General features: G+C 42.5%; 69 protein-coding genes (2 of these 69 cut by a window edge). 52 read left to right on the forward strand and 17 right to left on the reverse strand.

Going from position 1 to position 55,875, the window contains the following annotated elements:
- Together AM506_RS10235 and AM506_RS10240 are read right to left on the reverse strand one after the other, a co-directional pair.
- Positions 1-56 carry the start of a b(o/a)3-type cytochrome-c oxidase subunit 1 gene (locus AM506_RS10235; RefSeq protein ID WP_060672385.1) on the reverse strand. The gene continues 1,591 nt to the left of window position 1, outside the view, so only the first 56 of its 1,647 coding nucleotides appear in the window; it begins with the start codon at positions 54-56; its stop codon lies off the left edge, out of view.
- Positions 57-533 (reverse strand): cytochrome c oxidase subunit II, encoded by a 477-nt coding sequence (locus AM506_RS10240; protein ID WP_060672386.1) that lies wholly within the window; start codon positions 531-533, stop codon positions 57-59.
- Positions 534-1,104: 571 nt separating this feature from the next.
- Between AM506_RS10240 and AM506_RS10250 the strand changes: the two genes are divergently transcribed.
- Positions 1,105-1,875 carry an SDR family NAD(P)-dependent oxidoreductase gene (locus AM506_RS10250; RefSeq protein ID WP_060672452.1) on the forward strand — a complete coding sequence of 257 codons (771 nt, stop codon included), beginning with the start codon at positions 1,105-1,107 and terminating at the stop codon, positions 1,873-1,875.
- Positions 1,876-1,931: 56 nt separating this feature from the next.
- On the opposite strand, the gene AM506_RS10255 is transcribed toward AM506_RS10250, so the two are convergent.
- Positions 1,932-2,381, reverse strand: coding sequence for a chemotaxis protein CheX (locus AM506_RS10255; RefSeq protein WP_060672387.1), 450 nt, complete (start codon positions 2,379-2,381; stop codon positions 1,932-1,934).
- A 197-nt stretch (positions 2,382-2,578) separates the two neighbouring features.
- Between AM506_RS10255 and AM506_RS10260 the strand changes: the two genes are divergently transcribed.
- Together AM506_RS10260 and AM506_RS10265 are read left to right on the forward strand one after the other, a co-directional pair.
- Positions 2,579-3,649, forward strand: coding sequence for a type III polyketide synthase (locus AM506_RS10260; protein ID WP_060672388.1), 1,071 nt, complete (start codon positions 2,579-2,581; stop codon positions 3,647-3,649).
- On the forward strand, positions 3,646-4,215 hold the full coding sequence (locus AM506_RS10265; RefSeq protein WP_235576085.1) for an isoprenylcysteine carboxyl methyltransferase family protein: 570 nt from the start codon (positions 3,646-3,648) through the stop codon (positions 4,213-4,215). Before AM506_RS10260 ends, AM506_RS10265 begins: the two co-directional genes overlap by 4 nt.
- Positions 4,216-4,292: 77 nt before the next feature.
- On the opposite strand, the gene AM506_RS22760 is transcribed toward AM506_RS10265, so the two are convergent.
- Positions 4,293-4,580, reverse strand: a complete 288-nt coding sequence (locus AM506_RS22760; protein WP_060672390.1) for a hypothetical protein — start codon at positions 4,578-4,580, stop codon at positions 4,293-4,295.
- A 415-nt stretch (positions 4,581-4,995) separates the two neighbouring features.
- Here AM506_RS22760 and AM506_RS10275 point away from each other — a divergent pair, with 415 nt between their 5' ends.
- The 4 genes from AM506_RS10275 (at position 4,996) to AM506_RS10290 (ending at position 10,646) form a co-directional block, all read left to right on the forward strand.
- Complete coding sequence (locus AM506_RS10275) at positions 4,996-8,607, forward strand: dynamin family protein (protein ID WP_060672391.1); 3,612 nt, start codon at positions 4,996-4,998, stop codon at positions 8,605-8,607.
- Between the two features lie 22 nt (positions 8,608-8,629).
- Complete coding sequence (locus AM506_RS10280; RefSeq protein WP_060672392.1) at positions 8,630-8,809, forward strand: hypothetical protein; 180 nt, start codon at positions 8,630-8,632, stop codon at positions 8,807-8,809.
- On the forward strand, positions 8,806-9,636 hold the full coding sequence (locus AM506_RS10285) for a sulfurtransferase (RefSeq protein WP_327205532.1): 831 nt from the start codon (positions 8,806-8,808) through the stop codon (positions 9,634-9,636). The genes AM506_RS10280 and AM506_RS10285 overlap by 4 nt, the downstream gene beginning before the upstream one ends.
- Positions 9,637-9,746: 110 nt before the next feature.
- Entirely contained in the window at positions 9,747-10,646 is a 900-nt protein-coding gene (locus AM506_RS10290; protein ID WP_268788386.1) for a 5'-3' exonuclease H3TH domain-containing protein, read from the forward strand.
- A 49-nt stretch (positions 10,647-10,695) separates the two neighbouring features.
- On the opposite strand, the gene AM506_RS10295 is transcribed toward AM506_RS10290, so the two are convergent.
- Positions 10,696-10,833 (reverse strand): hypothetical protein, encoded by a 138-nt coding sequence (locus AM506_RS10295; protein ID WP_060672393.1) that lies wholly within the window; start codon positions 10,831-10,833, stop codon positions 10,696-10,698.
- A gap of 108 nt (positions 10,834-10,941) precedes the next feature.
- Here AM506_RS10295 and AM506_RS10300 point away from each other — a divergent pair, with 108 nt between their 5' ends.
- Both AM506_RS10300 and AM506_RS10305 read left to right on the forward strand, forming a co-directional pair.
- On the forward strand, positions 10,942-11,430 hold the full coding sequence (locus AM506_RS10300; protein ID WP_060672394.1) for a divergent PAP2 family protein: 489 nt from the start codon (positions 10,942-10,944) through the stop codon (positions 11,428-11,430).
- A gap of 34 nt (positions 11,431-11,464) precedes the next feature.
- Complete coding sequence (locus AM506_RS10305; protein WP_034758529.1) at positions 11,465-11,731, forward strand: DUF6123 family protein; 267 nt, start codon at positions 11,465-11,467, stop codon at positions 11,729-11,731.
- 94 nt (positions 11,732-11,825) lie between these two features.
- Here AM506_RS10305 and AM506_RS10310 read toward each other — a convergent pair whose 3' ends face one another.
- Positions 11,826-12,212 (reverse strand): reverse transcriptase-like protein, encoded by a 387-nt coding sequence (locus AM506_RS10310; protein WP_060672395.1) that lies wholly within the window; start codon positions 12,210-12,212, stop codon positions 11,826-11,828.
- A gap of 140 nt (positions 12,213-12,352) precedes the next feature.
- Positions 12,353-13,033 carry a queuosine precursor transporter gene (locus AM506_RS10315; protein ID WP_060672396.1) on the reverse strand — a complete coding sequence of 227 codons (681 nt, stop codon included), beginning with the start codon at positions 13,031-13,033 and terminating at the stop codon, positions 12,353-12,355.
- A gap of 103 nt (positions 13,034-13,136) precedes the next feature.
- Here AM506_RS10315 and AM506_RS10320 point away from each other — a divergent pair, with 103 nt between their 5' ends.
- Together AM506_RS10320 and AM506_RS10325 are read left to right on the forward strand one after the other, a co-directional pair.
- Positions 13,137-13,793, forward strand: a complete 657-nt coding sequence (locus AM506_RS10320) for a reverse transcriptase-like protein (protein WP_060672397.1) — start codon at positions 13,137-13,139, stop codon at positions 13,791-13,793.
- Between the two features lie 73 nt (positions 13,794-13,866).
- The gene (locus AM506_RS10325) at positions 13,867-14,064 is read left to right on the forward strand and encodes a zinc-finger domain-containing protein (protein ID WP_060672398.1); all 198 of its coding nucleotides are present in this window, start codon (positions 13,867-13,869) and stop codon (positions 14,062-14,064) included.
- 54 nt (positions 14,065-14,118) lie between these two features.
- Here the strand turns inward: AM506_RS10325 and cspD are convergent, their stop codons facing one another.
- On the reverse strand, positions 14,119-14,319 hold the full coding sequence (gene cspD, locus AM506_RS10330) for a cold-shock protein CspD (RefSeq protein ID WP_034758543.1): 201 nt from the start codon (positions 14,317-14,319) through the stop codon (positions 14,119-14,121).
- Between the two features lie 297 nt (positions 14,320-14,616).
- Between cspD and mntR the strand changes: the two genes are divergently transcribed.
- Positions 14,617-15,033, forward strand: coding sequence for a transcriptional regulator MntR (gene mntR / locus AM506_RS10335; protein WP_034758545.1), 417 nt, complete (start codon positions 14,617-14,619; stop codon positions 15,031-15,033).
- Positions 15,034-15,130: 97 nt separating this feature from the next.
- Here mntR and AM506_RS10340 read toward each other — a convergent pair whose 3' ends face one another.
- The gene (locus tag AM506_RS10340; protein WP_060672399.1) at positions 15,131-15,349 is read right to left on the reverse strand and encodes a DUF3892 domain-containing protein; all 219 of its coding nucleotides are present in this window, start codon (positions 15,347-15,349) and stop codon (positions 15,131-15,133) included.
- 197 nt (positions 15,350-15,546) lie between these two features.
- Here AM506_RS10340 and AM506_RS10345 point away from each other — a divergent pair, with 197 nt between their 5' ends.
- The 13 genes from AM506_RS10345 to AM506_RS10405 all read left to right on the forward strand — a co-directional run bounded on the left by AM506_RS10345 (position 15,547) and on the right by AM506_RS10405 (position 28,086).
- A complete protein-coding gene (locus AM506_RS10345) occupies positions 15,547-16,221 on the forward strand; it encodes a class I SAM-dependent methyltransferase (RefSeq protein WP_060672400.1) in 675 nt (224 codons plus the stop codon).
- 191 nt (positions 16,222-16,412) lie between these two features.
- Positions 16,413-18,104 (forward strand): formate--tetrahydrofolate ligase, encoded by a 1,692-nt coding sequence (locus AM506_RS10350; RefSeq protein ID WP_060672401.1) that lies wholly within the window; start codon positions 16,413-16,415, stop codon positions 18,102-18,104.
- A gap of 28 nt (positions 18,105-18,132) precedes the next feature.
- Positions 18,133-18,630: a hypothetical protein gene (locus tag AM506_RS10355; protein WP_060672402.1), complete on the forward strand. Its 498-nt coding sequence runs from the start codon at positions 18,133-18,135 to the stop codon at positions 18,628-18,630.
- 43 nt (positions 18,631-18,673) lie between these two features.
- Positions 18,674-19,531 carry a DegV family protein gene (locus tag AM506_RS10360; RefSeq protein WP_060672403.1) on the forward strand — a complete coding sequence of 286 codons (858 nt, stop codon included), beginning with the start codon at positions 18,674-18,676 and terminating at the stop codon, positions 19,529-19,531.
- A gap of 96 nt (positions 19,532-19,627) precedes the next feature.
- Positions 19,628-20,272: an HD domain-containing protein gene (locus AM506_RS10365; RefSeq protein ID WP_060672404.1), complete on the forward strand. Its 645-nt coding sequence runs from the start codon at positions 19,628-19,630 to the stop codon at positions 20,270-20,272.
- Complete coding sequence (locus tag AM506_RS10370) at positions 20,269-22,149, forward strand: ABC-F family ATP-binding cassette domain-containing protein (protein WP_060672405.1); 1,881 nt, start codon at positions 20,269-20,271, stop codon at positions 22,147-22,149. The genes AM506_RS10365 and AM506_RS10370 overlap by 4 nt, the downstream gene beginning before the upstream one ends.
- A 78-nt stretch (positions 22,150-22,227) precedes the next feature.
- Complete coding sequence (locus AM506_RS10375) at positions 22,228-23,355, forward strand: conserved virulence factor C family protein (RefSeq protein WP_060672406.1); 1,128 nt, start codon at positions 22,228-22,230, stop codon at positions 23,353-23,355.
- A 21-nt stretch (positions 23,356-23,376) separates the two neighbouring features.
- On the forward strand, positions 23,377-23,811 hold the full coding sequence (locus AM506_RS10380; RefSeq protein ID WP_060672407.1) for a BrxA/BrxB family bacilliredoxin: 435 nt from the start codon (positions 23,377-23,379) through the stop codon (positions 23,809-23,811).
- 104 nt (positions 23,812-23,915) lie between these two features.
- The gene (locus AM506_RS10385) at positions 23,916-24,692 is read left to right on the forward strand and encodes a class I SAM-dependent methyltransferase (protein WP_060672408.1); all 777 of its coding nucleotides are present in this window, start codon (positions 23,916-23,918) and stop codon (positions 24,690-24,692) included.
- A 645-nt stretch (positions 24,693-25,337) separates the two neighbouring features.
- Entirely contained in the window at positions 25,338-25,928 is a 591-nt protein-coding gene (locus AM506_RS10390; RefSeq protein WP_060672409.1) for a YpjP family protein, read from the forward strand.
- 166 nt (positions 25,929-26,094) lie between these two features.
- A complete protein-coding gene (locus AM506_RS10395) occupies positions 26,095-26,784 on the forward strand; it encodes an anthrax toxin lethal factor-related metalloendopeptidase (protein WP_060672410.1) in 690 nt (229 codons plus the stop codon).
- A 22-nt stretch (positions 26,785-26,806) separates the two neighbouring features.
- Entirely contained in the window at positions 26,807-27,601 is a 795-nt protein-coding gene (locus AM506_RS10400; RefSeq protein WP_060672411.1) for a thymidylate synthase, read from the forward strand.
- Positions 27,598-28,086, forward strand: coding sequence for a dihydrofolate reductase (locus AM506_RS10405; RefSeq protein ID WP_060672412.1), 489 nt, complete (start codon positions 27,598-27,600; stop codon positions 28,084-28,086). The genes AM506_RS10400 and AM506_RS10405 overlap by 4 nt, the downstream gene beginning before the upstream one ends.
- A gap of 124 nt (positions 28,087-28,210) precedes the next feature.
- Here AM506_RS10405 and trhA read toward each other — a convergent pair whose 3' ends face one another.
- Positions 28,211-28,903 (reverse strand): PAQR family membrane homeostasis protein TrhA, encoded by a 693-nt coding sequence (trhA, locus tag AM506_RS10410; protein WP_082386314.1) that lies wholly within the window; start codon positions 28,901-28,903, stop codon positions 28,211-28,213.
- Positions 28,904-29,035: 132 nt separating this feature from the next.
- Here trhA and AM506_RS10415 point away from each other — a divergent pair, with 132 nt between their 5' ends.
- From AM506_RS10415 to AM506_RS10425, 3 genes are all read left to right on the forward strand, one after another.
- Positions 29,036-29,698 (forward strand): SOS response-associated peptidase, encoded by a 663-nt coding sequence (locus tag AM506_RS10415; protein WP_060672413.1) that lies wholly within the window; start codon positions 29,036-29,038, stop codon positions 29,696-29,698.
- Positions 29,699-29,790: 92 nt separating this feature from the next.
- Complete coding sequence (locus AM506_RS10420; protein WP_060672414.1) at positions 29,791-30,042, forward strand: DUF2535 family protein; 252 nt, start codon at positions 29,791-29,793, stop codon at positions 30,040-30,042.
- A 200-nt stretch (positions 30,043-30,242) separates the two neighbouring features.
- Positions 30,243-31,085 (forward strand): DegV family protein, encoded by an 843-nt coding sequence (locus AM506_RS10425; protein ID WP_060672456.1) that lies wholly within the window; start codon positions 30,243-30,245, stop codon positions 31,083-31,085.
- A 51-nt stretch (positions 31,086-31,136) separates the two neighbouring features.
- Here the strand turns inward: AM506_RS10425 and AM506_RS10430 are convergent, their stop codons facing one another.
- On the reverse strand, positions 31,137-31,622 hold the full coding sequence (locus tag AM506_RS10430) for a PCYCGC motif-containing (lipo)protein (protein ID WP_060672415.1): 486 nt from the start codon (positions 31,620-31,622) through the stop codon (positions 31,137-31,139).
- 218 nt (positions 31,623-31,840) lie between these two features.
- Here AM506_RS10430 and AM506_RS10435 point away from each other — a divergent pair, with 218 nt between their 5' ends.
- From AM506_RS10435 to AM506_RS10445, 3 genes are all read left to right on the forward strand, one after another.
- On the forward strand, positions 31,841-32,830 hold the full coding sequence (locus AM506_RS10435; protein ID WP_235576086.1) for a nucleoside hydrolase: 990 nt from the start codon (positions 31,841-31,843) through the stop codon (positions 32,828-32,830).
- A gap of 80 nt (positions 32,831-32,910) precedes the next feature.
- Positions 32,911-33,741, forward strand: a complete 831-nt coding sequence (locus AM506_RS10440) for an SGNH/GDSL hydrolase family protein (RefSeq protein WP_060672417.1) — start codon at positions 32,911-32,913, stop codon at positions 33,739-33,741.
- Complete coding sequence (locus AM506_RS10445; RefSeq protein WP_060672418.1) at positions 33,738-34,325, forward strand: YpmS family protein; 588 nt, start codon at positions 33,738-33,740, stop codon at positions 34,323-34,325. The genes AM506_RS10440 and AM506_RS10445 overlap by 4 nt, the downstream gene beginning before the upstream one ends.
- Positions 34,326-34,390: 65 nt before the next feature.
- Here AM506_RS10445 and AM506_RS10450 read toward each other — a convergent pair whose 3' ends face one another.
- Positions 34,391-35,131, reverse strand: a complete 741-nt coding sequence (locus AM506_RS10450) for a DUF4397 domain-containing protein (RefSeq protein ID WP_060672419.1) — start codon at positions 35,129-35,131, stop codon at positions 34,391-34,393.
- A 325-nt stretch (positions 35,132-35,456) separates the two neighbouring features.
- Here AM506_RS10450 and rsgA point away from each other — a divergent pair, with 325 nt between their 5' ends.
- From rsgA to AM506_RS22085, 5 genes are all read left to right on the forward strand, one after another.
- Positions 35,457-36,482: a ribosome small subunit-dependent GTPase A gene (gene rsgA / locus AM506_RS10455; RefSeq protein ID WP_235576087.1), complete on the forward strand. Its 1,026-nt coding sequence runs from the start codon at positions 35,457-35,459 to the stop codon at positions 36,480-36,482.
- Positions 36,483-36,631: 149 nt separating this feature from the next.
- Positions 36,632-37,177: a peptide-methionine (S)-S-oxide reductase MsrA gene (msrA, locus tag AM506_RS10460; protein ID WP_060672458.1), complete on the forward strand. Its 546-nt coding sequence runs from the start codon at positions 36,632-36,634 to the stop codon at positions 37,175-37,177.
- Positions 37,170-37,592, forward strand: a complete 423-nt coding sequence (gene msrB / locus AM506_RS10465; RefSeq protein WP_060672420.1) for a peptide-methionine (R)-S-oxide reductase MsrB — start codon at positions 37,170-37,172, stop codon at positions 37,590-37,592. The genes msrA and msrB overlap by 8 nt, the downstream gene beginning before the upstream one ends.
- Positions 37,593-37,701: 109 nt before the next feature.
- Positions 37,702-38,202 carry a PTS sugar transporter subunit IIA gene (locus tag AM506_RS10470; RefSeq protein ID WP_060672459.1) on the forward strand — a complete coding sequence of 167 codons (501 nt, stop codon included), beginning with the start codon at positions 37,702-37,704 and terminating at the stop codon, positions 38,200-38,202.
- 212 nt (positions 38,203-38,414) lie between these two features.
- Positions 38,415-38,561: a YjcZ family sporulation protein gene (locus AM506_RS22085; protein ID WP_082386316.1), complete on the forward strand. Its 147-nt coding sequence runs from the start codon at positions 38,415-38,417 to the stop codon at positions 38,559-38,561.
- Between the two features lie 67 nt (positions 38,562-38,628).
- Here AM506_RS22085 and AM506_RS10475 read toward each other — a convergent pair whose 3' ends face one another.
- Positions 38,629-40,419, reverse strand: coding sequence for a methyl-accepting chemotaxis protein (locus AM506_RS10475; RefSeq protein ID WP_235576088.1), 1,791 nt, complete (start codon positions 40,417-40,419; stop codon positions 38,629-38,631).
- 330 nt (positions 40,420-40,749) lie between these two features.
- On the opposite strand from AM506_RS10475, the gene AM506_RS10480 reads away from it, so the two are divergent.
- From AM506_RS10480 to AM506_RS10520, 9 genes are all read left to right on the forward strand, one after another.
- A complete protein-coding gene (locus AM506_RS10480) occupies positions 40,750-42,057 on the forward strand; it encodes an aspartate aminotransferase family protein (RefSeq protein WP_060672422.1) in 1,308 nt (435 codons plus the stop codon).
- Complete coding sequence (locus AM506_RS10485) at positions 42,058-42,756, forward strand: 3-oxoacid CoA-transferase subunit A (protein WP_060672423.1); 699 nt, start codon at positions 42,058-42,060, stop codon at positions 42,754-42,756.
- A complete protein-coding gene (locus AM506_RS10490; RefSeq protein ID WP_060672424.1) occupies positions 42,735-43,397 on the forward strand; it encodes a 3-oxoacid CoA-transferase subunit B in 663 nt (220 codons plus the stop codon). The genes AM506_RS10485 and AM506_RS10490 overlap by 22 nt, the downstream gene beginning before the upstream one ends.
- A 14-nt stretch (positions 43,398-43,411) precedes the next feature.
- Positions 43,412-44,677: a peptidase gene (locus AM506_RS10495; protein ID WP_060672425.1), complete on the forward strand. Its 1,266-nt coding sequence runs from the start codon at positions 43,412-43,414 to the stop codon at positions 44,675-44,677.
- 221 nt (positions 44,678-44,898) lie between these two features.
- Positions 44,899-45,732 carry a putative beta-lysine N-acetyltransferase gene (gene ablB, locus AM506_RS10500; protein ID WP_060672426.1) on the forward strand — a complete coding sequence of 278 codons (834 nt, stop codon included), beginning with the start codon at positions 44,899-44,901 and terminating at the stop codon, positions 45,730-45,732.
- A 64-nt stretch (positions 45,733-45,796) separates the two neighbouring features.
- The gene (gene ablA, locus AM506_RS10505) at positions 45,797-47,224 is read left to right on the forward strand and encodes a lysine 2,3-aminomutase (protein WP_060672427.1); all 1,428 of its coding nucleotides are present in this window, start codon (positions 45,797-45,799) and stop codon (positions 47,222-47,224) included.
- Positions 47,217-47,507, forward strand: a complete 291-nt coding sequence (locus AM506_RS10510; protein WP_060672428.1) for a YokU family protein — start codon at positions 47,217-47,219, stop codon at positions 47,505-47,507. Before ablA ends, AM506_RS10510 begins: the two co-directional genes overlap by 8 nt.
- Positions 47,508-47,611: 104 nt before the next feature.
- Entirely contained in the window at positions 47,612-47,836 is a 225-nt protein-coding gene (locus AM506_RS10515; RefSeq protein ID WP_060672429.1) for a YozE family protein, read from the forward strand.
- A gap of 209 nt (positions 47,837-48,045) precedes the next feature.
- Positions 48,046-48,705: a hypothetical protein gene (locus AM506_RS10520; protein ID WP_060672430.1), complete on the forward strand. Its 660-nt coding sequence runs from the start codon at positions 48,046-48,048 to the stop codon at positions 48,703-48,705.
- On the opposite strand, the gene AM506_RS22765 is transcribed toward AM506_RS10520, so the two are convergent.
- The gene (locus tag AM506_RS22765; RefSeq protein WP_160316868.1) at positions 48,689-48,859 is read right to left on the reverse strand and encodes a hypothetical protein; all 171 of its coding nucleotides are present in this window, start codon (positions 48,857-48,859) and stop codon (positions 48,689-48,691) included. The two genes, AM506_RS10520 and AM506_RS22765, sit on opposite strands and share 17 nt — an antisense overlap.
- Before the next feature lie 124 nt (positions 48,860-48,983).
- Here AM506_RS22765 and AM506_RS22090 point away from each other — a divergent pair, with 124 nt between their 5' ends.
- On the forward strand, positions 48,984-49,160 hold the full coding sequence (locus AM506_RS22090; protein WP_082386317.1) for a YozD family protein: 177 nt from the start codon (positions 48,984-48,986) through the stop codon (positions 49,158-49,160).
- A 126-nt stretch (positions 49,161-49,286) separates the two neighbouring features.
- Here AM506_RS22090 and AM506_RS10525 read toward each other — a convergent pair whose 3' ends face one another.
- On the reverse strand, positions 49,287-50,378 hold the full coding sequence (locus AM506_RS10525) for a DUF2515 family protein (protein ID WP_060672431.1): 1,092 nt from the start codon (positions 50,376-50,378) through the stop codon (positions 49,287-49,289).
- Positions 50,379-50,741: 363 nt separating this feature from the next.
- Between AM506_RS10525 and AM506_RS10530 the strand changes: the two genes are divergently transcribed.
- Both AM506_RS10530 and AM506_RS10535 read left to right on the forward strand, forming a co-directional pair.
- Positions 50,742-51,512, forward strand: coding sequence for a sporulation protein (locus tag AM506_RS10530; protein WP_060672432.1), 771 nt, complete (start codon positions 50,742-50,744; stop codon positions 51,510-51,512).
- A gap of 98 nt (positions 51,513-51,610) precedes the next feature.
- Positions 51,611-51,931 carry a YodL domain-containing protein gene (locus AM506_RS10535; protein WP_060672433.1) on the forward strand — a complete coding sequence of 107 codons (321 nt, stop codon included), beginning with the start codon at positions 51,611-51,613 and terminating at the stop codon, positions 51,929-51,931.
- 70 nt (positions 51,932-52,001) lie between these two features.
- Here AM506_RS10535 and AM506_RS22975 read toward each other — a convergent pair whose 3' ends face one another.
- Positions 52,002-52,145, reverse strand: a complete 144-nt coding sequence (locus tag AM506_RS22975; RefSeq protein ID WP_200908437.1) for a hypothetical protein — start codon at positions 52,143-52,145, stop codon at positions 52,002-52,004.
- Between the two features lie 17 nt (positions 52,146-52,162).
- Positions 52,163-52,285, reverse strand: a complete 123-nt coding sequence (locus tag AM506_RS23320) for a hypothetical protein (protein ID WP_258261532.1) — start codon at positions 52,283-52,285, stop codon at positions 52,163-52,165.
- A 131-nt stretch (positions 52,286-52,416) separates the two neighbouring features.
- On the opposite strand from AM506_RS23320, the gene deoD reads away from it, so the two are divergent.
- From deoD to AM506_RS10555, 4 genes are all read left to right on the forward strand, one after another.
- Positions 52,417-53,121, forward strand: a complete 705-nt coding sequence (gene deoD, locus AM506_RS10540; protein ID WP_060672434.1) for a purine-nucleoside phosphorylase — start codon at positions 52,417-52,419, stop codon at positions 53,119-53,121.
- A 148-nt stretch (positions 53,122-53,269) separates the two neighbouring features.
- Positions 53,270-54,115, forward strand: coding sequence for a M15 family metallopeptidase (locus tag AM506_RS10545; protein WP_060672460.1), 846 nt, complete (start codon positions 53,270-53,272; stop codon positions 54,113-54,115).
- 157 nt (positions 54,116-54,272) lie between these two features.
- Positions 54,273-54,857: a YitT family protein gene (locus tag AM506_RS10550; RefSeq protein ID WP_430341370.1), complete on the forward strand. Its 585-nt coding sequence runs from the start codon at positions 54,273-54,275 to the stop codon at positions 54,855-54,857.
- Between the two features lie 117 nt (positions 54,858-54,974).
- Positions 54,975-55,875, forward strand: partial view of a S41 family peptidase gene (locus tag AM506_RS10555; RefSeq protein ID WP_060672436.1) — the 5' portion only. It continues 560 nt past the right edge of the window; only the first 901 of its 1,461 coding nucleotides appear in the window; its start codon is at positions 54,975-54,977; its stop codon lies off the right edge, out of view.

The raw sequence follows: 55,875 nt of genomic DNA on the forward strand, positions 1-55,875 counted from the left end.
ATATGGGCCATGGCCAGTGTAGCATCCTTTTTATCAATTTTTACAAATGGTTTCATCTACTCCACCACCTTTAACATAGATTTCATCGTGTGATGACCGACACCACAGTATTCATTACAGACGATGAGGAACTCTCCAGTCTTGTCGAGTGTGGTTGTAAATTCACTGACATAACCAGGTTCAAGCATCATATTGATATTGGTACCTGCGACTTCAAACCCATGAACAACATCCTTGGTTGTAGCCGTGATTTTCAGTGTCGAGCCTTTAGGGATTTCAATTTCCCCGGGGGTATAAAGAAAAGCCGAGGCTACAAATACCAACTCATAATCCCAAGCCTTTCCTTCCACTTTTTTAAGTCCTGGTTCGTTAAACGGAGCCATTTTGTCCACCTGCTCCGGATTGACGTATGCCTTTGCACTTGGAGGCTGATGCCCCTGGTGAAAAGCACTGATTCCCAATATGATTAAAAATAAGATAAGAGACCCTGTTCCTAGCGTTAACCACCATTTCTCATAGCGATGCATATGCATATAAATCACTCCTTAAATTAAAAACGATTCAGAAATAGCAAGAATACCCCGACCCATGTAAGGACTAAAAAACCTCCTAAAAATAAAACCGAAGTAAATGTACCTTTTAATGAGGTGGATTCCTTCACTTTGACTTCCGTTTTGTGATGTAATTCCGGTTTCCCCATTCCTCTCATTCCTTTCATCAAGTATTCACTCTTTTGTTACTTCAATCATAAGCGGGTACACTTCTTTGAATCTGTGATAAATGTCACACCTGGAGGGTGGTTTGTGAAGAAAATGTGAAGGGATTGAAAAATAGGCATTCGGGTGTGTTCATTTGTGTGAACCAGGTGCATAGAGTGTAGGAATGAAGAGGAAGGTGACGATCAAATGGAAAAGTATTATTGTAAACAGTGCTGTCAAATCTTTTCTGATAAAACGGTGTGTCCTCTATGTCAGATGCCGGTGGAAGCGAAGATACACATCAAGGTCCATCATCAGCAGGGGAAAAAGGATCATCGGTGAGACTTTGGAGACATGCTGTGCTAATATAAAGAAGATTCGAATAATAGAAAAGGCGGTGGGGAATTTGTTTGTTCCTTCATTTTCATTGAAAGGTAAATTGGCCGTTGTCACGGGGGCAGGCCGGGGAATAGGACGGGCTATTAGTATCGGGTTAGCGGAATCAGGATCCGATGTAGTCCTGTTGTCAAGAACGAAGGATGATTTAGAAGAAACGGCAGGTGTAATCGAGAAGCTTGGAAGGAAGGCTCATATCATCCCGACAGATGTGACATCACGTGAGGAAATAAACAAAGTGATCACTTACATAGAAAATCATGGATTGTCCATTGATATCTTAATTAACAATGCAGGGATGAATATACGTTCAGAGGCGCTTTCGGTAACGGATGATGAATGGCAAAAAATCATGGATACGAACTTGAAATCAGCCTTTATGATGAGCCAGGAAGTAGGAAGGCATATGAAAGAAAGGAGACGGGGAAAAATCATTAACATTGCATCCGTAGCCGGCCATGTTGCCCTCAGGACAGGGGTTGTCTATGCTTCCACGAAAGCAGCCATGATTCAAATGACGAAGGTGTTAGCCATGGAATGGGGAAAGTACAATATTAATGTGAACAGTATCGGACCATGGTATTTCAAGACACCTTTAACAAAGGAACTTCTGCAAGATGAAGAATATGTAAACGATATTCTGGCAGTGACTCCTTTAAAAAGGATCGGTGAGCTCGAGGAATTGGTGGGTCCGGCGGTCTTCCTTTCATCGGATGCCTCAAACTATATTACCGGACAAACCCTTTATGTAGACGGTGGGATGACAATCAATGGTTTTTGAATACTCCCATGATAAAAGGCTAACCTCGCTCTGAAGGTTAGCCTTTTAGCTATCTTCTATTCAATCATCAGTATCACTAAAAAATCGCCGACATTTTCAATGGAAATCGGTAGTTTCAAAGCTTTGTCAAAACCATACATTTTCGATTGCCCCACAATGACGGTCGGCGGTGTAATGTCTAATGAATGGCCGGCTTGTGCGAGGAGGGTAGCAAGATTCCCTGCAATCATATTTCCAAGTTCTCCCGCGAAAGATTCAAGCATTTCACCTTCGAGGGGCATTCCAAACATGGATGCTCCCAACCCTTGAAAGCTTTCTTCTTCTCCATCAATGATCATTCTTCCCCTAACGTCACCCGTGAACCCGATGAGTACACCGATCTTATGCTGACTAAACGGCTCTGTCAGCAATGAGGGCTTTAAAACACTAACACTCAAAGGGATGACGCCTTTAATGGCTTCTACTGAACTATTAAGTATATCGGTGACACTTTTAGTTAAAATCATGTCGTATCCTCCAGTATTTTGTCACTATAATCATATCATATGAACTAGGAGTAAAGGATGGTATTTTCGTACGATATACCGACTAAAGTACTATTTTTAGATGAGGTTTTTGAATAAAACAAAAATAATACTTCATACATGATTTATGTCTATGTGGAAAAGCTATCCTTACATGGAAGTGTAAGGAGTGGTCGTGCATGCCGAAAATACTTTCGGTTGAAACTGAAATCCCACCTGTGAAAATCACGCAAAATGAAGCGGCAGAATTTGCGAAGCAATTGTTTTCTTCGAATTTCAGGGATATTGGACGTCTCATTAATGTGTTTCAAAACGGTGAAATAGAAAGTCGTTATTTTGTGAAGGATCTGGAGTGGTTTTCCAGAGATCATACATTTAAGGAAAAGAACGATGAATTCATCCATCATGCCGTAGAATTGGGGAGTAAAGTGATCCATAAGAGCCTTTCACGTCATGGGCTCACATTGGAAGATATCGATGCCATCATCACCATATCAACATCGGGTCTTTCAACCCCGAGTCTGGAAGCTCGAATCATGAACAGGCTCCCGTTTTCTCCCCATATAAAACGAATTCCTATATGGGGCTTGGGTTGTGCAGGGGGAGCCAGCGGATTGTCGCGGGCGTATGAATACTGCTTAGCCTTTCCGAAGGCAAATGTTCTTGTTCTTTCAATCGAACTGTGTTCATTGACCTTTCAACACGGGGATCGATCAAAGAGCAATTTGATCGGGACATCCCTTTTCGCTGATGGTGTGGCATGTGCCCTTGTTTGCGGGGATGAAAGTCCTTTATTGGCGGGTGTCGTGTATCCATTACCAAGGATCTTTGCCACCCAGTCGACGCTGCTTGAGGACTCATTGGATGTGATGGGATGGGAAGTTAAGGAAAATGGACTATATGTCGTATTTTCAAAGGATATTCCGACACTCGTGAAAAACTGGCTCCGCCCGAATGTAGAAGGATTCATTGAAACGAACGGTGTTGAGTTACGGGACATTAAGCATTTCGTGGCCCATCCGGGTGGAAAGAAAGTAATTGAAGCATACAGGGATGCTTTAGGGATGGAAGAAAAGATGACAACCGAATCGATGAGGGTACTAAAGGAATATGGGAACATGTCCTCCGTCACGATTCTTTATGTTCTCAAAGAATTTATGGAAAAAGGCTGTGAACGGGGGGATATCGGTCTCGGCACTGCTTTGGGACCAGGGTTCAGCTCGGAGCTTTTGTTGATGAGGTGGGAATGATGCTATATTTTGTCCTGTTTTTCTCGGTATTGATGATTCAAAGACTGGTGGAACTGTACATTGCAAGATCAAATGAAAAGTGGATGAAGGAGCGGGGGGCCAAAGAATACGGACAGTCTCATTATAAGCTGATGGTCATCATCCATATTGCCTTTTTCATTTCCCTGCTCATTGAAGGCGGGATCTTTCACTCCGGGGTCAATCACTATTGGCCGCTATTGCTTGGTGGTTTTATCCTGACTCAGCTCGGGAGGATCTGGTCGATTGCTTCTCTCGGGAAGTATTGGAACACTAAAATCATCGTCCTCCCGGAGGCTCAAGTCGTAGCCAAAGGCCCATATAAATATTTGAAGCACCCGAACTATCTGATCGTAACGCTAGAGTTTCTGATTGTTCCAATTCTTTTTCAAGCCTATTGGACCCTTATCATCTTTGCATTATTAAACCAATTCATTCTTTCTATCCGAATACCACTAGAGGAACACGCCTTAAAGGAAGAGACGGAGTATGGGAAGGTCCACCTCAATACGAAGGGATGGATTCCCCTATTTAAAAAAGAAAAATGATTTTCTTATTGAAAATGATTATCAGTTTTGATAAAATTCTAATTGAAGATGAAAATTATTCTCAAGTACAAGTATCTTTACAAAAGGGTGGGGACAAGAATGGTATGGTTTTTGATATTGTTTACTGTAGTAGCGTATGGCTTCATGATGAAGTATGTCTTATCTAATGTAATGAAGAATCCGGCACAGCGGAAGAACATATCTTCATACCAGACGAACTCAAAATCTTTTGTTCGATCAAACTTAATCGCAACCGAAACAACACGATAAACAGAGCCTTCTTCTTCGGAAGAGGCTTTTTTTATTGCCTTTTTTTCTAAAATGACAGCTATTATAACTGGACCGTTCCTTTTCGCTCCAGGCACTTGCTTTCCTCGGGGAGGAAGTCAAGCCTCCTCGGGCTTTGCCCTGCGGGGTCTCGACTTTTCCTCTATTTCCCGCAGGAGTCAAGTGCCTTCCGCTCCAATCCACTCTGTGCTTCTATATTTGTCAGCTCAGAATAAAAAAACACTAATAAAGGTCTTTGTAATAATTTGTTCGGTTCAGATTGAGTAATTTCGGATGTTAGTCAATAATGATTGGACTGATTACCGGTTTAACCTTGACTTGGTCAATTGGTAGTATCATTTTTGACCCTATCCCTCATCTTCTCCTTCGCATATACTGTTATCATTCTTAAATCCCGCTTTCGGATATGATTTCATAGAGAATTTGATTCAAATACGATAAAATAAAAACGTTATCATTCTTCTTAAGTGCAGAAAGGAATTAGATTAGACTATGAGTCAGATTGAACATAAAAATACACATTTACATAATACGTTAAAACAGCTTACGGCTTACTACGACATTTTCCTTCAGAACGGGGATGGGGAGAGGGCTTCCAAGGTTGAACGTTTGGCTGAAAAGTTGAACAATCATGAATTGATCCTTGCCTTTTGCGGCCATTTTTCCGCTGGCAAGTCCACGATGATCAACCGGTTGATGGGTGAAGATATCCTGCCGTCCAGTCCGATTCCAACCAGTGCGAATCTGGTGAAGGTGCATCATGCACAAACGGATTTTGCAAAGATTCATTATCATCAATCCAAGCCTTTATACTTTAAGGCACCGTATGATTTTGAGACTATTAAGGAATTTTGTAAAAACGGTGAAGATGTATACTCTGTGGAAATTGGACGGAAGAGAAGTGAAGTGCCTGAAGGGGTTTCTGTTTTGGATACCCCGGGAGTCGACAGTACGGACGATGCCCACAGGCTGTCTACGGAATCGGCGATTCATCTTGCTGACGCTGTCTTCTATGTAATGGATTATAACCATGTCCAATCACAGGTGAATTTTGAGTTCACCAAGGAAATGGTGCGTCATGGGGTCAAATTGTACCTGATTGTGAATCAGATCGATAAGCATCAGGAGGAAGAATTGTCTTTCACCCAGTTCCAGGAAAGCGTCAGGAATTCATTCGCCTCTTGGGGTGTAGTACCCGATGGGACGTTTTTTACAAGTTTGAAAAATCCCGACCATCCCTACAATGACCTTGAAAAATTGCAAGCACTGATTGATAGCCAGGTAAAAAAGAAGGGTGAATTGATCGAAGGTTCGGCGATCTCCGCTATATCACAATTGCGCACTGAACATGAGAGATGGTATGAGGAAGAGCTTGAAAAACTCGAGGATAGAGCCCTGGATTTCTTTACAGAGGAAGAGTGGGAAAATAAAGATTCTATTCTTCAAAAAGAAAGAAAGCTTGTTGACACACTGGCTAAAAATAATGTGACTTCCATAAAAGATCATTTCGAAGAAGAGCGTAGGGAAATCCTTAAAAATGCCTATTTAATGCCTTTTGAAACAAGAGAATTAGCGAAGGGATTTCTGGAAAGCAGACAACAGGACTTTAGAGTCGGCTTCCTGTTCTCAAAGCAAAAGACAGAAGAAGAAAAAGCAGTAAGACTTCAGAAATTCAAAGACGATATCAATTCCCGGATCGAATCTCAACTCGAATGGCACTTAAAGACACTCGGGAAAAACATAGTGAAAGAATTTATCCCTTCATCGGATCAACGCGTGGAATGGGATCGATTAAACCTTGAAGTAGACGATCATTTCCTTGTGGGTTTAATTAAACAGGGGGCCGGAGTCTCGAGTGATTATGTACTTCAGTACTGTGATGATCTTTCAGAGGAGTTAAAAAGGAAAGCCAGAAATGAAACAAACGGGTTGATTGAGACACTGATAACCGAAATTGCACACTCTTCGCCGGAAGAGCATGCCGGCATGGAGGAAGAACTGGAGGAGCTTCAGAAAAAAACAGGCATCATTTATCAATGGAATTCACTGGATGAAGAGAAGGATGCTCAAATCCGAAAATTGAACAAACCTGAAGTTGAACCAAAGCGTACGGAGAAGATTATTTCAGAATGGACCGTGAAATGGAAAGAGAGGGAAGAAAACTATACACTTGCGACGGACGTTGTACTGGATCGTAGTGAGGATACGGGTCGGGAACGTGACATTAACCGATCACCTGACACAAGGAATCAGGATACGTCAATAGAAGAAGCGATTCAACGGTTAGAAACGATGGCAAATGTATTCAGTAAGTACAAAGGGTTTGCCAAAATGGCCCATCTATTGGACGGGAAGAGGGAGCGCCTCTTGAATCAATCCTTTACGATTGCATTATTCGGTGCCTTTAGTGCCGGTAAATCATCGTTTGCCAATGCGCTGTTGGGAAGAAAAGTACTTCCGGTGAGCCCGAATCCCACTACCGCGTCCATCAACAGGATCAATCCGGTATCGGAGGGGTGTGAGCACGAAACGGCTCATGTACAAATCAAATCCGATGAACAGCTATTGTCAGACATCAATCATTCCCTTTCGTTCTTTAATCAACATGCATCTTCCTTGGAAGATGCCAAGGGACTGATTCCTGATTTATCGACTGATGGGAGCGGGAAAGAAAATGTCCACCTCTCTTTCCTTCAAGCCTTTTTAACAGGATATCCTTTATTTAAGGGAATTCTCGGGAGGAAGAGGAAGGTCGATCTTGAAGAATATAGAGGATATGTAGCAGATGAGGCGAAAGCTTGCTTTGTGGAGTCGATCGATCTCTATTTCGATTGTGATATTACAAGACAGGGGATCACCCTCGTCGATACACCGGGAGCTGATTCCATCAATGCCCGACATACCGGTGTTGCTTTCGAATATATCAAGAATGCCGATGCGATTCTCTTTGTGACCTATTATAATCATGCGTTTGCCAAGGCAGACAGGGAATTCCTTATTCAATTGGGGCGTGTGAAAGACACCTTCGAAATGGATAAAATGTTTTTTGTCGTCAACGCCATCGACCTCGCAAGTGATGAAAAGGAAAAAAAGGAAGTCATTGAATATGTGGAAGATCAATTGATTCAATATGGGATCCGTTTTCCAAGGATTTTCGGAGTATCATCCCTGCAGGCACTTAAAGAAACCGACTCGCAACAATCTGGAATGGATGAATTCAAGAAGGAATTCCAAACCTTCATACAGAATGAATTAGTGAGCATGAGTATCGAATCCGCAACTGGTGAGTGGGAAAGAGGGTTGAAACGTTTTCAGCAATATCTCCACTCGGCTTCAAGTGAAAAGAAGTATAAACAATCAAGGAAGCAGGAACTGGTGGAGCGGAAGTCCGAGGTTATATCCCTTATTGATAACGTATCTCGAGAACCACTTACAGTAGAGATGATGCAGGAGTCAAAGGAGCTCGTCCACTATGTGAAACAAAGAGCGTTTTTCAGGGTCTCGGATTTCTATAAGGAAGCATTTCATTCCGGATTATTTCTCCAATATCCATCCCAATCCCAGGCAATCCGTGAAGGGTTAAAGGAATTTTTATCAAGTATCGGGTTTGATCTGGCTCAGGAAATGCGGGCTACCTCCCTTCGGATTCAGCAGTTCATTCAGAAGCAGCTCCGGGATCAATGGGGTGCCCTGGAAGAAAAAATCCAGCGGGTTGAACAAGATCTGGTCCTATCCCCGATGGATTATAAAAATGAAACGACCATCGAATTTGATAGTGCATTTAACCAAACGGAACTTCGACCATTCGAAGAAGCTTTTTCAACATTCAAGAATCCGAAGCAATTCTTTGAAAAAGGCGGAAAGAAAGTGGTTCAGGAAAAATTGGAGGCTTTGCTCCAAGAACCTGCGGACGCTTACCTGACACAGGAACTGGCAAGGTTGGACACGTGGGGGCAAACCTATCTGGAAGAAGAATTCAAGTTGCTTAAAGAAGAGCTGGAAAATCAGGTGACCGATCAGATTACATCCTATCTGGAAGCCCTAGAGACCGTAAAGGACCTGGATCAGCTGAAGCTGGATTTAAAAAAGCTCGAGCAGGTTTAAAGAAAAAAGGAGGACATTTACTGTGAATCCTTATCATTGCTGTGCTACCTGTATTCACATTCAAGGAGTGAAGAAAGAGCAGAAGACCTCCTATTATTGTTCAAGACTTGGGTATGAGACCAAAACCACCTATCAATTTTCCTGTTGGGAACCGAAGGATGAAGTGGTGAAATTGATGAAAAAGAGGGGGATGAAATCATGAGGGTGCTCGTAGATGCAGATTGGCTTCGTGAACACGTGGATGATGGGAATGTAAGAATCATCGATTGCCGTTTTTCTTTAGGGGATCCAGCAGAAGGCCGGGAAAGATACAATGAAAGCCATATTCCCGGTGCCGTCTTTTTTGACCTTGAAAAGGATTTATCCGGGTATGCAAAAAAACACGGGGGGCGACACCCGCTCCCGAATATGAAGAATTTCCTGCGCAAAGTAGAGGATGCCGGGATCGATAATCATACAACCATCGTGATTTATGATGAAAAGGAAGGGGCATTAGCGGGCAGGTGCTGGTGGTTGTTCCATTATATCGGGCATGAAAATGTCCATATCCTCAACGGTGGATTTGCCGCGTGGAAGAAAGGTTCCGGAAAGACGGAGTCCACCGTTCCCCATTATCCACCCACAAACTATCGTCCGAGCGTTAATGACGACATGTTGGCCACTGTGGATGAGATACGATGTATTGCAGATGGAGATAGGAACATCCCGTTGATTGATTCAAGGAGCAGGGAACGGTTCTCTGGTCGGGAAGAACCGATTGACCGGATACCGGGCCACATTCCTGGTGCGATCAACTTTCCATGGACGGAAGGTATGAATGATGGGTATTTCCTTGGACCCGTTGAGCAGAAGGAACGTTTCTCGATGCTTAAAAAAGATGACCCCGTCATTGTCTATTGTGGATCTGGTGTAACAGCAACCCCAAACTTCATAGCACTCAAGGAAGCTGGTTTTACCGATGTGAAATTGTATGTAGGAAGCTATAGTGATTGGGTTTCATACGAAGAACACAAAGTGGATAAAGAATAATGCCGCGTAGCTAATTGGAAGTGGTTCATCACTTTTCCAATTAGCTATTTATGCTGATATGTTATACTTTAAATGGTATGTACGAAACGACGTGTTTAGGAGTGGATGACTTGGAAAATAAAAATGAGCACTTATTATTAATAGATGGAATGGCATTATTATTTCGATCTTTCTTTGCAACAGCCGTAACGGGCCAGTTCATGATGAACTCAAAAGGCCTCCCCACCAATGGGGTCCAGGGGTTCATGAAGCACCTCCTGATGGCAGCGGATCATGTGAAGCCTACACATATCATTGTATGCTGGGATATGGGGAGCCAGACTTTCCGTAATGAAGTGTTCAACGATTATAAATCGAATCGGAATGCACCGCCTGTTGAACTGATCCCTCAGTTCGACCTTGCAAAAGAAGTGGCCGAAGGATTTAATCTCTCCAATGTTGGCGTGGTTGGCTATGAAGCAGATGATTGTATCGGGACACTCGCAAAGCTCCATCATTCTGAGCGCAAAGTGTCCGTTCTAAGCGGAGACCAGGATCTCCTGCAGCTTCTTGATGACAACATCGACATCATGCTGCTGAAAAAAGGTTTTGGGAATTATCAGACGTATACGAAAGACATCTTTGTTGAAGAAAAAGGCATTACTCCGGAGCAATTCATCGATGTGAAAGCACTGATGGGAGATACAAGTGACGGATATCCCGGGGTAAAAGGGATCGGGGAGAAAACAGCCATGAAACTGATTCAACAATATCAAGATATATCGGGTATACTGGCCAATCTACATGAATTGACGCCTTCTCAACGTAAGAAAATTGAGGAAGATCTGGACATGCTCCATGTTTCAAGGAAACTGGCTGAAATCCATTGTGAAGTACCACTTTCTGTTTCAGTGGAAGAAGCCAGATGGGATAATGTATCACATGATACACTTACGCTTGTGGACGAACTGGAGCTAAAAGTTCTTAGAGGGTTTTTAGTAGGTTCAAATGTGTTGGCAGCTTCGAGCTGAACGTGATAGGAGTGTCAGGAACCCAGCCCTGACACTTTTTTGTTGTGGATCATTTTTTATTCTTTTTTTTAGCTGCATTTTCTAAAGCGCTTTTCGGTTCGATGGCGAATTCAGCATCCTCTGAAATTCCTTGCGGGTTTACGCTTTTGGCGCTTTTCCCTTTGTTTTTATTATTGCCTTTAGTCATACATAAGACCCTCCTTTAGTGTGATCCTTACTATTTTGTCTTTGTTACATACAAATATCCCATGTACAGAAAATTTTAGGACACACTACGAATAAGGGAGGTGTTAGGGTGAATAAAGGAATCATTACCGCACTGATTAGTATCGCGTTAGCGCAAGGATTGAAAATTCCGCTGCACTTTTTGAAAAAGAAGGAGTGGAAGCCTGAGCTGTTTTTTCAGACAGGTGGAATGCCGAGCTCCCATAGTGCCGGAGTGGCATCTTTGACAACATTCATTGCGTTAAAAAGAGGGGTAAGAACGATTGATTTCGCTCTTTCATTCATCTTTGGGCTGATCGTCATGTATGATGCCCAGGGAATTCGCCGCCAAACCGGTGAATTGACCCTTAAAGTAAATAGTCTCGATGAGCTTGTCAGGAAGGCGCATGAAAAGGAAACCGTTGAATTCGAAGAAAAGAAACCTAAGAGACTGAAGGAAATGCTCGGACACCAGCCCCAGGAAGTGGTCGGCGGCGCATTGCTTGGTTCCCTTCTTGGCTTCATTGCCTTCTTGTTTTCCAAAAAGGATAGGCAAAAGAAAAAATTTTCTGTAAGATAAAAGAAGACAAAGTGGCGATAAGGTGAGGAGAAACGTGAAAAAGACAACAGAAGAATTTCTCATAGATCTTGAAAACAAAGGCTTCAAATTTCAGGAAGACGCGATTGGCTTCATCTATTTCGGCAAAAAATACACAGACGCCCCGGATGAACTGGTCAATAGTGCCATTGAAATTACTTTGAAAGCACAGAAACAATTTGACAGCAGTTTCTATATGTCTATATTGGAAAGGCTCCATTCCCAGAAAATCCCCTCTAGAAAAGAAGCGTTAAGGTGGATGGAGAAACAGGGATTGGCATAAACCAGGGACCATCGTAAGGGCATTGTACCCTTTCTGATGGTCTTTTTTTAGTGTTAGGGAAGGAGTAGGCAGCCCTTGTCGAACGGAATATCCTTTAGTTCAGATGGATGGCTTTACGAGCCAGCTCATCGGCTGCTTTATTTTCCTTGCTTGGTATCCACTTGACAAAGAAAAGATTGATTTGCTTCGTCAAGCTCAATATATCGCCGAGCAATAATTTATATTGTGCATTACGCACAAACTCTTTCTCGATCGCTTGAACGACAGCTAGAGAATCACTCTTCAACCATACGGTATCGGTCTGCTTCTCCAAACAGATTTCAAGTGCTTTTTTGCAGGCGAGGAATTCGGCTTTATGATTGTCCATGATCCCTAAAGGAATCGAATGTTTTTCCACTTCACCGTTGTATTTGATGAAAATACCGGCTCCACTTGGTCCGGGGTTCCCGGCACTTGCACCATCAATATATACTTCCAACAATCGTATTCACCTCATACACATTCAGAATATAAATATAGTAGCATATAAAGAAGGATGAAGGAGGAATGCTCGATCCTTTTCATTCAATCCTTTCTTTATACATAGCAAAAGCCGGGTGAAATGCATACACCCGGCTTCGGTCATCCCATATTCTTAGGGAATCGTTTTGCGATATAGCCAAACGGGGTATCCATAAGGGAAATCACCCATTTAAGAAGGTAGGTTGTAATGAAAATCTCGAACCAAATGTGCATCGGATATTCACCAAGAAAGGCGATGCTTGTGAAGACAAGCGTATCCAATAGTTGACTCACCATCGTGCTTCCGTTATTGCGGATCCAGAATTGGGAATCAGAAGGGAATTTCTTCTTCAGATACGTAAAGATATACACGTCCGTAAATTGGCTTACAAGATAAGCGGCAAGGCTGCCAATTGCAATCCGCGGGATGATGCCAAAGATCGTCGCTAGGGATTCCTGGGCGAAATCGTCAGGATGTGGTTGAAATAAGAGCGCCAGTTGCATAATAATAGTCATTACGATCAACGTGAAGAATCCAAGCCAAACCGCTTTCTGTGCCTCTTTTTTACCATACTTTTCGTTCAGGATATCGGTCACCAGAAAAGCGGTACCATACATGGCATTCCCGAGTGTCGCCGTCAGACCAAAGATTTCAATCGTCTTGACAACCTGAAGGTTTGCAAGTATTGTCGAGATCCCTATCCAAACAAAGAGTCCCGTTCGTCCAAACATTCGATACATGATTAGTAAACATGAGAATGTAATGAGTACAAAAATCAGCCCAAACCATATATTAAACATAAAAAGTCCTCCAATCGTTCATAAGTGAATGAAACAATAGTCCTCATTATACAAATAAAAATGATTTTGAACAATAATATGAATAAAAGGGAGTGAAAGAAGAATGGAAATGAAAATAAAATTTAAATATAAAAGCAAAACGGCTTCCGATATATGGTTTGAATCCGGGTTTTTCCCGCGGAAAGAAACACTGATCCATGTAGATGATTTAATGAAAACAGGAAGAGTCATTGAGCTTGAAATCATTGATGAAATGGGGAACTCTTGGACAAGGAAAGAATACATCCGCTTGAATCAGGAATTAGAAAAGGAACCCGAAAACATTGTTGTGTTCTTTGATGGCGGATTTGATAAGGAAACGAACTATGCGGGTGCCGGAATCGTCATCTATTACGATAAAGGCGGAGAATCATTTCGAATCAGAAAAAATGCACTACTCGAGGAAATCGAAAATAATAATGAAGCTGAATACGCTGCATTACATATCGCGATCGGTTTGCTTGAAGAACTCGGGGTTAAAAATGTACCTTGTACAATCAAAGGCGATTCCCAGGTGGCGATAAAACAACTTGGGGGAGAATGGCCCTGCTATGAAGAAGGATTAAAGAGGTGGCTTGATCGGATTGAAGGGTTGATACAGAAGCTTGGGCTGAAACCCAATCTGATCGTTCTGAACAGGAAAGACAACAAAGAAGCCGATAAGCTTGCCAACCAGGCATTGGAAGGCACTAAGGTTCACAGTAACAAACGATTAGAATAATTCTGCTGTGTATTATATACTCTATTAATACAACGAGGATTTGCTGGGCGCGAAAAAATCTAGGAGTGATCACATGAATCGAAAAGAAGTGGTGGATAAAGTGGATGAGCTTATAGACACCTACTGTAAAGACTGCTTTCTGAAAGCACACTTTCGCAAAGAGTATGGCAAAACGTATGCTCACCGCTTTTGTATAGGACAATGCACCATCGGGGAACAAATCCGTCACTACGGAAAATGTTTAAATAAGAACGATGCATATCAAAAATAAAGGGCAGCCATTCAGGGGCCGCCCTTTATCATGTTGATCTATTGTTTTGTACGATTATAATTTAACTACGTTTGCAGCTTGTGGTCCGCGATTTCCTTCAACAACATCGAAAGAAACTTCCTGACCTTCTTCTAATGATTTGAATCCTTCACCTTGAATCGCTGAGAAGTGAACAAATACATCGTCTCCACCTTCAACTTCGATGAATCCAAAACCTTTTTCATTGTTGAACCATTTTACTTTACCATTTTGCATGTTAGAATCCTCCTAAATCGTTCAAGCACTGTTGTGCCTCTGGAAAATAGTTTTCACGAAATGAATGATTCTTATAGCTTTTAGAATAAGCTTAAGTATCGTTCATTTCAATGATGTCTTTACTATACAATATGACGTTTTTCGAGTCAACATTCGTCATTTTTATTAAGGGTTTAGTCTGTAGTGGAGAGATGAAGGTGATATGGTGAGTAGAGCGGAGTCCCCTGTCCGGGTTGTATTCAGCCGGTAGTTATAGTAAACTTTTAATGATATTTACGGGAATTTGGAGGGTAAAAAATGCCTACACCAAGTATGGAAGATTATATAGAACAGATTTATATGTTAATTGAGAACAAAGGTTATGCCAGAGTATCGGATATAGCAGAAGCTTTATCCGTCCACCCCTCCTCAGTTACCAAAATGGTGCAGAAGTTAGATAAGGACGATTATCTTATTTATGAGAAATACCGCGGTCTTGTTCTGACTCCAAAAGGAAATAAAGTAGGAAAACGTTTAGTATACAGACATGAGCTTTTGGAACAATTCCTTCGTGTCATTGGAGTGAAAGAAGAACATATTTATGAAGATGTGGAAGGAATCGAACATCATTTAAGCTGGGATTCCATCGATCGCATCGGTGATCTCGTACAATTCTTCGAGGAAGAAAAGAGCCGGGTGGAAGGACTGCGTACGATTCAAAACCGCAGTGAATAATGACCCTACCCATTTACTGATGCGGCATAAAACATTAGACAAGGATAAAGGACTTTCATTTTAAATGAAAGTCCTTTTTGCATGGGCGGTTCGGAGATCAAAATATAGGGGGGTAGTCGTTAAATGTTCCATCCTCGACTGACAGACTGGATAACTCGGCTTCTCCCCATTCGTTCTCATTGAGTGTGACGCCTTGGAGTAAACCTTCGGATGCTTCCAAAACGGCTTTACGGTAGGAAATGATGCGGCCGGAAGAGGTTTGGAAGCTTATAATGTCTCCATGATAATTCCGTTGCACTTTGGATATTTCTTCCATATCTATCACCTTTTCTGTTCATACTTTAAAATTAGTATGAACAAATCAGGAAGAAAACATAATTCTAACTGTAGGATAATTTTAAGTTTACATAATAATATTATGTACATAGATGAATTTCATTCTTCATTCATGCAGGAAATAAGGCGATGGAGTGAGAATATAGAACAGTATAGAAAAAATGTTGAGGTGTACATATGAAAAGTTCAGAATGGCATACAAGCGCCAAAACCCGCTGGGAAGATAATGCAGATCATTGGCATTCAAAAAGCGTCGAAATGTGGAGTACTGGAAGCAGAAAGGCCGTCATCCCTTTCTTTCATGATCATGCAGGGAAAGCAAGGACCGTTGCGGATTTAGGGTGTGGCGATGGATATGGGTCCTACCTGTTGTATGAAAAAGGATATGTGGTCACAGGCATGGATTTCTCCAGGAATATGATTGATATTGCAAAGGAACAGGAAAGGGAAAACCTGGCCTTCGTTCAAGGGGATTTGCGTTCCCTTCCATTTCAAGATGGCCAATTTGATGCTGTAATGGCGATCAATTCAGTGGAATGGACTGAAAACCCTTTACACACATTGAATGAGATTGAACGGGTAGTGGGTAAGGGCGGTTATATTTGCATCGGCCTATTGGGACCAACTGCTCATCCGAGGGAAAATGCCTACCCCCGACTTCAAGGGAAGGAGGTCATCTGTAATACCATGATGCCTTGGGAATTGGAGAAGCTCTCAGAAGACAAAGGATGGAAGAAGGTCGGTGAAGACTGGATCTACAAAAAAGGCGTGAAACCTTCACACACAGACAATCTCTCAAATGAATTAAGGCAGGCTTTGACATTTACGACATTGTTTATGTTTCAAAAATAAAACATGATCGATTCTCATTCTTCTGAGAATCGATCATGTTTTGCTATTCCCCATCATTACCATCAGTTTGGATGGATGCGGATGAGAGAGGTAATGAGAGAAGAGCAAAAGTATTCATTTATAGTGTAAAATAAAGTTACAATAGAAAAAGGCAAGCTACTCTAAATTTGAAGCTAAGAGGGTGAACTTCCATGACTACAATAAAGAAAAAGGTATTATCAGATATTGAAATAGCTCAACAATCAACATTGCTGCCGATCCTGGGCATCGCAAAGAAAGTAGGCCTTGAAGAAGATGATATTGAGCTTTATGGCAAATACAAAGGGAAAATTTCCTTTGAAGCGATACATAAGCTGAAAGAGCACTCAGAGGGGAAATTGATCCTTGTCACATCGATCAATCCAACGCCTGCGGGTGAAGGGAAGTCTACGGTGACAGTGGGGCTTGGGGATGCGCTAAACCAACTAAATAAGAACGCCATCATCGCCATGAGGGAGCCTTCCCTGGGACCGACGATGGGGATTAAAGGAGGAGCAACGGGTGGCGGTTATTCACAAGTGCTTCCCATGGAGGACATTAACCTCCACTTCACTGGTGATATCCATGCCATTTCTACAACCAATAATGCACTGGCTGCGTTAATGGACAATCATATTCATCAAGGTAATGAGTTGAATATCGATCAAAGAAGGGTGGTATGGAAACGGGCAATCGATATGAATGATCGTGCTCTTCGTCAAATTATTGTTGGCTTGGGCGGTCCTTTACAAGGGGTTCCAAGGGAAGACGGATTTGATATCTCTGTGGCGTCAGAGATAATGGCCGTACTTTGTTTGTCGGAGAGTCTTGAAGAGTTAAGAACAAGACTGGGACAGATGGTGGTTGCCTATAACACTGCAAAACAACCTGTAACCGTGGAGGACCTTGGAGTCGAAGGCGCTTTGACATTATTGCTGAAGGATGCACTCAAGCCTAATCTTGTCCAGACGATCGAGCATTCGCCTGCCCTTATCCACGGAGGTCCGTTTGCCAATATAGCTCACGGCTGCAACAGTGTCATGGCGACGAAAACAGCTTTGAAGCTTGCGGATTATGTGGTGACAGAATCCGGGTTCGGGGCGGATTTAGGAGCAGAAAAATTCCTGAATATCAAATCCAGGGCTGCAGACATAGCTCCTGATGCCGTTGTTCTTGTTGCGACCATCCGTGCTTTGAAAATGCACGGGGGGCAACCTAAAGGAGAACTTCAATCAGAAGACTCAGTAGCTCTGCAAAAAGGTTTATCCAATTTGAAAAAGCACATGGAAACATTGGAACATTTCAACGTTCCGTTTGTCGTTGCTGTCAACCGGTTTGTGACAGACAGCGATTTGGAAATCCAGACCCTCATCCAATGGTGTGAAAACCAAAAAGTTGAGGTTTCACTGACCGATGTCTGGGCTAAAGGTGGAGAGGGTGGAATCGATTTAGCACAAAAGGTATTAAATGAAATAGAAAGTAATACTAAGGAGTTCGCTCCCCTTTACGAGCTGAGTGATTCCCTGCAAATGAAAATTGACACCATAGCCAAAAAAGTATATGGCGCAAGTGGGGTGGAGTACACGGTCAAAGCAAGAAGGCAGTTGGAAGAGTTTGAAACACGCGGCTGGGGCGTTCTCCCGATCTGTATGGCCAAGACGCAATACTCCCTCTCTGATGACCCGGCTAAACTCGGCCGTCCGGAGAATTTCACCATCACGATACGCGAACTGAAGCCAAAGATCGGAGCAGGCTTCATCGTTGCTTTGACGGGGGAAGTCATGACGATGCCCGGACTGCCGAAAAAACCGGCTGCCTTCGGTATGGATGTAGATGAAGACGGCAGGGCAATCGGACTGTTTTAACGATGAAGAATGGAAAGGAGGGGCGAAAATGTTTGACCCAACTGCATTTGATAACTTAAAGGTCATCTTTGAAGGAGCAGTCTACGATCTTGACTTGACAGGGGATATTCAGATACTCGATCGGAAGGATTTGTTTGATTTTGCTCACTATGAGCGCTGTTATCAAATTCATTATTCCCTCCCATATAAAAAATCACTTTCAATCCAATTTCATCTGAAGGCGGATATGGGGCATTTCCTGGCAGAAAGAAAGATGATGACTGAAAAGAATACGGCGGGAGCGGACATCCTCATCGTCTATAAAGGCGATGAAAAACTTCAACGTCACTTGGAGACCCTTGAAGAGGCCTGGGGGGAAGATAAACACTGGGAGTGGAAAGAAGTGAAGTCTTCCGTTAAACCGACCTCATATGAGGGGATCTTATCCTTCAATCGGGTGATTACGGAGGAAATGGTCGATGATGTATTACAGATGATTTCGTTCTCTGTAGACACACTGAAGCAACTGGACCGAATGGACTTCTAGTCCTAAGTTGAGCTCATATAAATAGAAAAAAGGGGGATTTTTCATGAGAATAGCATGGGTAACTGATAGTACTGCATTTGTTCCAAATCAATTAGAGAGTGGGGAAAATGACATCTATGTTGTTCCGATGAGTATCCTGTTCGGAGAGAAGGAATATATGGACGGCATTGACCTGTCCCCTGAAGAATTATTCGCTAAATTAAGGAACGAAAAGGTGGAAGTGAAAACCTCCCAGCCTTCAATCGGAAGGTTTAAGGAATTATTCGAACAACTGTCAAGGGACTATGACTATATCTTCTCCATCCATGTTTCGTCTCATTTCAGCGGAACTTATTCTTCTGCTTATCAGGCTGCGGAACTACTGAAGGAGACCATTCCGAATATTTGTTGCATTGATTCGAAGATCCTTTCCAATCCGTTGACGGAATTGATCCAGTACGGTCAACGTCTATCGGAGGAAGGAAAAGATACGATTCAGATAAAAGAAGCGATTGAAGAAAGAATCAACTCCTGTGAGACATATGTGATGGTAGGGAGCCTGGAACAGCTACATAAAAGTGGAAGGATGGGCGGTCTATCATTCTTTCTGGGTAGCGTCCTGAAGATAAAGCCCATGCTTTCCATTGAAGATGGTAAGCTTAAAGTGAAGGAAAAGGTAAGAAGCATTAAAAAAGGCTTGAGCAGCATGAGTCACCAGTTGGATCTCGCTCTCGCAAATCGGAGTATAGGGAAAGTTTCTGTATTACACGGGTTAAATCGGGAGGATGCTTTGGAATGGATGGAACAGTTGAGACAGGCTTATCCGGAAATTGAATTTGGGGCATATCCCCTGGGGGCAGTGATCGGTGTACATGCTGGCGAAAACACAATCGGTATAAGCTGGTTTTCGGAAAATAAATGAAAAATCAAAAAGGAGTGATGTGTTGATTCAGGCATCCACTCCTTTTTATTCTGAAAGTAGAACATCATTTGGTACAATGGAAGAGAAGGTGAAAATGTGGAGCGTAAAGAGCTGGACAGAGTAATAGACTATTTAAAACAAGAGTACATAGGTGAATCAACCGGACATGATTGGTATCATTTAGATCGAGTGAGAAAACAGGCTCTTAGAATCGCAGAAAGAGAGCAGGTTTCCCGTACGTATATCATTGAGCTTGCGGCACTGCTTCATGATGTGCCGGACGAGAAATTCGTAAGCGAAGAAGAAGGGAAGAAAAAACTGGATCATATCCTAATGAATCTCACACTCAACGAAAATGAAAGGGCGTTACTGAAGTCGATCATCTATTCCATCTCGTATAAAGGTGGTCATGAAGCGGAATTGACTACGATAGAAGCGAAAATCGTCCGGGACGCCGATCGCCTTGATGCTATCGGGGCGATCGGCATCGCCAGGACATTTGCATATGGGGGCAGGAAAGGCAGAGCGATGTATAACCCTGATTTTCAAGTGAGGGAACACATGACCTTAGAGGAATACAGAAATGGGGATAGCTCCAGTATCCATCATTTTCACGAAAAATTACTGAAGTTGAAGGATTTAATGTGCACGGAAACCGGCAGGAGTTTGGCAGAAGAGCGCCATGAATTCATGCTCCGGTTTCTAGAGCAATTTAATAAAGAATGGACTGGTCAAGAATGAGAATGTTAACAGCTGAGAATCTTTCCAAAACATATGGAGAGAAAACTCTGTTTAAAGATATATCCTTTTCCATTACCGAGAAGGAAAGGGTCGGACTGATCGGGGTGAACGGTACAGGGAAATCAAGTCTGTTGAAGCTGATTGCAGGAATGGAAGAATATGATACCGGTGAGCTTTCAAGGCCGAACGACTATCATATTGCCTATCTCCAGCAGGAACCCGCATTTGATGGGGAATTGACCGTGCTTCAACAAGTATTCCGCGGAGAAGCGAAAATCATCCAGGCTATGAGAAACTATGAAACGGTTCTCATGGAGATGGAGAAGAACCCGGAGAGTCCAAGGGTACAAGGTGAATTATTTGAGGCACAAAAGCAAATGGATCTTCTCAATGCCTGGGACGCAAGCGCAAATGCTAAAGCCATATTAACGAAGCTCGGCATTCACGATTTCGGGAAGAAGATGAATGAATTATCCGGTGGACAAAAGAAGAGAGTGGCACTGGCAGGGGTCCTCATTGAAACTCCAGACCTGCTTATTCTGGATGAACCGACCAACCATTTGGATTATCAGTCCATAAAGTGGCTGGAGGACTATTTAGGGAAGTATAACGGATCAGTATTACTCGTGACACATGACCGGTATTTCCTTGATAAAGTGACAAATCGGATCTTTGAACTGGATGGGGGCAGCCTGTATGCCTATAAAGGGAATTATGCTTCCTTTATAGAAGCCAAAGCTTCACGTGAAGTAGTGGAGCGCCAATTATCCGAAAAACAGCAAAATCTTTACAGGAGAGAGCTTGCATGGATGAGAAGGGGAGCAAAAGCCCGGTCAACGAAACAAAAGGCACGTATCCAGCGATTTGAACACCTGGAAGATACAATGTCAACCGGACCGTCCAATGGACAAGTAGATATGTCGATTGGAGGAAATCGTTTAGGCAAGCAGGTGTATGAGTTCAAGAGCGCGTCAAAACAATTTGAAGACAAGCGGATATTAAACGAATTCTCTTTTCTGATCAAGCCGAAAGACCGAATCGGGATAGTAGGGAAAAACGGGAGCGGAAAATCAACCTTCCTTAATCTCCTTGCAGGAACCGATGAGCTCACAGATGGGGAATTGATCAAAGGGCAGACCGTCAAGATCGCCTACTATACCCAGGGGCATGAAGAACTGGATGAAACTATGAGAATGATTGAATATATCAGGGAAGCGGGAGAATATATAACCACGGATAAGGGGGAACAGGTTTCCGTTACGTCCATGCTCGAGAGATTCCTTTTTCCAATGAGCACTCATGGGACATTGATCCGAAAACTGTCCGGCGGAGAAAAACGAAGGCTCTTCCTCCTGAAACTATTAATGTCAAAACCAAATGTCCTTCTGCTGGATGAGCCTACCAACGACTTAGACACAGAAACCCTGACAGTGCTTGAGGATTATATCAATGAATTTTCAGGTGTAGTGATCACTGTTTCCCATGACCGGTACTTCCTGGATAAAACAGCTGATCAGCTGTTAATATTCAATGGGGACGGTCAGATCGATTTCTATTACGGGGAATATACAGAGTATCTGGAGAAGAGTGAAGCTTTAAGTAAGAAGCAGCCGACAGATTCAGTGAAAGAACCCATCCCTGTTAAAGAAGTGAAGGAGAAAAAAAGGCTCTCTTATATGGAGAAAAGAGAGTGGGATGAAATGGAAGATAAGATGGCAGACATTGAAGCTAAAATAGAAAAAGCGGATACCGAGCTCCAAAAAGTCGGCAGCAATTTCGAGCGGGCACAAGAGTTGATGAATGAAAGTGAAAAGCTTAACGAAGAACTGGAAAGGCTCATTGAGAGGTGGACCTATCTCTCTGAATTTGCCGAATAAGTCTCTTTCTTTAAGGCAACAAGGATACTGTGTTAAAATGAAAAGTAAATGAACCGTTTAGAGAAAGGGGTAACAATCTTGAGGATCGTTTCAATTGAACCTACTCCAAGTCCGAATACGATGAAGGTTCTTCTCGATCAGGAAATGAAGGCCGGGAAGAGCAACAATTATAAAAAGGATGAAGCAGAGGGGGCTCCTCCCGTCATCAAAGAGATCTTAGCGATCGAAGGTGTTAAAGGGGTATACCATGTTGCCGACTTCCTGGCCGTCGAACGGAACGCTAAATTCGATTGGCAGGAGCTTTTGCCACAGGTGAGAAAAGCATTCGGTGAAGATACAGCTGGTGAGGAAACGAAATCCCCCATGGAGGAACATTTCGGTGAAGTGAATGTCAGTGTGCAGATGTTCAAAGGAATCCCGATGCAGGTAAAGGTGACAGATGGGGAACAAGAAAAGCGGTTTTCCCTGCCTTCTTCATTCCTTGAAGCGGTTGGTCAGGCTCAAAAAGAGGGGGATAATGTCGTCCTCCTTAGAAAGTGGAAAGATTACGGCATCCGTTACGGTGATCTGGATGAGATCGGCAGCGACGTGACGGCAGAATTGGTTGCAGCCTATCCTTCTGAAAGGCTTTCCAGGCTTGTCGTGGAAGCACAGGAAACAACCGATGCAAAAGGACCCCTCATTTATAAGAAAAAGCAAAAGGTGACCCTGGAGGATTTTGAAGCGCCGGAATGGGAAACAAGGTATCAGAAACTGGATGCGATGGAAGATCCTACATTGGGTGACTTACCTCTATTGGAGAAAGCGCTTGAGGACGAGAAAGTATCGATCCGCCGATTAGCCGTCGTGTACCTTGGAATGATTGAAGATGAAAGAGTTCTTCCATTGTTGTACAAGGGACTGCATGATAAGTCCGTAACCGTGAGAAGGACGGCGGGTGACTGTCTTTCTGATCTGGGCTTTCAAGCTGCCATCCCGGAAATGGTTACAGCCTTAAGGGATAAGAGTAAACTGGTTAGATGGCGCGCGGCCATGTTCCTTTATGAAGTCGGTGATGAATCTGCCTTGCCAGGTTTAAAAGAGGCAGAAAATGACCCGGAATTCGAAGTGAAACTACAGGTGAAAATGGCCATTGAGCGAATCGAAGGCGGCGAAGAAGCAAAAGGATCGGTTTGGAAACAGATGACTGAAGCACGCAACCAATAAAAAGGAAAGGAATGATGATACATGTCTATGGCATATGAAGAATATATGAAACAGTTGGTGACGCCGATGAGGCAGGAACTGACACAAGCAGGATTCAAGGAGCTTGGCACTGAAGACGAAGTCACGAATTTTATGGAGAAAGCAGAAGGGACGACGCTGGTTGTCGTTAACTCTGTCTGCGGGTGTGCAGCAGGTCTTGCAAGACCAGCTGCAACTCAATCCGTCATGAATAACGATAAGACCCCTGACCATCTTGTTACGGTTTTTGCAGGACAGGACAAAGAAGCGACTGCCAAGATGAGGGAATACTTCGACGGTTACGAGCCTTCTTCTCCTTCCATGGCTCTACTTAAAGGAAATAAAGTCGTTCACTTCATTCCTAGAGAAGAAATTGAAGATCACGACGTATCCTCGATTATTTCGAATCTGGTGACTGCATTTAATGAAAACTGCTAACAGTCCTTCAAAAAAGAGCGGATGACAGAGTCATCCGCTCTTTTTTTGTGGTAGGATAATGAAAAGATGATAGAAAAACGAATATCCGAAGGAGAATCATTAACGTGTTTGTCACCACTTGTGGAAGAACCAACCAGAACGTCATAGATAAAGCCCATGAGGCTGCCGATCTTCTTTCTATACCCTATATCCCCAGGGAAAAAAGGTCGATCCGTCACCATATGGAAAAAACTGATGGGGACTGCCTCGTCATCGGGAAAGAACGCCTGGAACTTCATACGCGGGAAGGGAGGGGGGAGCCATTCTTTTTCCATCCAAATTCCGCATCCTTTCGAATCAAGAGGCTTATGAGGGGAGAGAAAGATCCACTCATAGAAGCGGCAGATCTTAAGGAAGGCATGAGCTTCCTGGACTGCACCCTTGGACTTGCTTCAGACAGTATCATCGCGAGTCATATCGTTGGGGGGAAAGGGAAGGTCACTGGGATCGAAGCAAATAAATTTATTGCCCATATCCTTCTTCATGGTCTTAAAGAATGGAATTCCCCGCTTACTTCGTTAAATCAGGCAATGAAACGAATAAACGTCGTCAATGGACATTTTGACGAAGAACTCAAGAAATTCCGGAATGACGCATTCGACGTCGTTTACATGGATCCCATGTTTGAAGAAGCATTGACCGACTCCCATGGGATCAATCCCATCAGACAATGGGCCAGCTATACCGGGGTCACAAAAGAAGGAATAGAAGAAGCGAAAAGAGTGGCCAAAAAGCGGGTCGTATTAAAAGAACACTATCAATCACCCCTCTTCGAAGAAATGGGCTTTGAAGTCTTGAAAAGACCATCAGCCAAATTTCATTTTGGAGTCATCCGGTTATAAATGGCTATGTTCGATTTGAATGTTGTAAGGGCTATGCATTTTTTGTTATTTGGACGTGGAGTAGGGTGTGCGATTACTATTAATGGGTATCTTTCATAAAAAAAGCGGAGATTTTCCAATTAAGCAAAGTAAATTCACCATTTTCACGGTTTTTTGAGGAAATAGTCGGAATCTTTCCGTCTTTTTAATCCGAATTTAAGTGCCATACCCAAATTAAAAGAAATTTCTCCGCTTATTTTATTTATCAAGCTCGCTTTAGTATCTAAATGAATTGGTTGTAAGCAATCCCGACATTTGCACGGTTATAGTAAAATACATATGCATGGAAATCAACCACTACTCGCTCCATCAAAATGCAACAATGATTAAGAAAAAACAATAAAATAGACAGGCATCCATAGCCTGTCTAATCTCATACATATTAATCAGTGAATCCTAGTACAATAAAATAACCTAACAGAAGTATGTATCCGATATTGATCATAATTCCAGTATCCATTTAGTTATCCTCCTTACAAAGTATCCTCATTAATATACTACCACATAAAGATTTTTATATCCTACAAAAAAATGAAACCTTTTTCACTTTTTAAACGTAAGAAGTAGTATAATAATAGACGTAATACATAGGAAAGGACGTTATCTATGTCGATCTGGCTCAAGAAATCGTTTTTTATCTTACTATCCATCCTGACATTTGGACTTGTTTCACCATCACAAGCCTTTCTGAATGAAGAAAATCATGCCCTTGCCAAGAATAATGGCAAGCCTTCCACCGTGGAATCGACTCCAGAGGAAACAAGAGAAGAAGAAGCTGGCCTGACCCATGATGTATTTATAGAAACCATGCTGGTGCAAGCAGAAAAAAATGCATATGAAAAATTCGGGACCAAGATCAAGCCTGTCATAGAGGATGAATTCAAATCGTTAATCCTTCCTAAGATTGAAATAGCGATAGCGGAAACAGCAGCAGAGTTTCCGGAAGAAGACTTAACGTCCCTTACCATTTCAGAAGTACCTCAATATGCCAAAACTGAAAAGATCTTTCATATATATGACGAGCGTTCGGGTGAAGATATCATTCGATTTCATGTAAGAAAAGACCATCCGCCAAAAGATGGCTATTATTTCAACTTTCACTACCATACGGTACATGATCAATTCCAGGCACACCATGAACTCGGGAGCATTTTCTGGAATAAAAACACTCCTCCTCAATGGATGAGCGTATCCTGACTGACATATATCAAATAGGATCAAAGCAAGCACGGTGATGAACGTGCTTGTTTTTTTGCTCATTTTTAAGAAATGGAAATAATACTCTCTGAAATAAAGTCTTTTATTATGGTAAAATAGTAATAAATGTATCATCGGTGCATCATTAGAAAAAGGAGGGATTAAAGTGAAACGTACCTTCATCATCCTTCTGATTACAGTAACTCTTGTGATTCTCTGGACCCATACAAATGCCAATTACGATGGTACCCTCTTAAAACACTCTCCCCTTAAAACGCGTATAAACCTTCAATCCAGTAATCAGCTGGAAAATATGATCCTCTTACCAGAATCGACGTTTGATCAAGAAGAGGCCGGTGAAATGATCAAAAGACTGGATCATATTCCGACATCTCTGTTGGAGTCCGCCGAATCCCAGGATATCAAAATTCGATTATTCCAAAATAAATTAACCGATTTTTCTACGACAAGTCACTTGAAAGGAGTCACTCCGAGAGGGTACACTAATAAAAGTATTACGTGGGATGATGTCCCCGGAATTGGTGGTTCCAAACTTGTGTTGGTCAAGATTGGTCATAGTGAGAAGGGGCAGGGGCACAACTCATATAACTTGGAACTACATGAGACTGCCCACAGCATAGACCGGTACGTCCTGTCCGATCTATATTATAAGCTTGATTTCCTGCCCATTTGGAAGAGGGAGGCACCACTTTTATTCCCGGATGAACCCTACTTCAACCAATATAAAGAAGAATATTTTGCTGAAACATTTGCTATGTACTATTTGAATCCCGAAACTAGGAATCTACTTAAGCAAAAGGCACCCGCAACATATCAATTTTTTAAAGAACTATAAACTTATAGAAGGTGTGGTCAAGGTGAAGCAGTATTTAGACTTGTGCAAACATGTACTGGAAAATGGGACAAAGAAAGAGGACCGGACGGGAACGGGTACGATCAGTACGTTCGGTTATCAGATGCGTTTTGATTTACAGGAAGGATTCCCTCTTGTGACAACGAAAAAGCTGCATGTGAAATCGATCATCCATGAACTACTCTGGTTCTTAAAAGGAGATACGAATGTAGCTTATCTTCAGGAGAACGGTGTACGCATCTGGAACGAGTGGGCTGATGAAAACGGTGAATTGGGGCCTGTATACGGGCATCAATGGCGGTCATGGTCCGGTGCAAATGGTGAAACCATCGACCAGATCTCGAACCTTATCGACACCATCAAGAATCACCCTGATTCAAGACGAATGATCGTGAGTGCTTGGAATGTAGCTGATGTGGATCACATGGCTTTGCCTCCTTGTCACTGCCTGTTCCAATTCTACGTTTCTGACGGGAAGTTGTCCTGCCAGTTGTATCAACGCTCTGCGGATGTTTTCCTTGGGGTACCCTTTAATATTGCTTCGTATGCTCTATTAACGATGATGGTTGCTCAGGCTTGCGATTTAGAGGCGGGGGAGTTCGTTCATACATTCGGCGACGTGCATATCTATCAAAATCATCTTGATCAAGTAAAGTTACAACTATCAAGAGATCCGAAACCATTGCCGACGCTAACGATCAATCCTGAAGTGAAAGACATCTTCGGTTTCAGCTTCGAAGACTTCAAACTCGAAGGATACGATCCACACCCTCACATCAAAGGGGTCGTAAGCGTATGATTTCATTTATATGGGCAATGGATCAGAATCAGCTGATTGGGAAAGATAATGGGCTGCCATGGAGACTTCCCGAGGACCTGAAATTCTTTAAAAGGACGACAAATGGGCATGGGGTTGTAATGGGGAGAAAGACGTTCGATTCCATCGGTAAGCCCCTTCCAAATCGTGAGAATGTCATTTTGACGAGAAACACACATTTCGAGCAGGAAGGCTGTCTCGTATTACATTCCGTTGAAGAAGTTGTGAGATGGTCAGAAGAAAGACATGAGGAAATCTTTATCATGGGTGGCAGAGAAATATACAAACAGTTTATTCCCCATGTAGAGAAACTCTACGTCACTGAAATCCATCATGAATTTGAAGGGGACACGACCATGCCTTCCATTCCATGGGAAGAATTCACCTGTATCTCATCGGAAAAGGGTGTCAGGGACGAGAAGAATCCTTACGACTATGAATTCAAGATCTATGAAAGAAAGAAATGATAAGTACAGGGTGGAGCCTAGGTCATAATCGGCTTCACCTTTTTTTGGTGAAAGATGTGGAAATCATCATAATAAAAAAGGGTCCAGCCGTTAGCTGGACCCTTTACACATTCGAATGAATTATTTACACATAGAACAAGATACAGAAATACATAAATCCGCTGCCGGCAAGGACGAACAGGTGCCAGATGGCGTGATTATAAGGAAGTTTATTCCATACATAGAAGATGGCACCGACGGAGTACATGATCCCTCCTGTTAAGAGAAGCCCGAATCCTGCTCCTGTCAAACTCGCATATAACGGTTTAATCGCGATGATGACGAGCCAGCCCATCACAAGATAGAATAGGGTGGATACCACCTGATAGCGTTGAACAAAATAACACTTGAACACAATCCCCACTATGGCAAGTCCCCACACAATCCCAAATAAAGTCCATCCTAATGCACCTCTCACACTGACAAGCATAAATGGCGTATACGTCCCAGCGATCAGCACATAAATGGCCGAATGATCCAAGATCGCAAATAGATTTTTAACCTTTGAGGGCTTAAAGCTGTGCAGGAGTGTCGAAAATAAGTAAAGAAGAATCATGGAAGCTCCGAATATCGAGAAGCTGACAATATGCCAGGCAGATCCTTCATGTACGGCAAAAACGATTAACATCACTAATGCCGGAATGCTGAGGATCAATCCGATCCCATGGGTGATGGCGTTCGCAACTTCTTCTTTCCAATTGGAAAAATCGAAATCATAGGTCAAAGTGGTTTCATCCTTTCTGCGATCGTCTGATTGATCGCTTAACGAGTTTTTCATCTATATACATGATAATCCTCTTTAAGCTATTGTGCAATCATCAACATAGTAAAGGAGTAAAGTGTAATGGTTGGATTCGAGTGCGGAATGATGTATATTCCTAAGTAAAGAAACGATGGTGAGGTGGCAAATGTGTGCGGAAGATTTTCTTTGACGACCCCCTTAGAAGAATTGGTAAAACACTATTTGATTGATGAATACCTTGAAGAATGGCAGCCGAGATACAATATCGCTCCATCTCAGAATATCCTTTCCCTTATTTCTCACAAGGGAAAGCGGAGAGCGGGTGAAATCACTTGGGGGCTTGTTCCCAAGTGGGCTGACCCCACTAAGTGGAAGCCATTGATCAATGCCCGTAGTGAAACGCTCCTGGATAAACCCAGTTTCAAATCCCTCGTGCATTCAAAAAGGATGGTGATCTTTGCCGATGGTTTTTATGAATGGAAGAAGGATGAGTCAGGGAAGATTCCAGTAAGGTTCCAATTGAATGAAGGAAATCCATTTGTATTTGCAGGGTTATGGGACAGGAATGGAGGGGTCACCACCTCGACCATTCTGACTACCGAAGCGAATTCCCTCGTGGGAGATGTTCATCAAAGAATGCCGGTGATGCTCACAAACAGCGAGGATATCGAGAAATGGCTCAACACAGAGGAATACTCCTTTGATCAGGCTGCTTCCGTTTTAATGCCAATCCCTGATGAATGGATGAAAGGGTACCAGGTATCCAGTGTCGTGAACTCCCCCAAACATGATACTGCAGAATGTTTAGTCCCGGTTTCAACAGGAGTATAAAAATTTTGACACTTTCGCATGATTAGACATTTTATGCGGTTATAAATAGGGTATAATAGAAGAATAAACGGGCGAAAAAGAGGATTGATACTTTGCTGACAAAAACCATCGAGTTCAAATCAAAGTATGGACGGAAGGTCAAAATCTCAGAAGTTCCTGTATTGAAGAAAGACAGCCCTCTCTACCTGAGGGTTAATCTTAGGCTGCATCAATTTATTACTAAAGTGATGAATCATAATGAACCTAAGACAATCTTCAGCTTTAGGGAACATTTAAAGAGAACGACGAAATGGTCAGAGTACGAAGAGATTTATCAATCAGAAGAGTTAAAGAATAATGCATAAGTTTTACGGGGTTCTGATCCTCAGGCATAGAGATTGCCTGGGATCAGACCTTTTTGTATGACTTCCATCCGGTTTGGGGTATATCATTAGCATATATCCATTGATACAATGGGCCATTGAGTTAAATGCTTACTATCTATTTAAATCTTCAGCGATTAACGATATAATACTTATGATATGGGAGATAGGATGTGGCAAAATTGACCAAAATAAAGATTGTAACAGATTCGACAGTTGATTTATCTGATGAAATCGTAAAAGACTTGAATATTCATGTGGTTCCTCTGTCCATTTCGATTGATGGAGAAACATACTTAGATAGAGTGGATCTTTCACCGTTAAGCTTCTTGGAAAAAATGAAGGCTTCGAAAGAATTACCAAAAAGTTCTCAACCGCCTGCAGGGTCATTTGTTGAACTGTATGATGAATTAGGTAAAGATGGATCACGCGTTTTATCCATACATATGACCGGTAATATGAGTGGGACCGTTCGATCGGCAGAGTCTGCCGCAGACATGTCTTCAGCAGATGTGACAGTCGTAGATTCACGTTTCATTTCAAAAGGACTGGCTTTCCAGGTGATTGAAGCCGCTAAGCTTGCTCAAGAAGGAAAGTCCATGGAAGAAATTCTTTCGGCCATCGATGAGATCCGCTCGAAGACAAAATTGTTTGTCGTGGTAGACACCCTTGAAAATCTTGTGAAAGGTGGCAGGATCGGAAAAGGGCGTGCCATGATCGGTTCCCTGCTCAATATCAAGCCGATTGCATCACTTGAAGGGGCTGAGTATACTCCCGTTGCGAAGGTACGAAGTCATTCACAGGTAGTGAAGTACTTAACGACACAATTTGTAGATGATGTGAAAGGAAAGACCATACGGGGAGTTGGACTCGTCCACGCGGATGGAATGAATCTGGCTCAAAACCTGAAAGCCAAGATCATAGAGAAAACGGGATACGATCAAATTGATATCGCTCCCACAACACCTATTATCAGCACACATACAGGTATCGGGGCCATCGGTTTCATGTATTACACAGACTAATGAATAAAAGACGAAAGGGAATCAATCCTTTCGTCTTTTTTTTGGATGAAATCATGAAGGCATAGGAGTAGGGGTGGGCTTAGCGTATCCTTCTTTATATTGTTCATCTATATATGTTCTGATTTGTTTGATGGAATCACCATTCTTATATTTTACGATGGATTCAGCTGCGATTTTTAAGCAAAGTTCACATCTGGTACCGTGGTCGTCCCAAACCACTTTGTTTCCCTCGGTTTTATAAACAAAGCAATTCAGGTTGCTTTCGTGCCCTGCTGAATCCCCGCATCCACAATAACAAGGAATATATTTTAGGAGCTCAGGGTTTTTAGCTGCGGAGGAATAGATTAGTTTCATATTGTCATCCTTATCGTCAAGAAAAGAGGGAAGGGTCTCGACGGAAGCGGTTTCTTCTCTAATGTCCCCGTTAGCAGCAGTATGATCTTTGTGTGCATCTTCATTCTGATCACTGGAGCATCCGGCAAGTAACCCTAATAAACCAATCAAACATGTGAAATACAGAAAGATATTTTTCTTCATACCAATCACCTTTCATTTTAGATATATCCGTATTGTACCATGGTCATCATAACGGGTATGTCCCAGTTATTGTTGATTTTATGAATATTATTGCCACCTCATAACTACAACCAACATATCATAGAAATATAATAGGCAAGAAAGGCTCAAATAGAATTGGGAAATACAGCATTTCCTCCTTATTATAGAGGATGTTTGTTGAAGGGAAGTGTATGTGCTTGTCTGATAAAAAGAAAGTGTTGGTGTTTTCAGATTTCGGAATCGATGATATCGTTGCTGTATTGTATGCTTACTATAGCGATACGATTGAAGTCGTTGGGATTGTTTCGGACTATGGGAATGTTTCCAGAGAATCTGCATTGAAAAATGTAAAATACCTGCAAAGCATTACGGGGATAACAGATATCCCGGTTATCGGTGGTGCGGTCTCTGCCTTGACGGGTACCCGGCCGACATTCTATCCGGAAGTTCATGGTGTGGCTGGACTCGGGCCGATCATACCTGATGAAATTGATTTCAATGCTTCAGACATAAGTGAAAATTTCTATCAAATCAAGGAACTCATTAATCAATATTCAGGGGAACTCTATATCTATTGTGCAGGTCGATTAACCTCATTGGCTACAGCCTTTATTTTATATCCTGAAACGATGAAGAAAGTGAAAGAATTTTATGTGATGGGAGGGGCATTCAATGTTCCCGGAAATGTTACCGCGACCGCAGAGGCCAATTTCCATGGAGATCCTTATGCTGCGAATATCCTGATTCAGCTTGCCCCGAAGAAAATTCACCTCATTCCATTGGATGTTACAATGTATGCACTCATCACTCCCCTCATGATCGATCAACTCCATGAATTTTATCTGAAATCAAATGATAAGGTTGGCCAGATCATTAAACCAATGGTTGATTATTATTACGGGTTTTATAAGAAGACCTATCCAGATATTACTGGAAGTCCCCTCCATGATTTAGTGGCTATGTGGGCACTTGCTGATGGTGGGAAGATGGTATTCGAGGAAGTCCCGATACGGGTTGCTGTCAATACGGGCTGTACATTTGGCCAAAGTATCGGTGATTTTAGGAAGTCAACGGATAAAGAACCATGGCGAATCCATAAAATTGCAAAACAATTCCATTACGGCCAATTTATTAAGGAAGTGTTTTCTACATTGCAATCGGGACCGAGCCGTCCGGAATGGGGATGACAGATAGATGAGTGTATTAATGTTTTACAGATGAAGAACCGTGATATAATAACAAAAAGAGTAAAAGCGAGGTGACATATATGAAAAAAATGTCCATTCTCATGCTCGCTTTTGTTTTTTTCCTGGCAGGGTGTTCGTTAGAAGATGCTGCTGATCACATTACAAGGGAAGTATCCAACTGGGATAAAGAAAGTCCCAATGAAACATTTATACCGAAGAACTTGAAGGTGGTTTCAATTGGAGATTCATTGACTCAAGGTGTCGGTGACAGTACGAAAAAGGGTGGGTATGTTCCTTATTTGGAAAAGAGCCTCGAATCTTTGGATGGGGTAAAGGATGCCCAGTTTCATAACTACGGAGTCAGGGGAAACCGTACCGATCAATTATTGAAAAGGCTGAAGAAGGAAGATGTGAAATCTTCCATCGAAGAGTCTGATTTAGTGATGATCACCATCGGCGGTAACGATGTTATGAAAATTTTTCGTGAAAATTTATCACACTTGAAGTTAGAGGTATTCCAGGAGGAGAAACGACAATATCAACTCCGGTTACAAGAAATCATTGAAACGATCAGAAGTTATAACCCCGATGCAGGCATTGTCCTGGTCGGTCTGTATAATCCTTTTAATACTTGGTTTTCGAATATTGATGAAGTCAATCAGGTGATTCATGATTGGAATGAAGCAAGCATACAGATACTGACGGGTTATGATAAGACGTTATTCGTGAAAATCGAGGACTTATTTATTGATGCAGGAGATACTCTTTTGTATGAAGACTACTTTCATCCCAATGATGATGGGTACAAATTGATCGCAGACCGCATGTTTACGGATCTTGCAAAAGGGAAAACATTAGCTACATTGACAGATAGAAAAGATTCTGTTGAGGAAGAGGAGCAGCCGTCATGAAGAACAAATGGAAGGTAGGGTTCTTTGTCCTTTTAGGTATGATCATTCTGGGATTCGTCATCATTGTGTCCATGATCTTTATGCCTGTAAAGGATGATGCACTGCCTGAGGACAATAAAAATACAGATCGACAAGTAGGATTTAATGTAGAGACCAACAAAAAAGATTTAAATCTTATTATTGAACATTATATTGAAGAAGAAGGGATGAAAGGTCCGGTGGATTACGATGTTCAGCTGAAGGATGATGTTGAACTTCTCGGGTCGGTCCCTGTCTTTACTTCAAATCTGGACTTTAAATTGAATTTCGAACCGAAGGCATTGGATAATGGAGATATTTTGTTGAAACAAAAATCCATTTCAGTCGGTGCCCTGAATCTCCCTGTCAACTATGTATTGAAAGTGATCAGAGATTCTTATAATTTTCCGGACTGGGTAAAGATTCAACCCAATGATGAATTGATTTACGTCTCACTCCAGGACATGAAACTGAAGAGTGATGTGAAAGTACGGGCAAACGAATTCGATTTGAAAGAAGATAATATTTCATTCAGATTACTCGTCCCTGTTGACCGTGCACAATAAGAAAAAGGTGGCTTCCTCTTAGAGTCACCTTTTTCTTATTGTGCACTTACTTTTGTGCTATGATTCTATCCTTTCAACAGGAGAGCTTCCAGTTCCGGGGTTCCATTGGCCAATCCCACTGCAACGATCGTGTATGCCTGATTCGGGCTCAGCTTTACATTCGGAACGCTCAATACACTGTTTTTACTTCCGGCTACCCTTGCCTCGAGATTGACGGTCATTGGAGTCAACCCGAGATAATCGGTCGCTTGTTTAAAGGAGATATCAGGGAATATAACATCCCCGCCTTTTACAGCTATATCAACTGCCGGGGCATCAGGGGAAAGATGAATGAACTTTACCTTTGTTTCTCCAACTGGCACCGTTGGATCATCTAGATAAGGAAGTAATTGCATTTTATTAAGTGTTCCGACAGCTGCAAGAGTGTAAATTTTTCCTGGATCGATTTTCACTTTTTTACTAATGACCGTTGTCACACTTGTACCTGCAGGGTATACATCAATATGATATTTACCGGCAGGCAATGTTAAATAATCGCTCACATCTTTAAAGGCTACATCCCGTAATACACGATTTCCGTTAACGTATACATCTACATTCGGTGCATCGGGGACGGCATGTAATACGCGGACGTACGATGGCTGAGCAGAGGTGGTCATATCTGCTCGCTGCGCCTGCATGGCAAGCCTCATATATTTAAGGTGTTTCTGGTAGTAATGAACGTGCATGGACGGATCAGAATATTTATAATAACCGGATAACAAGTCATACATCGCAGCTTTCGTCAAATAATCATGTTGGCTCATCCGTATCTCTCCCTTAACAGTATTAACACAATAGAATATGCCGGGGAGAAAAAATGGTGAGAATACCTATTTTTATAAAAATCAGAAATTCGCTTGCAATCCGGATGAAAATATTGGATAATGGAAGTACTAATTGAGAAAGTGGGTGATGTCATATGAACCTATCATTAATTGAGCAAAAGGCTAATTTAATTACGTATTATATCGGTTCTGCACGTCAACTCACTTTAAACGGGATTATTTGATTTTTTCATTTCTTCTATCGTGAAAAATCCGTTGACGTGTCGAACCACGCAGCGGATTTTTTATTTTGGGAGGAAACAAGTTGAATACTAAAGAAACAGTTTTTGAAATGATGAACCACCTGACAGAAGAAGGCTTTATATTGGGAAGGATTGTGACCGAACAAAGGGGTGCCTTTATGGTCATGACAAGAACAGGGGAAGTGTTAAGTAAGATTTCAGGGAAACTCAGGTTTGACACCGTTCAGCGCGAAGATCTACCCGCCGTAGGTGACTGGGTACTTCTAAGCAAGGAAGGGGCAGTCATTGAAAAGGTACTGCCACGAACTAGTAAATTCTCGAGGAAAAAAGCAGGAAATGAAGCAGAAGAGCAAATCATTGCTACAAATATCAATACAGTCTTCATCCTATCTTCATTAAATGATGATCTCAATAGCAAGCGGATGGAGCGCTATTTACTCTTATGCTGGGAAAGCGGTGCAAATCCTGTCATCGTCCTGACAAAATCGGATACGTGTTCAGATATAGAAGAAAAGAAAAGAGAAGTGGAGAATACTTTGCTTGGGGTGAAAGTCGTTACCATAAGCGCCGTCAGTCGGGAAGGGATAGAGGACCTGATGCCTTATTTAGATAAAGGGCAAACCGTCGCCCTCGTTGGTTCTTCAGGGGTGGGAAAATCCACATTGACCAATTTGCTTGTAGGATATGACGTCCAGAAGACAAAGGAAATAAGGGAATCCGACGACAAGGGCCGCCATACAACGACTCATCGGGAACTGTTCTTGTTAGAAAATGGTGCTGCGATCATTGATACACCGGGGATGAGAGAAATCCAATTATGGCAGGGGCAGGAAGGGTTATCCACTCAATATAACGACATTGAAGAATTAGCCCTTCACTGTCGATTCAATGACTGCCAGCATGAGGATGAACCAGGCTGCGGGATCCGCAAGGCGATTGAAGAGGGAAGCCTTTCAGAGGAGAGGTTTGAACACTATCAGAAGCTCCAAAGGGAAATCGCATATATGGAGAGACGGGGAAATAAGCGGTTAGAATCTTTGGAACGCAAGAAATGGAAGAACATCGGGAAGCAGAGAAAGCTTAAATAACGGATGAGAAGAGTGACCCTTTGGCCACTCTTTTTTTAGTTAAGGAGAGAACTGATCCAAGCTAATTACTTTCCCTTTTTAACAGGAATGCGTTAAAATCGCATACAAAGGGAATAGTGAAAGAGAATGTTATGGAAAGGATGATGAGCATGTCAGGAACTGAAACGTATCAAAAAGCCACGTTTGCCGGAGGGTGTTTTTGGTGCATGGTAAAACCATTTGATGAACAGCCCGGAATTGGCAGTGTGACATCCGGATACACAGGGGGACACGTTCCAAATCCATCTTATAAAGAAGTATGTTCAGAAACGACAGGTCATTATGAGGCGGTTCAAATCGAATATGACGCATCTGTTTTTCCTTATGAGAAGTTATTAGAGTTGTACTGGCAGCAAATCGACCCTACGGATCCAGGGGGGCAGTTTTTTGACAGGGGCCAATCGTATAAGTCGGTCATTTTTTACCATGATGACGAGCAGAAGAGGCTAGCCGAGGGATCCAAGGAAAGGCTGGAGCAGTCAGGAATCTTTTCCAAGCCCATCGTCACAGAGATTTTACCTGCCAAGGAATTTTATCCTGCAGAAGAATATCATCAGGATTATTACAAAAAGAATCCCGGTCATTATCAACGATACAGCAGGGGATCTGGAAGAGTTGCTTTTATTGAAAATCATTGGGGGGATAAGAATGAGTAAAGATGATCTAAAGAAAAAGTTAACACCCGAGCAATATGATGTCACTCAAAACAATGGGACGGAGCCGCCGTTTAGAAATGAGTATTGGAATACGTTCGATGAGGGAATCTTTGTCGATGTCGTCTCCGGAAAACCTCTTTTCAGCTCTAAGGACAAGTATGATGCCGGTTGTGGTTGGCCGAGTTTCACCAAACCGATCGAAGAAGAAGAAGTTTTAGAAAAAGAAGATAGAAGTCACTTTATGGTACGGACAGAAGTAAGAAGCAAGGAAGCCGATTCTCATCTGGGCCACGTGTTCAATGATGGACCCGGTCCGACAAAACTACGGTACTGTATCAATTCAGCCGCACTCAGGTTTGTCCCCGTAGAGAAATTGGAAGAGGAAGGGTATGGACTGTACAATAAGTTATTCTAACATAATGAATTGCTGTGAAAACATTCACATATGTGCTAAAATAGATTTCTCATGTTTACGATGAGTTACATATGTGTATATAAAAATATGAAGAGGAAGGTGAATGATGATGCTTAAAAAGCTTTTTGGTAAAAAAGAAGAAACACCTAAAACGGTCAATGCTGTGGCACCTTTAACAGGTACCGTAAAGTCACTTGAAGAAGTGCCGGACCCCGTATTTTCACAAAAAATGATGGGGGATGGAATCGCCATCGAGCCGACAATAGGTAAAGTCGTTTCACCTGTAGACGGTGAAGTCATGCAGCTTTTCCCGACAAAACACGCAGTTGGAATCAAAGCGAAAAACGGCGCTGAAATCCTGATTCATATCGGACTTGAAACGGTTTCAATGAACGGTGAAGGGTTTGAGGCGCATATTTCAGAAGGATCAAAGGTGAGTATCGGGGATCCACTGATCACGTATGACCTGGACCTTGTAAAAGAAAAAGCCAAAAGCACCATCACACCCATCATCATCACCAACGGCGATGACATGGGAAATCTTGTGAAAAAAGACGTGACAAGTGTAACGGCGGGACAGGAAGAAGTCTTGGAGATCTCTTCAAAATAATGATGATAGGAAAGACCGGCGAATATGCCGGTCTTTTTTTAATGGTGATGATTTTTAAGGTGTGAAATTTCCCCTGCTTTTTCCCTTCCCTTCCCTGTAAAACCAGTTCGTAAAAAGGTGCCTTCAAATAAATGGGCGAATGCACAAACACTTTCTGGGTGAATGACATAGAGTATAAGGTAAATTAAATAATTTTTTGAGGAGTGATAGGTATGAACTATGGATATGGTTGTGATCCATGTTATCAAGGTGGGTATGCTTATCCGGTTGCCGGTTGTGGCGGTAATGGTTTTGCGTTGATCGTTGTATTATTCATCCTGTTGATTATTATTGGAGCCGTTTGTTACTGCGGACATTAATCCTTTTCTGGGATATTTGAAAATAATGATGAAAAAAAGAGCTGTCCCTAAGACAGCTCTTTTTGGATTATATTTTAAAGCTCGAAACTAACTCTTTCAGTTTTTCAGCTTGCTGGGAAAGTTCGGATGCACTTGCCGTGACTTGTTCCATGGCAGCAGATCCTTCCTCTGATGCAGCTGCTGTGGTTTCAGTGTTAGAAGCGGTCGTTTCTGCAATTTCATTTACATGGGCAAATGAAGTGGCCACCTCTTGACTGAGATTCAATGTTTCTTGAATATGGTCGACCATTTCATCCACGACAACCGTTGTTTTCGTCGTTTGACTCAGGATATCTTCAAGGGATGCATTGGTTTCATTGGTGATTTCAACACCTGCAATGACTTCCTTCACTCCGTCAGAATTTTGCTTGATGATGATATTGACTTCTTCCTGAATGCTGTGGACGATCTCCGTTACACCCTTGGCAGCCTGTCGGGATTGTTCAGCAAGCTTTCTGACTTCATCTGCTACGACTGCAAATCCCCTGCCGTGTTCCCCGGCCCTGGCTGCTTCGATGGCAGCATTCAGTGCGAGAAGGTTGGTTTGTTCGGCAATATCAGTGATGGTGCCAATAATAGTGGTGATTTGCTTTGAACGTTGCCCCAAGGCTTCAACGGTTTCACTGGTATTGGACATGGTTTCTTCAATGCTCATCATTTTAGTTGAAGAGGCGTGGACGGTTTTTCCGCCTTTTTCAGCAACGGCCCTCATATCGCGAGCGGTTTGTCTTACAAGTTCCGCCTGATTGAATAAGAAACGTGCTGCCTCCTCCAGGCTGTTCATTTTTTCTAATGAAGAGGACATGCGATGTGTCGTTTGGTCACTTCCTGCTGCAATTTCACTCGATGTTTCCGCAATGGACGTAATCGTGCGAGATGTTTCCTCTGCAGATGCGAGAAGTTCCTGACTGCTTGCAGATACGTTTTCTGCCATCTCAGAAACCTGCTTTACAAGAATGGCGATCCCGGCGATAAGCTGATTCGTATCGGAGGCCAGGTCAGCCAACTCATCTTTTGATTTTACATGGATTCGTTTCGTTAAATCTCCACCAGCATTGGCAATCTCTAAAATGGATGCACTAATTTTCTTTGTATTGGTTTTAATCGTATGAGATAAAATTATTCCAAAGAATACCGCTAACAGAACGGCGAATGCCGATAAGCCGATGGTGACGATTTGCGACAGCTGGACCTGTCTGGTCAGGGAGTCGATACGGTCATCCAGGTCTTTTTGCTGGTCCATGACAATCATATCTACATATGAACGAATGCCGTCCAGATATTTTTTACCCACTCCTGTTTCGACGAGGTTCGCAGCCTTTTCGAGACCCTTATCTTTCCTGGTCTCGATCACCCGGTCGACAAATTGCATCCAGAATCCGTATTGGGCTTCAATTTTCCCCATCTTTTCAAGCTGTTCGGGGTCATCTTTCAAGAGCGAATGTAAGTCTTTGATTTGACCTTCCACTTCTTCTTTTCCATTTTGATAGGGTGCCAGAAAACCTGTCGCACCTGTAATAACAAATCCTTGTTCCCCGATTTCGATATCATTTAATACTTTTGAAAGATCTTTCAATGTGGTATCGACTTTCATATCATATGTGATCAACGTGTCGATCTCTTTCTTAAGCTTCATCATATTGATGTAAGAAGTAGACGCGAGGACCAACAGGACAATGGTCAAAAGACCGAATGACAGGATAACTTTTCCTCTGATCGTACGAAAGTAAGAGAAGATACCAAAGATACTTTTAGGTCTTTCATTTTTCATTTTCTTTCTTTTTGGCTGTTTTAGCCATTTTTCTCTCTTTTTTTTCACCGTTTCCCCCTCCTGAAGATAAGCAAAAAGTAACATCAAAGGATGAACTTACCATTATTTTATACATATCGACCTAATATATCTAGTCAATTCGGAGAAATTTTGTCGAATTTTTGAGAATTTTAGTATATTTCAATCATAGAAAAAAAGTAAACTCTCTTTCTATCGTTGCCTGATTCCAGGGGAAATCCATTGATAAGATGATTTTTTAATAAAAAATGAAAGATTTGGCTTTTCACACATATGAATAATGTATGGGAAATCTTGAAGAGCATCCAGATGAGCGAATCGAAAGAGAGTACGAATCTGATTCTTTCAGGAGGGGGAACAATGCCTCATTCGCATTTAATAAAACCGTTGATCGGGGAGCAATATCCAACGATTGATTATGGAAAGGGTGTTTATTTGTATGACACCGATGGCCGGGAATATATAGATGCCTGTTCCGGAGCGGTGACGGCAAATTTGGGACATGGTATGGAAGAAATTCTCCAATCAATCGTGAATCAAGGAAACAAAGTGGCGTTTGTGTATCGATCTCAGTTCAGCAATCAGCCGGCAGAGGAGTTAGCTTCCTTTTTAAATGAAAAAACGGGTTATCCCTGGACCTTCTTTGTAAATAGTGGATCTGAGGCAGTGGAAACGGCCATTAAGATCGCCATTCAACATTGGCAGGAGAAAGGGAAGCCGCTGAAGAGGAGGATATTATCACGGTGGCTCAGTTATCACGGAATCACCTTTGGGGCCTTATCTGCTTCAGGGCATCCATCAAGAAGGGAACGGTTTGATTCGTTTTTAGGAGACTGGCCGACCATTGAACCCCCTTATTGTGCACACTGTCCATTTGGTAAGACTTACCCTTCATGCGGATTGGCATGCGCGTCCCAACTGGACACCATGATAAGCAGAATAGGCGCTGCAAATATAGCTGCGTTTATTGCAGAACCGATTATTGGAGCAGCAGGGGGAGCAATCACCCCTCCAAAGGGATATTACGAACGGATCAAGGAAATCTGTGAAGACCATGATATTTTGTTCATTGCAGACGAGGTGATGACCGGATGCGGGAGGACGGGAACCTTCTTAGCGTTAGAACAATGGGGAGTAGTGGCAGATATCGTCGCGGTTGGTAAAGGCCTGAGTGCCGGGTATGCCCCCATCGCTGCCACCCTCATTTCAGAGAAGATCATGGAACCGATCGTACATGGAAGTAAAGTGATCATGAGCGGCCATACTTACAGTGGGAATCCCATGTCTGCGACTGCGGCATTGGCCGTTCTTAAGCTGATAGATTCAGAAAAAATCATTGAAGGAGTCGATCAGAAAGGGACCTATTTAAAGAATCTCCTTGAAAAATGCAGAACGGAATTTTCCTTTATACAGGACATCAGGGGAAGGGGCCTCATGTGGGGAATTGAATTTGATGAGCGGGGTGCGGGATTTACGTCTTTCATCGTTCAGAATGGAGTGGATAATGGAATTTTATTATATCCAGCCTCAGCCGGAATTGATGGAAGGAAGGGCTCTGCCGTCATGGTTGCACCTCCATTGAACAGTACGAAAAGGGAGCTCGAGGAAATGGTTAAAAGGTTGAGAAGGACTTTTCAAATGGCAGCAGAGAATTGGAAGGTGACGTAGATGGGCGCACATCACAACAAAATGAGGCTTTATGAAGACATCCGTCCCTTTTTTCATAATGAAATGACGATGATGTTTGGCGGGTTTGGAGGGGTTGGCTCACCGCCTACCATAATTAACCACATTCTCGAATGGGGTGTGAAAGATCTTACCATCATCGGAAACGACACAGGGTTCCCCCACATCGGCATCGGTCAATTGGTTGCAGAGAATCGAGTGAGGAAGGTGATTGCTTCACATATTGGCTCTAATCCGATTGCAGGAAGGTTAATGAGTGAAGGAAAGCTTGAAGTTGAATTCTCTCCGCAAGGTATTTTAGCTGAAAGAATCAGGGCAGGTGGAGTGGGATTAAAGGGGATCATAAGCGACATAGGGGTGGATGATCCCTATTTGAACAAAGGAAAGACTTTAGTTGAAGTAAAGGGTGATCGCTTTGTATTCGAGACGGCATTGGTTGCTGAAGTGGGTATCGTTTATGCAAAAAAAGCCGATACATTCGGAAATCTTGTCTATGACAAGAGCGCTAGGAATACGAATCCCCTTATCGCGATGGCCTCGGATATTACGATTGTCGAGACGGAGGAAGTGGTTGCTTACGGAGAACTGGATCCCGAGGAAATTGTCACTTCAGGGATATTTGTGGATCATATCGTCTTGTCTAAAGGAGTCGATTGGAAATGGGCCTGGGAAACGAATTGAAGGATAAGATGGCAAAACGTGCGGCGCATGAGGTGAAAGAAAATATGATCGTCAATTTGGGGATTGGGATTCCCTCTCTCGTTCCAAATCATCTTCCTAAAGGATTTCCGGTCATATTTCAATCTGAAAATGGAATTATTGGCATCGGTCCTGCACCAGTGGAAGGCAATGAAGATAAAAATTTGTGTAATGCAGGAGGGTTTCCCGTTTCATTGATGGAGGGGGGATGTTATACAGATAGCTCCATCGCTTTCGCCATGATCCGCCGGGGCAAAATCGATTTAACGATACTTGGATCCCTTCAGGTCAGCGAAACGGGGGATCTTGCCAATTGGATCATCCCGGGCAAAAAGGTCCCGGGAATGGGAGGAGCAACCGAACTTGCCTCCAAAGCAAAGAAAGTCATTGTACTTATGACCCATTTAGACAAGGACGGCGGCAGCAAAATCGTGAGGGAATGTACCCTTCCATTAACGGCGGGCCGCTGTGTTTCGATGATCATCACTGACCGAGCCGTATTCTTACTTGAAGATGATCAACTAATCCTCCGTGAGATATTCAATCCTTACACATTGAAGGATATAGAGGAGACGACAGAAGCCCGCTACACTTTAAGCCCTGATATCAAGTTTATAGGATAAGGGGAGGAAATCTGATGGACACTCATCGCCTCATAAAAGAAATAATTGAGGAAAAAAAGAAAAGTAGTATCAAGCTTCTGCAAAGATTGGTCCAAGAGGATAGTGTCAGGGGAAACGAATCAAAGGCGCAGGCGATCATGATAGAAAAATGCAGAAAGCTTGGTTTGGAGCTGGACATTTGGGAAATAAAGGAGAGTGATTTAAAGCATCATCCTTTTTACAAATGTGACCGGAATAACTTTAAAGGTAATCCCAATGTAGTAGGGGTCTTAAAAGGGACAGGCGGGGGAAAAAGCCTTCTCTTAAATGGGCATATTGATGTTGTACCGGAAGGGGATCGAAAAGATTGGATTCATGATCCCTATAGCGGACTCATCAAAGACGGAAAGCTTTACGGACGGGGAGCAACGGATATGAAGGGCGGTTCGGTTGCTTTGCTTCTCGCCATTGAAGTGATAAAGGAGTTGAATATCCCTTTAAAAGGGGATGTCATCTTTCAGAGTGTCATTGAAGAGGAAAGCGGGGGAACGGGAACCTTAGCCGCATTGATCAGAGGCTATAAAGCGGATGCTGTCATCATCCCTGAGCCGACCAATATGAAGATCTTCCCTAAACAGCAAGGATCCATGTGGTTTCGTCTAAAGGTAAAGGGGAAATCTGCCCATGGGGGAACCAGGTATGAAGGTGTGAATGCAATAGAGAAAGCGTATAAGGTCGTTCAAGCTCTCCAACAATTGGAGAATGAACGTAACGCGAGGGTGGATGATCCTTTATATAGAAATATTCCGATTCCGTTACCGGTTAATATTGGAAGAATCGAAAGTGGAAAATGGCCATCTTCCGTTCCGGATACGGCTGTCATTGAAGGCAGGATAGGAGTCGGACCATGGGAAACCCTCCAGGAAGTCGAACAGGAATTTTCAACCGGAATTTCCAAACTGAAGTCAATCGATCCATGGTTTGATGAACACCCGGTTGAGGTGGAATGGTTTGGCGGACGCTGGCAGCCGGGCAACCTTCCAAGTGACCATGAATTAATACACACCCTTTCCCTGCATGCCAAACAGGTAATGAAGTCTGATCCAATCATTGAAGCCTCACCTTGGGGAACGGATGGAGGGATCCTGTCTCAAGGAGGCAATATGCCTGTGGTGATTTTTGGACCGGGAACAACTGAAGTGGCCCATGATGCAAATGAATTCATTGAACTAGAGAGGGTTTACCAATCGGCTGAAATTTTTTCTCTCTTCATGGTCGATTGGTGTAATAAACCCTCATGATTTTATCTGAATGGGGCAGAAGGTAAAAAGGTGCAGACCCACACGACGAGAGAGGATGGTGATGACCAGGGCATTCCCCGAAAAAAATGATCATCCCTTTCATCAACTTTAGACAGGAACAACTCACTTGATTCAAGTATGAGGTTGTTCCCTTTTTATGGTGGTTTGTTTCATAACTTATCTCATACCTTCATATGTTTGTTAAAAAGGGGCTTAGAAGAATGCAAACATATGAATATATACAACAACCAAAAGTGGAAGCGACCATTTATAAAGATGACTATAATCGTAGACTCCGGGTGGATGAATTCAGGGGGAGCACAGGAAGTCTATTGGAATACGTCGTGAATGCGGCTGAAACCAATCGGTTCGAAAAGATCATTGTGAAGGCAAAGTCAAATCAGGTTTCCCACTTTGTAGAAAAGGGGTTCATTGTGGAGGGGGGAGTAAACGGTTACTTTAGGGGAGACAGGGCTTTCTTTATGAGTAAATTTCTGACGGATGATAGAAGGAATAGTTCTTATTGGAGAAAAGAGGATGACATTATCCAAGCGGTTCAACAGCTTGATAAACAAACCATGGAAGGGTCAGGGTTCATATCTGTAGCAGGAGGGGAGCATGCAGAGAAATTAGCAGATTTGTATCAAGAAGTGTTCACGCTTTATCCTGTACCATTACAAGATCCCGATTATATAAAAGAATCCATGAAAAATGGGACAATCTTTGTGTACATCGAGGAGGATGGAAGGTTGATCAGTGCCGCTTCTGCTGAAATATCTTTTTCCAACAAAAATGCTGAACTAACGGATTGTGCTACGAGATCTTCTCATCGTAAAGGCGGGTACATGAAGCATCTGCTAAGGAAATTGGAAGATGAATTGGTGAAACAGAATATTTTTTGCGCTTATACGATTGCCAGGGCTCTTTCATTCGGGATGAATGCAGCATTCCATCAGCTTGGATACAAGTATGGTGGGAGACTCGCGAATAACTGCATCATCTTTGACAAAATGGAAGATATGAACATTTGGGAAAAGGATTTAAGCGAGGGGTAGAAGAAATCAATTGAGGGTAAGAGAGTCTTCTGCAACGAAACTTTTTGGAAAGTTGGTGGAGTAGATGAAAATGAATCTCTATAAACCAAAAAGGGATTGGAAGGATATTGAGCTTTGGAAGGATGTCACGGATGAACAATGGAATAACTGGTTATGGCAGCTGACAAACACAATCAGAACCCTTGATGACTTGAAGAAAGTGGTGAACTTGACGCCCGAGGAAGAAGAAGGGGTCAAAATTTCAACCAAGACCATTCCATTAAATATTACTCCCTACTATGCATGGCTGATGAATGAGGAAGATCCCCGCTGCCCTATCCGGATGCAGTCCGTACCGATTGGACAGGAAATCCATAAAACAAAGTATGACCTGGAAGATCCCTTGCATGAAGATGAGGATTCACCGGTCCCTGGGTTGACGCACCGATATCCGGACAGGGTGTTATTTCTCGTCACCAATCAGTGTTCCATGTACTGCAGATATTGTACGAGAAGGAGGTTTTCAGGACAGATCGGAATGGGCGTCCCGAAGAAGCAGCTTGATGCGGCCATTGAATATATAAGGGATACGCCGAGCGTAAGGGATGTACTGCTTTCCGGCGGGGACGGTCTCTTGATCAATGATCAAATACTCGAGTATATATTAAAGAACTTGAGGGACATACCGCATGTCGAGATCATCCGGATTGGAACGAGGGCACCTGTCGTGTTTCCGCAAAGGATCACTGAAAACCTGTGTAATATATTGAAGAAATACCATCCTGTTTGGTTAAATACACATTTCAATACGTCCATTGAAATTACGGAAGAGTCCAAGAAGGCATGTGAGATGCTTGTCGATGCAGGGGTTCCTGTAGGAAACCAAGCTGTGATCCTGGCAGGCATCAATGACAGCGTCCCGATCATGAAGAAGTTGATGCACGACCTGGTTAAAATTCGCGTGCGCCCGTATTATATTTATCAATGTGATTTATCGGAAGGGATCGGCCATTTCAGGGCACCTGTCAGCAAAGGGCTTGAAATCATTGAAGGATTGAGAGGACACACATCCGGTTATGCCGTCCCGACCTTCGTCCTTGATGCTCCTGGAGGCGGGGGGAAAATATCCCTGCAACCGAATTACCTGATATCCCAAAGTGCTTCGAAAGTGGTCGTAAGGAATTTCGAAGGCGTCATCTCCACCTATCCTGAACCGGAGGAATACGTATCAGGAAGGGCAGATGAATACTTTAAAGAGGTTTATCACGATGAAGAAATCAAGGAACCGACCATAGGTATTGCCGGATTGATGAATCAAACCCATTCTTCTCTTACGCCCGCTGGTCTCAAGCGCCTGGAGCGTCGCAAGGAATATCAGGAGAATCCGGATCACAATTCCCTCAAGGACTTCAGGGGAAAAAGGGATCAGCTTAAGGAAAAGAAGCATAAAGCAATGCTTTCAAAAATGGATCAGAACAAAAATGATGATAAGGAAGGAACCATCAATGGCTAAAAATTCGGAAAAGGTATGCGAATGGTGTGAAGAGAACGCGGCTCATGCTCATCAATCAAGTGTGTATTGGGAGCTGCCTGATGGCTCACGGGCAATTCAGATTGCGAATGTCCCGAGTCTCTGCTGCAGTCACTGCGGGATGGACTACCAGGAGGAAACCATCATCAATGAGATTGAAGATCAACTGATGCTGATCGATACAAGGTTAATTGATAAAGTGATTCCTTATGAAGACTTAATGGCGCTTCCCCGCTTACTTAAAAAGAATTATTTTCGATTTTAGCAGGTGAAGGCCCGGATTTTCCTCTCATTCGAAGCAATCACTTTACGAAATCATCTTCTTCCGCTATCCTGTTAGAAAAGATAGAACAAGGGCAGGTGGAAGAGATGAGAAAATCTTTTTATCATTACTTAATGAAATACAGGCAACCGACTGCCAAGGATGATATAACCCGATTTGCGAATTCAGCATACGATGATCATAGCTTTCCGAAACAGTCCGGGCAATACCATGAAATCAGCTCCTATCTCGAAATGAATGGGCACTATCTTGAAAGTATGTCCATCTTCGACACAGCCTGGGACCAGTACCAATTAGAAGAAAAAGAGTAATGCATATCTCCAAGCCAACGGACTGACATTTGTATCCTGCAAACGTCGGTCCTTTTTTATAAATTCCCACGGCAAGCTGTTTGATCCGTTTTTTGGCCAATTCATGAAACATTTCTTACCCTAAAGAAAAGATAGTCAGGGATTTCGTGTATACCGATATGATTGTTATTGCATATCATATAAAAAAGGCGATTAAGGGTGAGGGGAGAATGAAGAAACGAAAAGAGCCTAGATTCAGAGTTGGGGAAACGGTAGTTGTCACAATCTATGGTACCGTCGGGAAAATCACCGACATCAAAAAGATTGACGGAGAGTTTTTATATGAGGTTAACGAAAGTGAAGGGTTATTCAAGGAAAAAGCATTAGAACTGCTTGATTCTTATGATGGATATATATTTGAACAGGAACAGATCGATATTGAATACAAATTTTTGTTTGGAGACCTTGTCATCGTGAAGGGATACGAAGAGGATCTCTTTAAAGTGGTGGGTTTCAGAACAGAAATATGGCGATATAAAGATGATGCGTGGGAAGACGTAATCTATGAATTAATGAGGATCACGGACGGTGAATGGCTGGAGGCAGACGAAGATGAAATCACCCTGGTTGCCGATGAAGAGCAGGCAGAAGCTTTCATAAAGAAATATGGATTCGTCTTCCCTCAAAAAAAAGAAGGTAAATCAAAATCGCTCCATTCCCCTGCTTTTCCAAAGCCAACCTGGATTGATCAGCTCCTTGATCATTACAATGACTACAAAACACTGTACCTCTTATTCAATGATGGTAAATACAAGAATAAAATGGAATATGTGTTAGAACAGTTAAAAAAACATACAAACACACAGTCTATCGTTAAAGAGAAGGAATAAGCCACATAATATATAGAAAAACGGGAACGCTTAAGACCAGAAACGATACTAGAATGGCACGAAGGATCCATTGCATTCCTGAAACGATGATCCCTTCTCCATTTTCCAGGTCTCTTACCATCGCTTTCGTTTTTTGGGTAAATGTATGTAACATACTATCGCTCCTCTACCTTTGATGATAAAGTCTATGCTTGTCTTTAAAGTGTTATGAAAACTTTTTTCTCCTGGCATAACCGGGATAGTATTGTCATAAATTGAGAATCAAAGGGGGCGATCACATGCGGGAGATAGAAGTCTTTATCGACACCGAGGAAATTGCTGAGTTCTTTATGAAAGAACTGATCCAAAGAGGGTATGCACCATCAGAAGATGAGCTGGAAGAAATAGCGGATATCACATTCGAGTATCTGATTGCCAAATGTATCATTGATGAGGAATGGGAAGATGAGGGTTAAACTCTTTTCACCCATCGATATGGATTTCACTTAATATGTCAACGACCAATCATATAACGGGGATTGACTCTGATGTGTCCCTCATACCTTCTTTTATGAAGGAAGCGGGGGGCACATCATTTTGAGTCAATCCCTCTTTAGTTTCAGAAGAATAGTCGTTCTTGCTTTCCATTTCCGGGTCATAGAGAAATGAAGAGGGACCATCAACGTCAGAAGCGGCGACATCACTTCAATCGGTTGCTCTCTAAACCAATCCGTCGACGGTGGATCGGCATAAGTGATAGTTTCCCAGACAGCTCCCAGTTCGGGGCTGAATAGATGCTTTCTCTTTTTTACCCTCGAGTAAATATGCGGCCAATAATCCTCCCTGGATCCCGTATGGGGATGGTGAAGGGAGAAAGAATATGCAGTCGGAAAAACAATTGGATGGAATAATACTCTATAAAGTTTCTTTCCTAATTGAATTCTGCGATCCACCTTCTCAAAGTGAGAAACGGAAAGTCCTGCCAGGGAGTATGGGGTGTGCTTGCCATAAGGGAAGAGTATGGAAGTGAATTCCATACGGTCCTGCAGGAAGAACTTCCACTTTTCAATTCCCATATTAAGGGTGGGACTGGATAATATTTCGTTTTGAATCAGGTGCTGCTCATTCATAATGAGTGCGGTCGTCAACACAGGGTCATCCCCCGTCTTGAGATAGTCAGCCCATATCCTCCTCATGAATACCGAAACGTTGAACTTTTTCAGTAGGTGAAAGGGATGGCGGCCGGTTAATTTCCAGTTTTCATAAAGTAATAGTTGAGGATAAGCATCGTTAAAGATAGCAGCATTACAGCGTTCCAGAAACTCAAATAGAGACTGTTGTTCGTTCTCACTCATTACGTGTGAGAGCAACTCGTTCTTGATATCTGTCATATGGTAACCGGCATTTCTCGATACCATGTGGGCGAGAAAAGACCAGTGCAGTTCAGGATGTTTCTTGAATAAATCAAGATAGGCAGAAGTTCTTGTCAGGTTATTGACATTCCCTTTTTTCACTTTGATGAAAATTTTCTTGAACAAAGCTTTATCTTCAGGAAAATAGACATCAGGGACCGGTTCCTGCTTCATTTCGGCGTAAAGCCTGTAAACCGCCTGAACATCGAGAAGGGGGGACCTATTTTCCCGTTGCCCCGGTTTGAATAGGTTTGAAATGATTTGAAACGGTGAATAACCCAAGTAATCACACCTCTCAAATAAATGAAAAATTTGTGGGAAACGAATCCTTTTGAAATGAATACACCCTTACAAGAAGTTATTTTCTAACCAGGGCCAATATGTCCGGAATGAAAGGGATAAACTGTAAACTTTTTCAACCACACTTCCCTGAATTCCTGATGGCGGGCGAGAATAAGGCGATTTCCTATCTTGTCATGAAAAAACGAGTGGGCGTACCTTTGAGGAATTGATTTTTCAAGAAGGAAAAAAGTATGCAGAGAAAGAATCCTTAAACTAGGTTTGCAGGTACTGAAATTAGTGGACTTCATTCATCAAAAAAGGTATGTACACCTGGATTTAAAATAAACGAGGAGGAATATTTACATGTCATTTTTTAATAAAGTATTTGCTTCAATCGGTATTGGAGCAGCCACAGTGGATACTAAATTGGAGAAATCGAGCTACGTTGCAGGGGAGACGGTAAACGGGGTGGTGGAAATTACGGGGGGAAGTACGGAGCAGAGTATCGATGCCATCTATTTAACACTTTTCACTACATATATTCGTGAATCGGATGACAAGAAACATACAGATTACGCCCCGATTCAAAAGGTGCAAATATCCAATCCATTCACCGTTTTGGAAGATGAAAAAAAGGAATTTCCATTTACCTTCACCCTGCCCTTCGAGACCCCGATCACATATGGGAACACCAGGGTGTGGGTAGCAACGGGGGTGGATATCAAAAATTCAGTAGATCCAAAAGACAAAGACTATATTGAAATCGTGCCGAATCACTTGACGAATGCCATCCTGACTTCTGTACAGGAGCTCGGCTTCAGAATTCGCACAGTGGAATGTGAAGAGGCACCAAGACGCTACAGAGGGAGATATCCGTTCATTCAGGAGTTTGAGTTTGTCCCGGTGAATGGACCATATCAACGTAAATTGGATGAACTTGAATTGATGTTCCTGAATCAATCGGAAGACCAGGTAGAAATGCTTCTGGAAGTGGACAGACGGGCGAGGGGACTGGGGGGATTCCTGGCGGAAGCTCTCGAAATGGATGAATCCATGGTCAGGGTGACCATAAGTTCTTCCGATGTTCCTCAATTAGCATCGAAACTTCAACAAGCCATCGACAAATTTGCGTAAATATATTCCATTCGACAAAGATTCCTGTGATTCTGGGAAGGAATCGACACGCTGTTTGTGTAATTGTATGAGTACAACATATTGACGGAGGGATGCTCATGCCTTTACTTGAAAAAATCATTCGTCCAAAGCTTTTGAGATCGACCTATGACGTGACCATCTTCCAAACCCCCAATTATGGGGAGGAAAAAGGGTATGAAAAGGTTTATCGTATCTCGGTAGAAGCAAATAATCATGAAGAAGCCCTGTATCAGACATTCAGAACGTTTAATGTACCAGACTTAGTTCCAAAGGATTATCAAGGCAGATATATCGCAACACGTGACATCGTCTTCATTGATGAAGGACGGAGGGGCCATTTTTATTATCGTCTCCAGTCAAACGGCTGGAAGAGGGTGAACCGGATCGTCATCCATTAGATAAAGCTTCATTCGAAAAAAGGAAAGAATCTGCCTCAAAGGCTGGATTCTTTCCTTTCTTTATGAGTCCTTACATGTTATGTCCAGGACCATTTTTTCTATTTAGACCTGTGTTCTCTTTCCCATGTGCATTATGCTCGGCCTCTAATGCTTCTTTGGGGATATGATTATTTTTCTTAGGGGCATTGATTCTATTTCGGTGTTTTTTTCCCATCTGGGCGTCCCCCTTTATTAAGATTTGAGTTTTTCGGTTCTTGAAGAATTAGGTTGTGTCCCCGACCGGGTAGAAGGATTGGTTTCATTTGCATGTTGTACTGCCTGCTTCAGTTTTTTGCTCATTTGTTCTTTAGCCATGTTTTATCACTCCTTCTGCCTTTATTTTGACCTCTCTGTCAGCAATCTATCCTTCCATTTCCTAGCGTTGCATATGTCCGGGAAAAGGATTACAATGGTCTTTCAACAGTCTTGATAGGAGGAATAGTTTAGTGAGTATACATATTAATGCGAAAGAAAACGAAATAGCAGAAACAGTTCTTTTACCTGGGGATCCACTTCGGGCAAAATACATTGCAGAAACGTTCTTGGAAGATGTAACCTGCTACAACGAAGTCCGTAATATGTTTGGATACACGGGAACGTACAAAGGGAAAAGAATTTCGGTGCAGGGAACCGGAATGGGTGTCCCGTCGATTTCAATTTATATTAATGAACTGATGCAAAGTTATAACGTTCAGAACTTGATACGCGTCGGTACATGTGGGGCCATTCAAAAGGATGTGAAAGTACGTGACGTCATCCTGGCAATGACATCATCCACTGATTCTCAAATGAATAAACTAACGTTCAATGGGATCGATTATGCTCCGACTGCGAACTTTGATCTTCTAAAACGTGCTTATGATGCAGGGACAGAAAAAGGTCTTAATCTGAAAGTCGGAAACGTATTCACTGCTGACATGTTTTACAATGACAATGCGGACCATGAAAAGTGGGCTCAATATGGTATTCTTGCCATTGAAATGGAAACGTCTGCCCTCTACACATTGGCAGCCAAATATGGTCGAAATGCACTTTCAGTTCTGACTGTAAGCGACCATATCCTGACAGGGGAAGAAACCTCTTCAGAAGAGCGTCAAACGACTTTTAATGAAATGATCGAAGTGGCTTTAGAAGCGGCAATTCAAGAATAATTTATAGATGCAAAAGGAAAAAACTGCTTACAATCCCGAATCGGGTTGATAGGCAGTTTTTCCTTTTGTGAATTTTCTCCTGCTTACATATAGCTCTGGACATGGTAAGATGGAGAATGGAACCATTATAGAGAAACTAGGTGAAAGTATGAAAAAGATCATCTTCGTAACTGCTGCCTCCCTGGTTATGTTATCAGGTTGTTCGCAAGTAGAAGAGTGGTCAGACGAATTATTTGGCCAAAAACAGCAAGAGACACAGGAAAAGGAACCAAAGGTGCAGACACCTGACAATGGACAGGATGAACAAGCAAAGCCTGAACAGGTGCCGTCCGAAGAAGCAGTGCCTAAAGAGCTGCAATTAGAGTCCGAATACTTCAATGACGTAAAAGTCGTGGACGGAAAACAGGTGATTCAAAACCCGTCCAATCTATTAGCATTGGTAAATAAGGAATATGCATTAGATGAATACAAACCTGCAGATCTAGTCCGTCCAAACGTTCCATTCGTATTCGGGGATCAGGACCTTGAAAAAGCGCATCTCCGTAAAGAAGCGGCAGAGCAGCTGGAAAAGATGTTCGCTGATGCCAAAGCTGGAGGGGTATTCTTGACAGCCATTTCAGGTTACCGCTCATACGAGTACCAAAAAATGCTCCTCGATAGGGAAATCGCCCAATTCGGTGAAGAAAAGGCAGTCATGGCCGTAGCGCCTCCGGGACAAAGTGAGCATCAGTCAGGACTCGCTATGGATATTTCCAGTCAAAGCAACCAATTTCAAGTAAATATAGAATTTGCTGATACGAAAGAAGGAAAATGGCTGGCAGGGAATGCATATAAGTACGGGTTCATTCTTCGTTATCCCGAAGATAAGGTATCCATTACCCAATATCAATATGAGCCTTGGCACTATAGATATGTTGGGAAGGAAGCCGCTAAAGTGATTCATGAAAACGATTGGACACTTGAAGAGTACTTTAATAATGTAAAGAAAATTTAATGATGATAAAGGGTCAGGGCCTACGTTCCTGACCCTTTTTTGATGGGGATTCAGGGATAAGGGGAGAATTCCCTTCCGCCTTGTTCTCTTTTTTTGTATTTCCACATACAACAGTAATAAGGGATGTCCAATTTGGGATGGGTGGGTGGACGGTATGATGAGGGTGTTTAGTATAATCATCATTGGCAGTGTTTTCGTCGGGGTAGGCATCAATCTATTTTTCGTCCCCCATCATTTTCTTGATGGCGGTATGATCGGAATCGGATTGATTGCCCACTATTGGCTAGGTGTGAAACCAGGTCTTACCATCATTCTCCTGAGTATCCCCCTTTATCTGCTTGCATTCTTTAAAGATCGAATCCTTTTTTATAACAGTATTCACGGGCTATGGTTGTCCTCTTTGATGATTGATTACTTTTATCATTGGAATACCCTCTTACATCTTCCTCCACTAATGAGTGCCTTTTTTGGCGGTGCTTTTGTCGGGATAGGCATCGGCCTTATGTTAAGGGGAAATTCTGCTACGGGTGGATCTGACTTATTGGCACAATTAATTGGAAAGAGTTTTGGATGGAATGTCGGTAAGCTGATTTTTGCCTTTGATAGTGTCGTGCTTATGGCGGGCTTCCCCATTATTGGAACCGAAGCATTTTTATATTCTTTATTAGCTGTAAGCACGGTGGGGTTTTTTACGACGATTTTGACACATCATAATGAAGAAGATGGATTTTCCTTTCGCTAACATGGAAAAGCTGATAGAATGAAGAAGTTATGAGCTTAAGATTGCTCAGCGGAATGTTTCATGATATTCTAAACGAAAATTCACACAAGATACATAGCAACGAAAGTGGTGGAAGCTTTGGAACAAGATAAGACAGAACAGACACAACAAGAGACCCAGTCAAGTTTTATAAAAATGAAAAAATTCAAATTCGTCATGCTCCTTTTTTTCCTTGTATTCCTAACTGCAGGAATTACCACGTTTGCACTTGCGTTCGGCGACGAAAAAGCAGTCAACGTAGGGGTGACAGAACGATCGGAGTTTCAGAAGCTGTATGAAGCCTATGATAAATTGAATCAGAATTATTACAAGGACCTCGATCAGGACAAACTTGTAAACGGTGCGATCAACGGGATGATAGATAGTGTCGGGGATCCATTTTCCGATTACATGAACGAGGAAGAAGCGAAGAAGTTCCAGGAAAGTATTTCTTCTTCATTTGAAGGAATCGGAGCAGAAATCCAGGAGAAAGAGGGTTACATATCCATCGTCTCTCCAATTAAAGGTTCTCCGGCAGAAAAAGCCGGCCTTCAGCCAAACGACATCATCACTAAAGTAGACGACAAAAGCATTCAGGGTATGTCTGTGACGGATGCCGTTCTTCTTATCCGTGGTGAAAAAGGAACTAAGGTAACGTTGACCATTCAACGGGCAGGTCAGGATAAACCGATGGAGGTCACCATCACAAGAGACGAGATTCCGATTGAAACGGTTTATGCAGAAATGAAAGAGAATGGTGTAGCTGAAATCCAAATCACCAGCTTCTCAGAGAATACGTATAAAGAATTGACGGAAGCTTTAAATGAAATGAACGATAAAGGCATGAAGAAACTCGTTCTGGATCTTAGACAGAATCCTGGTGGATTACTCGATCAAGCGGTTAAGATCTCGAATCTGTTTGTACCGGAGGGTGAAGTCTTATTCCAGGTGAAAGACAGTAAAGGGAAAGTGGAAAAGTATGTTTCAGAATCAGGTCAGA

The sequence above is a fragment of the Rossellomorea vietnamensis genome, from assembly GCF_001305855.1.
Classification (GTDB): Bacteria; Bacillota; Bacilli; order Bacillales; family Bacillaceae_B; genus Rossellomorea; species Rossellomorea vietnamensis_A.

What these genes read in the sequence shown, in the direction of transcription:
- AM506_RS10545 (WP_060672460.1), top strand. Translation starts at nt 53,270, where the DNA reads ATGAAAAAGATCATCTTCGTAACTGCTGCCTCCCTGGTTATGTTATCA.
- AM506_RS10445 (WP_060672418.1), top strand. Translation starts at nt 33,738, where the DNA reads ATGAAGAACAAATGGAAGGTAGGGTTCTTTGTCCTTTTAGGTATGATC.
- AM506_RS10240 (WP_060672386.1), bottom strand. Translation starts at nt 533, where the DNA reads ATGCATATGCATCGCTATGAGAAATGGTGGTTAACGCTAGGAACAGGG.
- AM506_RS10325 (WP_060672398.1), top strand. Translation starts at nt 13,867, where the DNA reads ATGAATCGAAAAGAAGTGGTGGATAAAGTGGATGAGCTTATAGACACC.
- AM506_RS10350 (WP_060672401.1), top strand. Translation starts at nt 16,413, where the DNA reads ATGACTACAATAAAGAAAAAGGTATTATCAGATATTGAAATAGCTCAA.
- AM506_RS10510 (WP_060672428.1), top strand. Translation starts at nt 47,217, where the DNA reads ATGGCTAAAAATTCGGAAAAGGTATGCGAATGGTGTGAAGAGAACGCG.
- AM506_RS10550 (WP_430341370.1), top strand. Translation starts at nt 54,273, where the DNA reads ATGAGGGTGTTTAGTATAATCATCATTGGCAGTGTTTTCGTCGGGGTA.
- AM506_RS10485 (WP_060672423.1), top strand. Translation starts at nt 42,058, where the DNA reads ATGGGCGCACATCACAACAAAATGAGGCTTTATGAAGACATCCGTCCC.
- mntR (WP_034758545.1), top strand. Translation starts at nt 14,617, where the DNA reads ATGCCTACACCAAGTATGGAAGATTATATAGAACAGATTTATATGTTA.
- AM506_RS22975 (WP_200908437.1), bottom strand. Translation starts at nt 52,145, where the DNA reads ATGGGAAAAAAACACCGAAATAGAATCAATGCCCCTAAGAAAAATAAT.
- AM506_RS10345 (WP_060672400.1), top strand. Translation starts at nt 15,547, where the DNA reads ATGAAAAGTTCAGAATGGCATACAAGCGCCAAAACCCGCTGGGAAGAT.
- AM506_RS10260 (WP_060672388.1), top strand. Translation starts at nt 2,579, where the DNA reads ATGCCGAAAATACTTTCGGTTGAAACTGAAATCCCACCTGTGAAAATC.
- AM506_RS10515 (WP_060672429.1), top strand. Translation starts at nt 47,612, where the DNA reads ATGAGAAAATCTTTTTATCATTACTTAATGAAATACAGGCAACCGACT.
- msrA (WP_060672458.1), top strand. Translation starts at nt 36,632, where the DNA reads ATGTCAGGAACTGAAACGTATCAAAAAGCCACGTTTGCCGGAGGGTGT.
- AM506_RS10470 (WP_060672459.1), top strand. Translation starts at nt 37,702, where the DNA reads ATGCTTAAAAAGCTTTTTGGTAAAAAAGAAGAAACACCTAAAACGGTC.
- AM506_RS10490 (WP_060672424.1), top strand. Translation starts at nt 42,735, where the DNA reads ATGGGCCTGGGAAACGAATTGAAGGATAAGATGGCAAAACGTGCGGCG.
- AM506_RS10520 (WP_060672430.1), top strand. Translation starts at nt 48,046, where the DNA reads ATGAAGAAACGAAAAGAGCCTAGATTCAGAGTTGGGGAAACGGTAGTT.
- AM506_RS10315 (WP_060672396.1), bottom strand. Translation starts at nt 13,033, where the DNA reads ATGTTTAATATATGGTTTGGGCTGATTTTTGTACTCATTACATTCTCA.
- AM506_RS10275 (WP_060672391.1), top strand. Translation starts at nt 4,996, where the DNA reads ATGAGTCAGATTGAACATAAAAATACACATTTACATAATACGTTAAAA.
- AM506_RS10380 (WP_060672407.1), top strand. Translation starts at nt 23,377, where the DNA reads ATGTCTATGGCATATGAAGAATATATGAAACAGTTGGTGACGCCGATG.
- AM506_RS10480 (WP_060672422.1), top strand. Translation starts at nt 40,750, where the DNA reads ATGCCTCATTCGCATTTAATAAAACCGTTGATCGGGGAGCAATATCCA.
- AM506_RS10530 (WP_060672432.1), top strand. Translation starts at nt 50,742, where the DNA reads ATGTCATTTTTTAATAAAGTATTTGCTTCAATCGGTATTGGAGCAGCC.
- AM506_RS10355 (WP_060672402.1), top strand. Translation starts at nt 18,133, where the DNA reads ATGTTTGACCCAACTGCATTTGATAACTTAAAGGTCATCTTTGAAGGA.
- AM506_RS10440 (WP_060672417.1), top strand. Translation starts at nt 32,911, where the DNA reads ATGAAAAAAATGTCCATTCTCATGCTCGCTTTTGTTTTTTTCCTGGCA.
- ablB (WP_060672426.1), top strand. Translation starts at nt 44,899, where the DNA reads ATGCAAACATATGAATATATACAACAACCAAAAGTGGAAGCGACCATT.
- AM506_RS23320 (WP_258261532.1), bottom strand. Translation starts at nt 52,285, where the DNA reads ATGGCTAAAGAACAAATGAGCAAAAAACTGAAGCAGGCAGTACAACAT.
- AM506_RS10405 (WP_060672412.1), top strand. Translation starts at nt 27,598, where the DNA reads ATGATTTCATTTATATGGGCAATGGATCAGAATCAGCTGATTGGGAAA.
- AM506_RS10320 (WP_060672397.1), top strand. Translation starts at nt 13,137, where the DNA reads ATGGAAATGAAAATAAAATTTAAATATAAAAGCAAAACGGCTTCCGAT.
- AM506_RS10340 (WP_060672399.1), bottom strand. Translation starts at nt 15,349, where the DNA reads ATGGAAGAAATATCCAAAGTGCAACGGAATTATCATGGAGACATTATA.
- AM506_RS10295 (WP_060672393.1), bottom strand. Translation starts at nt 10,833, where the DNA reads ATGACTAAAGGCAATAATAAAAACAAAGGGAAAAGCGCCAAAAGCGTA.
- trhA (WP_082386314.1), bottom strand. Translation starts at nt 28,903, where the DNA reads ATGAAAAACTCGTTAAGCGATCAATCAGACGATCGCAGAAAGGATGAA.
- AM506_RS22090 (WP_082386317.1), top strand. Translation starts at nt 48,984, where the DNA reads ATGCGGGAGATAGAAGTCTTTATCGACACCGAGGAAATTGCTGAGTTC.
- msrB (WP_060672420.1), top strand. Translation starts at nt 37,170, where the DNA reads ATGAGTAAAGATGATCTAAAGAAAAAGTTAACACCCGAGCAATATGAT.
- AM506_RS10285 (WP_327205532.1), top strand. Translation starts at nt 8,806, where the DNA reads ATGAGGGTGCTCGTAGATGCAGATTGGCTTCGTGAACACGTGGATGAT.
- ablA (WP_060672427.1), top strand. Translation starts at nt 45,797, where the DNA reads ATGAAAATGAATCTCTATAAACCAAAAAGGGATTGGAAGGATATTGAG.
- AM506_RS10430 (WP_060672415.1), bottom strand. Translation starts at nt 31,622, where the DNA reads ATGAAGAAAAATATCTTTCTGTATTTCACATGTTTGATTGGTTTATTA.
- AM506_RS22085 (WP_082386316.1), top strand. Translation starts at nt 38,415, where the DNA reads ATGAACTATGGATATGGTTGTGATCCATGTTATCAAGGTGGGTATGCT.
- AM506_RS10390 (WP_060672409.1), top strand. Translation starts at nt 25,338, where the DNA reads ATGTCGATCTGGCTCAAGAAATCGTTTTTTATCTTACTATCCATCCTG.
- cspD (WP_034758543.1), bottom strand. Translation starts at nt 14,319, where the DNA reads ATGCAAAATGGTAAAGTAAAATGGTTCAACAATGAAAAAGGTTTTGGA.
- AM506_RS10495 (WP_060672425.1), top strand. Translation starts at nt 43,412, where the DNA reads ATGGACACTCATCGCCTCATAAAAGAAATAATTGAGGAAAAAAAGAAA.
- AM506_RS10360 (WP_060672403.1), top strand. Translation starts at nt 18,674, where the DNA reads ATGAGAATAGCATGGGTAACTGATAGTACTGCATTTGTTCCAAATCAA.
- AM506_RS22765 (WP_160316868.1), bottom strand. Translation starts at nt 48,859, where the DNA reads ATGTTACATACATTTACCCAAAAAACGAAAGCGATGGTAAGAGACCTG.
- AM506_RS10535 (WP_060672433.1), top strand. Translation starts at nt 51,611, where the DNA reads ATGCCTTTACTTGAAAAAATCATTCGTCCAAAGCTTTTGAGATCGACC.
- AM506_RS10255 (WP_060672387.1), bottom strand. Translation starts at nt 2,381, where the DNA reads ATGATTTTAACTAAAAGTGTCACCGATATACTTAATAGTTCAGTAGAA.
- AM506_RS10370 (WP_060672405.1), top strand. Translation starts at nt 20,269, where the DNA reads ATGAGAATGTTAACAGCTGAGAATCTTTCCAAAACATATGGAGAGAAA.
- AM506_RS10265 (WP_235576085.1), top strand. Translation starts at nt 3,646, where the DNA reads ATGATGCTATATTTTGTCCTGTTTTTCTCGGTATTGATGATTCAAAGA.
- AM506_RS10450 (WP_060672419.1), bottom strand. Translation starts at nt 35,131, where the DNA reads ATGAGCCAACATGATTATTTGACGAAAGCTGCGATGTATGACTTGTTA.